At 63.8% G+C, this 41,716-nt stretch carries 50 protein-coding genes; 43 read left to right on the top strand and 7 right to left on the bottom strand.

The features are described from left to right. The first annotated feature begins 110 nt into the window (after positions 1-110). The 9 genes from ABZS42_RS28055 to ABZS42_RS28015 all read left to right on the top strand — a co-directional run bounded on the left by ABZS42_RS28055 (position 111) and on the right by ABZS42_RS28015 (position 6,149). A complete protein-coding gene (locus ABZS42_RS28055; RefSeq protein ID WP_355150272.1) occupies positions 111-602 on the top strand; it encodes a hypothetical protein in 492 nt (163 codons plus the stop codon). Further along, on the top strand, positions 599-1,627 hold the full coding sequence (locus ABZS42_RS28050) for a helix-turn-helix domain-containing protein (RefSeq protein WP_355150270.1): 1,029 nt from the start codon (positions 599-601) through the stop codon (positions 1,625-1,627). The genes ABZS42_RS28055 and ABZS42_RS28050 overlap by 4 nt, the downstream gene beginning before the upstream one ends. A gap of 2 nt (positions 1,628-1,629) precedes the next feature. Next, a complete protein-coding gene (locus ABZS42_RS28045) occupies positions 1,630-1,881 on the top strand; it encodes a hypothetical protein (protein WP_355150268.1) in 252 nt (83 codons plus the stop codon). Between the two features lie 32 nt (positions 1,882-1,913). After that, positions 1,914-3,263 (top strand): AAA family ATPase, encoded by a 1,350-nt coding sequence (locus ABZS42_RS28040; RefSeq protein WP_355150266.1) that lies wholly within the window; start codon positions 1,914-1,916, stop codon positions 3,261-3,263. A 27-nt stretch (positions 3,264-3,290) separates the two neighbouring features. Continuing rightward, entirely contained in the window at positions 3,291-3,737 is a 447-nt protein-coding gene (locus ABZS42_RS28035; RefSeq protein ID WP_355150264.1) for a hypothetical protein, read from the top strand. Between the two features lie 83 nt (positions 3,738-3,820). Next, a complete protein-coding gene (locus tag ABZS42_RS28030) occupies positions 3,821-4,630 on the top strand; it encodes a hypothetical protein (RefSeq protein ID WP_355150262.1) in 810 nt (269 codons plus the stop codon). Between the two features lie 69 nt (positions 4,631-4,699). Beyond that, complete coding sequence (locus ABZS42_RS28025; protein WP_355150260.1) at positions 4,700-5,011, top strand: hypothetical protein; 312 nt, start codon at positions 4,700-4,702, stop codon at positions 5,009-5,011. Positions 5,012-5,058: 47 nt separating this feature from the next. Next, entirely contained in the window at positions 5,059-5,763 is a 705-nt protein-coding gene (locus ABZS42_RS28020) for a hypothetical protein (protein ID WP_355150258.1), read from the top strand. Next, on the top strand, positions 5,760-6,149 hold the full coding sequence (locus tag ABZS42_RS28015) for a DUF6221 family protein (RefSeq protein WP_355150256.1): 390 nt from the start codon (positions 5,760-5,762) through the stop codon (positions 6,147-6,149). Before ABZS42_RS28020 ends, ABZS42_RS28015 begins: the two co-directional genes overlap by 4 nt. Before the next feature lies 1 nt (position 6,150). On the opposite strand, the gene ABZS42_RS28010 is transcribed toward ABZS42_RS28015, so the two are convergent. Beyond that, positions 6,151-6,486 (bottom strand): hypothetical protein, encoded by a 336-nt coding sequence (locus ABZS42_RS28010; RefSeq protein ID WP_355150254.1) that lies wholly within the window; start codon positions 6,484-6,486, stop codon positions 6,151-6,153. 54 nt (positions 6,487-6,540) lie between these two features. On the opposite strand from ABZS42_RS28010, the gene ABZS42_RS28005 reads away from it, so the two are divergent. The 5 genes from ABZS42_RS28005 (at position 6,541) to ABZS42_RS27985 (ending at position 8,829) form a co-directional block, all read left to right on the top strand. Next, positions 6,541-6,882 carry a hypothetical protein gene (locus ABZS42_RS28005; RefSeq protein WP_355150252.1) on the top strand — a complete coding sequence of 114 codons (342 nt, stop codon included), beginning with the start codon at positions 6,541-6,543 and terminating at the stop codon, positions 6,880-6,882. 465 nt (positions 6,883-7,347) lie between these two features. Continuing rightward, entirely contained in the window at positions 7,348-7,650 is a 303-nt protein-coding gene (locus ABZS42_RS28000; protein ID WP_355150250.1) for a WhiB family transcriptional regulator, read from the top strand. Positions 7,651-7,669: 19 nt separating this feature from the next. Then, entirely contained in the window at positions 7,670-8,014 is a 345-nt protein-coding gene (locus tag ABZS42_RS27995; RefSeq protein WP_355150248.1) for a hypothetical protein, read from the top strand. Continuing rightward, positions 8,007-8,249, top strand: coding sequence for a hypothetical protein (locus ABZS42_RS27990; protein ID WP_355150246.1), 243 nt, complete (start codon positions 8,007-8,009; stop codon positions 8,247-8,249). Before ABZS42_RS27995 ends, ABZS42_RS27990 begins: the two co-directional genes overlap by 8 nt. 247 nt (positions 8,250-8,496) lie before the next feature. Then, positions 8,497-8,829: an HNH endonuclease gene (locus ABZS42_RS27985; protein WP_355150244.1), complete on the top strand. Its 333-nt coding sequence runs from the start codon at positions 8,497-8,499 to the stop codon at positions 8,827-8,829. Here ABZS42_RS27985 and ABZS42_RS27980 read toward each other — a convergent pair. Further along, the gene (locus ABZS42_RS27980) at positions 8,789-9,046 is read right to left on the bottom strand and encodes a hypothetical protein (protein ID WP_355150274.1); all 258 of its coding nucleotides are present in this window, start codon (positions 9,044-9,046) and stop codon (positions 8,789-8,791) included. The genes ABZS42_RS27985 and ABZS42_RS27980 overlap by 41 nt on opposite strands. Positions 9,047-10,019: 973 nt before the next feature. On the opposite strand from ABZS42_RS27980, the gene ABZS42_RS27975 reads away from it, so the two are divergent. The 23 genes from ABZS42_RS27975 to ABZS42_RS27865 all read left to right on the top strand — a co-directional run bounded on the left by ABZS42_RS27975 (position 10,020) and on the right by ABZS42_RS27865 (position 32,011). Next, positions 10,020-11,777 carry a hypothetical protein gene (locus ABZS42_RS27975; protein WP_355150242.1) on the top strand — a complete coding sequence of 586 codons (1,758 nt, stop codon included), beginning with the start codon at positions 10,020-10,022 and terminating at the stop codon, positions 11,775-11,777. 45 nt (positions 11,778-11,822) lie between these two features. Next, on the top strand, positions 11,823-13,298 hold the full coding sequence (locus ABZS42_RS27970) for a phage portal protein (RefSeq protein ID WP_355150240.1): 1,476 nt from the start codon (positions 11,823-11,825) through the stop codon (positions 13,296-13,298). A 9-nt stretch (positions 13,299-13,307) separates the two neighbouring features. After that, the gene (locus ABZS42_RS27965) at positions 13,308-14,099 is read left to right on the top strand and encodes a hypothetical protein (protein WP_355150238.1); all 792 of its coding nucleotides are present in this window, start codon (positions 13,308-13,310) and stop codon (positions 14,097-14,099) included. Between the two features lie 62 nt (positions 14,100-14,161). Next, on the top strand, positions 14,162-14,824 hold the full coding sequence (locus tag ABZS42_RS27960) for a hypothetical protein (RefSeq protein ID WP_355150236.1): 663 nt from the start codon (positions 14,162-14,164) through the stop codon (positions 14,822-14,824). 46 nt (positions 14,825-14,870) lie between these two features. Then, positions 14,871-15,827: a DUF5309 family protein gene (locus ABZS42_RS27955; protein WP_355150234.1), complete on the top strand. Its 957-nt coding sequence runs from the start codon at positions 14,871-14,873 to the stop codon at positions 15,825-15,827. After that, entirely contained in the window at positions 15,827-16,123 is a 297-nt protein-coding gene (locus ABZS42_RS27950; protein WP_355150232.1) for a hypothetical protein, read from the top strand. Before ABZS42_RS27955 ends, ABZS42_RS27950 begins: the two co-directional genes overlap by 1 nt. Positions 16,124-16,137: 14 nt before the next feature. Then, on the top strand, positions 16,138-16,563 hold the full coding sequence (locus ABZS42_RS27945) for a Gp19/Gp15/Gp42 family protein (RefSeq protein ID WP_355150230.1): 426 nt from the start codon (positions 16,138-16,140) through the stop codon (positions 16,561-16,563). Continuing rightward, positions 16,560-16,913: a hypothetical protein gene (locus ABZS42_RS27940; protein WP_355150228.1), complete on the top strand. Its 354-nt coding sequence runs from the start codon at positions 16,560-16,562 to the stop codon at positions 16,911-16,913. Before ABZS42_RS27945 ends, ABZS42_RS27940 begins: the two co-directional genes overlap by 4 nt. Before the next feature lie 4 nt (positions 16,914-16,917). Then, entirely contained in the window at positions 16,918-17,178 is a 261-nt protein-coding gene (locus tag ABZS42_RS27935) for a hypothetical protein (RefSeq protein WP_355150226.1), read from the top strand. Then, positions 17,178-17,579 carry a hypothetical protein gene (locus ABZS42_RS27930; RefSeq protein WP_355150224.1) on the top strand — a complete coding sequence of 134 codons (402 nt, stop codon included), beginning with the start codon at positions 17,178-17,180 and terminating at the stop codon, positions 17,577-17,579. The genes ABZS42_RS27935 and ABZS42_RS27930 overlap by 1 nt, the downstream gene beginning before the upstream one ends. 73 nt (positions 17,580-17,652) lie before the next feature. Then, complete coding sequence (locus ABZS42_RS27925; RefSeq protein WP_355150222.1) at positions 17,653-18,240, top strand: hypothetical protein; 588 nt, start codon at positions 17,653-17,655, stop codon at positions 18,238-18,240. Positions 18,241-18,360: 120 nt separating this feature from the next. After that, on the top strand, positions 18,361-18,663 hold the full coding sequence (locus tag ABZS42_RS27920; RefSeq protein ID WP_355150220.1) for a hypothetical protein: 303 nt from the start codon (positions 18,361-18,363) through the stop codon (positions 18,661-18,663). Next, positions 18,615-19,046, top strand: coding sequence for a DUF5361 domain-containing protein (locus tag ABZS42_RS27915; protein WP_355150218.1), 432 nt, complete (start codon positions 18,615-18,617; stop codon positions 19,044-19,046). The genes ABZS42_RS27920 and ABZS42_RS27915 overlap by 49 nt, the downstream gene beginning before the upstream one ends. After that, positions 19,047-23,474, top strand: coding sequence for a hypothetical protein (locus tag ABZS42_RS27910; RefSeq protein ID WP_355150216.1), 4,428 nt, complete (start codon positions 19,047-19,049; stop codon positions 23,472-23,474). It begins immediately after the preceding gene. Continuing rightward, a complete protein-coding gene (locus ABZS42_RS27905) occupies positions 23,471-24,340 on the top strand; it encodes a phage tail protein (protein ID WP_355150214.1) in 870 nt (289 codons plus the stop codon). The genes ABZS42_RS27910 and ABZS42_RS27905 overlap by 4 nt, the downstream gene beginning before the upstream one ends. Beyond that, positions 24,340-25,977, top strand: a complete 1,638-nt coding sequence (locus ABZS42_RS27900; RefSeq protein ID WP_355150212.1) for a hypothetical protein — start codon at positions 24,340-24,342, stop codon at positions 25,975-25,977. Before ABZS42_RS27905 ends, ABZS42_RS27900 begins: the two co-directional genes overlap by 1 nt. Positions 25,978-25,990: 13 nt before the next feature. Further along, positions 25,991-27,034, top strand: a complete 1,044-nt coding sequence (locus tag ABZS42_RS27895) for a hypothetical protein (protein ID WP_355150210.1) — start codon at positions 25,991-25,993, stop codon at positions 27,032-27,034. 9 nt (positions 27,035-27,043) lie between these two features. Further along, positions 27,044-28,120 carry a hypothetical protein gene (locus ABZS42_RS27890; RefSeq protein ID WP_355150208.1) on the top strand — a complete coding sequence of 359 codons (1,077 nt, stop codon included), beginning with the start codon at positions 27,044-27,046 and terminating at the stop codon, positions 28,118-28,120. Then, positions 28,117-29,160, top strand: a complete 1,044-nt coding sequence (locus tag ABZS42_RS27885; protein ID WP_355150206.1) for a hypothetical protein — start codon at positions 28,117-28,119, stop codon at positions 29,158-29,160. Before ABZS42_RS27890 ends, ABZS42_RS27885 begins: the two co-directional genes overlap by 4 nt. After that, entirely contained in the window at positions 29,157-29,804 is a 648-nt protein-coding gene (locus ABZS42_RS27880) for a hypothetical protein (RefSeq protein WP_355150204.1), read from the top strand. Before ABZS42_RS27885 ends, ABZS42_RS27880 begins: the two co-directional genes overlap by 4 nt. A gap of 24 nt (positions 29,805-29,828) precedes the next feature. Beyond that, on the top strand, positions 29,829-30,107 hold the full coding sequence (locus ABZS42_RS27875; RefSeq protein WP_355150202.1) for a hypothetical protein: 279 nt from the start codon (positions 29,829-29,831) through the stop codon (positions 30,105-30,107). Positions 30,108-30,143: 36 nt separating this feature from the next. After that, positions 30,144-31,577, top strand: a complete 1,434-nt coding sequence (locus ABZS42_RS27870; RefSeq protein ID WP_355150200.1) for a hypothetical protein — start codon at positions 30,144-30,146, stop codon at positions 31,575-31,577. Beyond that, complete coding sequence (locus ABZS42_RS27865; RefSeq protein WP_355150198.1) at positions 31,577-32,011, top strand: hypothetical protein; 435 nt, start codon at positions 31,577-31,579, stop codon at positions 32,009-32,011. The genes ABZS42_RS27870 and ABZS42_RS27865 overlap by 1 nt, the downstream gene beginning before the upstream one ends. Before the next feature lie 841 nt (positions 32,012-32,852). Here ABZS42_RS27865 and ABZS42_RS27860 read toward each other — a convergent pair. Next, positions 32,853-33,155: a hypothetical protein gene (locus ABZS42_RS27860; RefSeq protein ID WP_355150196.1), complete on the bottom strand. Its 303-nt coding sequence runs from the start codon at positions 33,153-33,155 to the stop codon at positions 32,853-32,855. 320 nt (positions 33,156-33,475) lie between these two features. Between ABZS42_RS27860 and ABZS42_RS27855 the strand changes: the two genes are divergently transcribed. From ABZS42_RS27855 to ABZS42_RS27845, 3 genes are read left to right on the top strand one after another with little or no spacing between them, the layout of a single operon-like run. Further along, positions 33,476-33,775 carry a hypothetical protein gene (locus tag ABZS42_RS27855; protein WP_355150194.1) on the top strand — a complete coding sequence of 100 codons (300 nt, stop codon included), beginning with the start codon at positions 33,476-33,478 and terminating at the stop codon, positions 33,773-33,775. Next, positions 33,763-34,308: a DUF6879 family protein gene (locus tag ABZS42_RS27850; RefSeq protein WP_355150192.1), complete on the top strand. Its 546-nt coding sequence runs from the start codon at positions 33,763-33,765 to the stop codon at positions 34,306-34,308. Before ABZS42_RS27855 ends, ABZS42_RS27850 begins: the two co-directional genes overlap by 13 nt. Beyond that, positions 34,305-35,150 carry a helix-turn-helix transcriptional regulator gene (locus ABZS42_RS27845; protein WP_355150190.1) on the top strand — a complete coding sequence of 282 codons (846 nt, stop codon included), beginning with the start codon at positions 34,305-34,307 and terminating at the stop codon, positions 35,148-35,150. The genes ABZS42_RS27850 and ABZS42_RS27845 overlap by 4 nt, the downstream gene beginning before the upstream one ends. 458 nt (positions 35,151-35,608) lie before the next feature. Here the strand turns inward: ABZS42_RS27845 and ABZS42_RS27840 are convergent, their stop codons facing one another. Beyond that, positions 35,609-36,172, bottom strand: coding sequence for an MmpS family transport accessory protein (locus tag ABZS42_RS27840; RefSeq protein WP_355150188.1), 564 nt, complete (start codon positions 36,170-36,172; stop codon positions 35,609-35,611). Between the two features lie 107 nt (positions 36,173-36,279). After that, positions 36,280-37,581, bottom strand: coding sequence for an alpha/beta fold hydrolase (locus ABZS42_RS27835; RefSeq protein ID WP_355150186.1), 1,302 nt, complete (start codon positions 37,579-37,581; stop codon positions 36,280-36,282). A 179-nt stretch (positions 37,582-37,760) separates the two neighbouring features. On the opposite strand from ABZS42_RS27835, the gene ABZS42_RS27830 reads away from it, so the two are divergent. After that, complete coding sequence (locus ABZS42_RS27830; RefSeq protein ID WP_355150184.1) at positions 37,761-39,086, top strand: tyrosine-type recombinase/integrase; 1,326 nt, start codon at positions 37,761-37,763, stop codon at positions 39,084-39,086. On the opposite strand, the gene ABZS42_RS27825 is transcribed toward ABZS42_RS27830, so the two are convergent. Both ABZS42_RS27825 and ABZS42_RS27820 read right to left on the bottom strand, forming a co-directional pair. Continuing rightward, complete coding sequence (locus tag ABZS42_RS27825; RefSeq protein ID WP_355150182.1) at positions 39,087-39,851, bottom strand: hypothetical protein; 765 nt, start codon at positions 39,849-39,851, stop codon at positions 39,087-39,089. 69 nt (positions 39,852-39,920) lie between these two features. Continuing rightward, positions 39,921-40,550 (bottom strand): helix-turn-helix transcriptional regulator, encoded by a 630-nt coding sequence (locus ABZS42_RS27820; protein ID WP_355150180.1) that lies wholly within the window; start codon positions 40,548-40,550, stop codon positions 39,921-39,923. A 351-nt stretch (positions 40,551-40,901) separates the two neighbouring features. Here ABZS42_RS27820 and ABZS42_RS27815 point away from each other — a divergent pair, with 351 nt between their 5' ends. Next, on the top strand, positions 40,902-41,222 hold the full coding sequence (locus tag ABZS42_RS27815; protein ID WP_355150178.1) for a hypothetical protein: 321 nt from the start codon (positions 40,902-40,904) through the stop codon (positions 41,220-41,222). A 133-nt stretch (positions 41,223-41,355) separates the two neighbouring features. Next, on the top strand, positions 41,356-41,673 hold the full coding sequence (locus tag ABZS42_RS27810) for a hypothetical protein (protein ID WP_355150177.1): 318 nt from the start codon (positions 41,356-41,358) through the stop codon (positions 41,671-41,673). Positions 41,674-41,716 lie beyond the last annotated feature (43 nt).

Raw genomic sequence — 41,716 nt, 5'->3', positions numbered from 1 at the left:
GACCAAACCGGCGATATGCATCGCACGCGCACCACCGCGTGCAAACCGGGTAATTCAACCGGATCCCGGTACGCGCATATCTTAACACCGCCGAGGAGGCGGTTTCAACAATGTATGACGCACGCCATATTGAGCCCGATTCGGCAATTCCGAGCGAGCATTCCGGCGCCGTTGTTCTGCCATTCGACGACAGACGTCCGCATATTCAGCGCTCGGCATTCAAGCGCCCCAATCACGGCCCGAAAACCGCCACCGAGCACGCGCAGAAACGCGCACTCGTTCGCTGTCAGCAGGGCGAGGAAATCGCTGGCGCGAAGGTCATTGAGGGCCGATTCGCGAAATACGTGCAGGTGCCCGCCGACGACGAGTCGCAGCAGTCCGACTGCCCTGTGGTCGATCTGAGCGAGTACGCGGCGGCGCTGCTCGACGCTATGGCATCGCAGCCCGCAGCGACGGGCTACGGGCGCGAGAACACCGCTGCGGCTATGAGTTTGGTTGTCGAGCACTTGACGATCGACCAGCTCACGGAGCACGCCGACACGGTCAACGCGATCGTCGCCGGCATTGAGCCGCGGCCCGCCGAACAGCGGGAGGTTGCGTGAGCGTCCAGGCATACGAATGGGCGACGAAGAAGCTCCCGAAGGGGCTCGTGTCGCTCCCTGTGCGCCAGGTCCTGGAGGCATTCGCTGATCACGCGGACGAGCAGGGCCGCGCAGCCTATCCGTCGCTGTCGACCGTTGCCTGGTATCTCGACTGCTCCGAGCGGACTGTCAAGGAACATGTTCGGACGCTCATCAAGATCGGTCTCCTGGTGGTGTCGCCGGACCAATCGCCCGCGGAGGACATCCCCTACGAGTACCGACCGGTGGTCTATGACCTCCCGCTGCACTGGGTTCGGACCGACAAGAAGCCCGAGCGACAGAAGCGGGGGCGGAAGCCCAAAGGTGAGGCAATAGAGGTGCAGAATCCTTCCCCGCCAAATGAATTAGGGGTGCAGGATCCTTCCATTAGAGGTGCAGAATCCTTCCAAATAGGGGTGCAGAATCCCGTCATTAGGGGTGCGGAATCCTGCACCCTAACCGTCCTTGAACCGTCCGGGAAACCGCCCGTTGAACCGTCCTCTTCGCTGGCGCGCGAGAACGTCGGGCATCAGACCTCGTTCTTGCTCCCGCTCCCTTCTCTCGCACCAGAAGCAGTGACGAACCCCGATTGGTTCGAGATCTGGTGGGGCGTCTGCCCTGTGAAGAGGAACAAGGCTGACGCACGGGAACAGTTCGAGATCGCACTGACGCAGACGACACCCCAAGCGCTCATCGCTGGCATGTCGGCCTACCGCGACGACCCGACCCGCGACCCGCACCGTACCTACTACCCCGCTACCTGGCTGAAGAAGGAGAAGTGGGACGACGAGTACGAAGTTCCGCAGCGCGCCGGAACTCAGGGCGACCAGAAAGTTGCCCGTAACGCAGCTCGCTCCAGCGATCCCGCGACCTCTGGGCGCCGCATGAACAGCGTCCTCGGACAGTTCATGCCCTCAGGTATGGACCACACACAAGCCGCCGCTGTCCACCCACCAGCTGACCGCACAGCCATCGAAAACCCTCGCCCCGAACCAGGAGTCGCCTGACCATGGCAATGACCCGAGACGAAATCGTCGAAATCCTCACCTACGCCAGCAGTCACGACAGCCGGGAAGTGGGCGACGCCATGATCGTTGCCTGGCTCACCGCCGCCAATTTTGCGGGCTGGACGTACGACGAGGCCATGACCGCGACCGTCGCCCACTACGCGGAAACCGACAAGTGGATCCGCGCCGGAAACGTCACGCAGATCATCCAAAACCGCCGGGCCACGCGTCCGCCATGGTGGCAAGCCGACTAACCGATACCCGCTGAAACACTCTGGAGCCCAACATGATCAGTGAAGACCGCAAATACGACGGCACCGCCGAAATCTCGCTACTCGGCGCGATGATGCACAACGCCGAAGCCGTCCGAGACAGCTTCCTCTCCGTCCGCTCAGACGACTGGCACCCCCACCCCAATGCCACCATCGCCACCCTCATGCGCGAAATGCTCGCGGAAGACATCGCCATCGAGCCTGGCACCGTCGAAGGATACGCACGCAAACAAGGGCTTGTGCCCCACCGCATCTCCCCGATCTACCTACTCGGCCTGTTCGAACGAGCCGGCATGCCCGGATCAGCCTCATTCCACGCCGAACGGATCCGCGGCCTGGGCGCCGCCCGCCGCCTCGAAGGCGAAGCGGAATACATCATGCAACGGATCAATTCATCGTTCGCCAACGGCACCGCGATCGACGACGCGTCCAGCCACATCGCCGCGCTCCGCGCTCGGCTCGACGACCTCGAAGCCGCGAACATCGACACCATCGACAAGATCGGTCTCACCCTCGGTGAAGTCCTCGCGCTCGAATCGCACCGACAGTGGATCGTTCCCGGCCTCCTGGCCCACATGGACCGCGTCATCCTCACAGCTGCCGAAGGTGGCGGCAAGTCGACCCTGATGACGCAGATCGCCGCAGCGCTGTGCGGCGGCATCCATCCGTTCACCGGCCTGCCGCTCACTGAGTGCGGACTCGACGCCCCGCCGCGGGTGCTGGTGCTCGACTTCGAAAACTCAGAACTCCAGCTTCAGAGCCGTTGCCGCATGATCCTGCCGATGGTCAACGAGTGCCGCGCCAATCGCGGCCTGCCACCCGTCGACCTCGACAACACCGATCACGTGCTCTTCGTCAACCGGCCCGAAGGTGTCGACCTCGCCGGCAAGAGCGCTGACGCGGACCTGAACTGGATCGAATCGAAGCTCAGCCGCTTCAACCCCGGCGTACTGATCATGGGGCCGATCTACCGGATGCACGCTCACGAGTCATCGAACGAGGAGGCGGCGCGCAAGGTCACGGTCGCTATCGACCGGTTGCGTGCCCGCTACCGATTCGCCCTGCTGACCGAAGCGCACTCGGCGAAGGCCACCACCACGGATGGCCGCCGCAACATGGCCCCCATCGGCACAAGCCTGTGGCTCCGCTGGCCCGAATTCGGACTCGGCCTGCTCCGCGCGACCGACGACCCCAACAAGGGCCCCGCGGAGTACGTCGATGTCGTCCGCTGGCGCGGCGAACGCGAAAAGCGGCTGTGGCCCAAAGCGTTGCAGCGCTCAGCCAAGTTGCCCTGGACGCCCCGCGACGCCGACTACTTCGCCGAAGAACGCCACTTCCGCGAGACCGGCGAAATGCCCCTCTGACCTATCCACCAACATCGAGGAACCGAATTGCTCAACCCGAGTATCGCCGAAATCGTGCTCACCGAAGCCGCATTGCTCGACCCCCGCGTCACCTACAACGACGACACGATCACGGCCTGGGACCGCGTCTTTGCCGACGAGCCCGTGTTCGTGTCCGACGCCCTGAAGGCCGTGCGCGTGCACTACAAGAAGCCACGGGCGAAACGTCTGCTGCCTGGCGATGTCGTCACCTACTGCCGCGAACAGCCCATCTGGTCGTCCGCAGAACGAGCGAACTACTTCCTCGACGAGTGGACGCAGCACCCATACGCCACCGCGATACATGACGTCTCCGGCATCCGCCAACCCGAAGCCGTTCTCGACGCCCCCGATCGGGAAACCGCCGTCGCCGAACTGACGCGCTGGGTGGACGGGAACCGGGAAACGCTCGTCAACGCGATTCTCACCAACCGCGGACGACCCACGGCCTATTAGGGGCCTCTGGCCAACTACCCGAGGGGGTCGGTGCGGCCGACCCCTCCAGAACCCCAGCAGAACAAAGAACAAAGGAGCCGAAAATGAACCAGCCCCAACCGAACTGGCAAGCCGTCGCCGATGCAGCACTCGCCGACTACCGCCAGCCCTCCCGCAGCGGAGCGACCGACGCAGCGGACCAGAACATGACCGAGCCGGACTGGCGGGCGATGACAGAGGAGATCGCCACCCGCGGATTCAGCTCCATCGGCCACGAAGATGGCTGGCCGCCCCTGTGGCAGCTGCGCTACCGACTCGCGCACATCAACGGTTCCCACGGGACGGCGCTGAAGATTAGCGAGATCGAAGGCGGCAACGCAGGCGCCCCCTACCGCATCGACAGCCCGTGGAGCGGCCTGTACGGCCTGAGCCTCGACCGAGCCACCCACGTCCTCGAAGGCGCAGCGTTCGGCCTGGAGCAGTCCTGGCAGAAGCGCAACGCGCCTGAGGGCGGCATGAACCGGACATACAAGCCCATCGGCGACGAGCCCATGCCGATCGAGGACATGCGCGAATTCCTTGGTTGGGGGATGGACGGAGACGCCGACGAGGTGGAATGGGTGCCCGAACCCGATTGGGCCACAGTCCGGATGGACGCGATGGTCGCTGCCGCCCGGCACGAACCGCCGCCCTCGGTCGACGACACTTGGCCGGCTCTGTGGCAGCTCCGTCACGCGGCCGAAATGATCAACGGCCGTTATCGTACCGACTTTTCGGTTTGGGAACCCGAACCCCTTCGGTACCGCATCACCCATGGCACGTGGACGACCGGCGAACCGGTGCCCGCCGACGAAGCGACGTCGATCCTCCGCGGCATCACCGCTGGACTCGCCGTCACCCAATCCGCCGCCTAACCATCTACTGCCCCGAGGGGTACGCGCACCGTGCGTACCCCTCGGAGGTAAACACCCTGGAGCCAACCCATGCCACAGCAGACCGAACCGCTCGGGCGCATTATTTGGACCAAGCGACCCAAAGCCAAATCGGAACCCCCCACCCCGGAACCGAAGCCCGCAGTCCCGCCGATCATCGTCCCGCTCACCGCCGGCGGCCATGTGTGCACCCGCTGTGGGAGCTACGTCGTCGCCGTGGAAATCCATGACGACTATCACCAGCGGTTCGATCGCTGGGCCCGATACATGAACGGAATCGCCTCCACCGTCAAAAAAGTGTTCCTCGCCCGCGGCTGGATCACCGCAGATCAGACACCAGATTCCACCACTGGGAAGCCCTGACAACCCACTTCCCAATACTCATCACCCATTGAGCCCCGGAGTCACCTATGACCCACACCTGCCGCAATGGCCACCGCTGCCGCCAAGCCATCCGGACGACCGACGGCGAACGACTCGGCGCCCTCACCGAAAACGGCGGCCTCTGCAAAGCATGCGAAACCGCGGCATTCAACGCCATCGTCCACCTCGCGGACGACTGGGAAGCGTTGAACGACACAGCCAGCCAACCCTTCAGCACCGGCAATCCGGCACCCCGCGTCAGCCGCACCCCAGACCGACACCGCGCACCCGTGCGCGTCGATGCACTCGACCTGGCCAGGCGCATCGACGAGGAAACCGGACGATGGGCATGGCGCGTCACCCGCACCAGACCACAATCCATGCCTCGCAACGCTCAAGAGCGTGTCAGTCGCAACGTCGCGGCCCTCACTCGATACCTGGGAACGTTGGCAGACCTGCCGGCGCAAGGGGTTGGCCTACCCACCATCCGCGACGATGGCAGCGTCGGATGGGCCACCATCACCCTCACAGGCGCCGACGCCCTAATCCGGCTCGAACGCCTCCACCGGGCCGCGAACCGACTTCTCGGTGTGGGAGGCGTCGTCACATGGCTTCGCGACCCCTGCCACATGTGCGGACGCCGAACGCTGACATCCGACCCGGAGGAGGGCCGCGTGGCATGCGCCCACTGCGACCACAGCTGGGCCTCAGACGAATTCGACCGCTTCAACCCTCTGGGGACCACCGCATGACCCTCAACGAATTCCTCGACGCCCGGATTGCCGAGGACGAGCAGATCGCGAAGGCAGCGGCAGCCATGACCACCGGACTGCCCCCGTCAGGCGGCGATTGGAGCGTCACGGAAGTAGCGTTCGAGGGCATCATCTTGTGGGATCCCCAACCAGACCCGCCCGGCCACACTGACGCCCGAACCGAGCACATCGAACGCCACGACCCGGCGCAAGTGCTACGGCAGTGCGCCGCAGTCCGTGCAGCAGTAGCGGCATTCCGAGCTGCAAGCGAGTCGGATCGCCGAGAATCGGTCGAGGAGTGGCTCATTCTGCGCGATCAGGTGATGAAACCGTTCGCCGCTATCTGGTCCGACCATCCGGACTACGACCCGCAGTGGGGTGTCTGAGCTACACGGGCGGCGTATCGCGGGTGCCGAACACCCCGAAATCGTCGCCCCGAAGATAAGCCTGGTGTTGGGCGTCCGCGCGAGCCGCTATCTCGGCTTGCTGAGCCGCCCACTCCTGTCGCCGCCAGCGCAGCAGCAGGAACGAGCAACCCACGATGATCGCGACCGCAACGATGAAGCCCCCGACCGGATTCTGATGCGGCTGAGTCGGGTCGGGGCTCACCACGTTCATGACCCCGCCGACAAGCGCCAACACGCCAAACACCAAACCGCCCCAAGCGCACCCCTTCGGATGCCGCTTCGCGAAGGCAATTACGCGCTGCACGAACGATTTCACGCACGGTAATCGACAGCGCCACAGCGAACGTTAACTACCAGCAAGGACAACCATATGCGCCGAAGCGCACTCGATGACGCCCGCGACATCGCGCGGCTCTACCGAAACACGCTGCAAGCCATCGCCCCTCAGCGATGCGCCGAGATCGACGAAGTCGCCCGCAAGCGCGGCCAACACTGGGCAGCACCCGTCGAGCTGCCCGCCGAAGCCGCCGCAGCACTCATGGGCGCCATCCTCAGCCCCGCCGACATCGAACGCACGATCGGCATACCCGCCGGCACCATCCGAGCGTGGATCAACAAAGGCGTGATCGAGAACCAGGGGGAGCGAGGACGGCCGAAAGTGAGCGTCGCGGACGTGCTGGAGGCCGAGTCTCGGCACCGGAAAGCCGCCTGACGGGGAAGGCCGACTTGCGTTCCTGGTATAATAATACCGAGCCTTGTGGCTGAGCCCTGCGCTGAAGCCGCTGACCCGTGATCCCAGCCACAACGGCTGGACGCGACCTAAATCTATAACCCCAGCTAGACCGGGGTTTATACCGAGGGTTGACGCTTTTTCGGTTCCTTGCGGGGCGTCCCCTCCAAACGCGAGCAGACCGCGAGCCATTGAAAATTCCCGAGGGTTTGGAGTGGCCCATCGGGCGCGGTCTGCTCGCGTTTTCCGCTGTTTTCGGGCCTAAATCGGCCTATGTGATCCAATTCACAAAAAAAGTTTCGGGACGACCGTGGCTCTAGCCGTCCCGAACGTCCGATCAAGCGGTGGACCCGTAGATCAGGACCCGGAGTTCTCGCGGCTCTCCGAGATCAAAAGCCGCCGAAACATTCTCCGCGCACCCCAAAGAGCCAACATGGAGAGAACGCGATGATCGCAAGGCAAATCCGCGACCGATGGGCCAAAGCCACCTGCCGACGCCCCGAACACGAAGCATGGGCCCGCGAACACCACGGCAGCCGATGGGACGCCACCATCGACGGCGAACGCGCCCGAGCACGCCACGCGCGCATCGCATACGCCCAACAACTCTGCGGCACCTGCCCACTCCGCGAACAATGCCGGCAACACCACGCAGAACTCGAACGCGTCGAAGGCCGCCGCATCGCAGGCGTCTGGGCCGGACGCTCGATCATCGACCGCGACACCAAACCCCGCCTCGTCGCCGCCTAACCCTCAGGAGAGCCAAACCATGCGCCTGCGCATCCTCGAACTGCCCACCGAAAAACTCGGCCCCGCAGTGCAAACCCCCTTCTGCCTCGTATTCGACAACGCCACCCGCGACGAATGCGACGTCATCGGCGCCCAGACAGCCTCCCTCAGGGAGACAACCGGCGCGCGGGGGATCCTCGCCTTCGACACCGCGGTTGACCTCCCCGGAGCGAACTCGGGGCCCGGCGTCTCGCTGGATACCGCCACATACGGCTTCTCACAGAACATCCACAGCCGCGCCGAGGCTACCGAACGCGCGCAGCGCCGCCGGATCATCGCGCAGGCAGGCCCATTCTCCGAAGCCCTGGAGGGCGAAGATGACTGACCCCCACTGCCCAGACGGCCAGCACGAATGGCACGAAGGACGCACCATCACCAGAATCGCCGACGGCCTGCCCACGCAGACCTTCCGGACCTTCGACTGCGAGCGCTGCCCGGCCTGGCGCAACGAACACGTCCAAACGCCTGAGCCGCAGCGGCGCAGCATCTTCGACCGACTCCGCATCTTCGGGCGCCGCCGCACCCCAGCGAGCGACCTGCCCGACCTGATCGTGTTCTGAACGAGGATCCATGGCCAGACGCGCAGCGCGCCAGCACATCACGGCACCATTCCCCAACCCGAACCTGCTGTGTCAGGAATGCGGGCAGCCCGCCGAAGCCTGGCACGACGCAAAGAACTGCGGATGCCGATCAGGCAACCGCATCGAACCATGCGGCCACAACGCCGGCACCACAACCAACGTGCCACTCGAAGCCATCAGACCCGGCTCAATCCCCGTGCCCCGCACCGAATCCTAGAGACCGCAGATGGCATGGAACAGCAAGGGCCCCAGCAGGACAAGCACACCGGAGCACCGCGCCTTCAGACGCGCAGTGCTCGAACGTGACGACTACACCTGCCAACGATGCGGACACCACGACCCAACCGGACGCACAGTCCAAGCCGACCACATCGACAACGTCGCCAACGGCGGCGCCACCGACCCCGACAACGGCCAGACCCTGTGCGTCCCATGCCACAAGGCCAAGATCCAACGCGAATCCGCAGAAGGCCGCGCCAAACGATCACGCCTCAGGCCAACCCTCACCCACCCGGCACTCAGGCCGACCACGGATACCGGTCGCCAGTCACAGCGATGAACCTGCCCCAGCTGTAGTACGACACCCGCTCGCCTACACGCGCAGGCTCCGCATCGCCACGCACGAACACATGCAGGCCACGGCCAGACAGGGACCGCTCAACCCACAACGCGCGCTTACCCACCTGATCCAGCACAGCCGCTGCCTCAGGATGCAGACGACCCTCATCGTCGAGCACGCCATCGAGATCCCAACAGGCCAGCCCATCGCCCAGCATCACACCATGCGGGCGATCAGCAACCGCCTCATACGACGTCCACGTCGACGCATCAGTCGACGAAGCAGGACGACCAGACACCCGCACCGGTCGCTTCCCATCACGGGCAGCCCAGCGAGGCAACGAAGTCAACGACTCAGGCACACTCACCGCGCCCCGAGACTTCCGCTTCCGGCACCGCTGCCCGCACACCTCAGGCCGGCGACCACGACCAGACCACCTGATCGGCCCGCCGCACACGATGCATTCCATACGTCAATAATACCGTCTGACCTGCGGAATGTCACGATAAAAGCTGACCGGCCCACCGACGGCTGACCGGCCACGCCGATCCCAAAAGTCCACCCCCGACACGGCACGCGCCCCCAGCGGGCAGCCAGGGCGCCGCATACCCCCAGGGGGGATGACCCCTCTCGCATCGCGCGCGCCCCCGTTGGGCATAGGGCCTGACTGCCTGTACGGGTTTGAGGGTTTTCGGGCTGGTGAGAGCCGCATTTACATATCCAATTGGGCGACCCGCCGTTGATTCGTTGAGGGGTCGCCGCTTTGACGTTGTCGCTGTTCTAGCGGCGCAGGAGGTGACCGCTGTTGCCTGGTCCTGCTCCAAAACCAAACGCGCGGCGCCGGAATGCACGCCCGGACTGGAAAGTCCTGCCCGCGGAAGGCCGCAGCGGGCCCGCACCTGAATGGCCTCTGTCGTCGGCTGATGATCGATACCAGGCGGTGTGGGAGGACCTGTGGGCCTCGCCGCAGGCAGTGGCGTGGGAAGCGCTGGGACACAACCGCGTAGTCGCGCGGTACGTCCAGGTCCTAATCCGTTGCGAGGATCCGGAGACGGCTACGGCTGGTCTGCTTGGTGAGGTTCGCCAGCTCGAAGACCGGCTCGGCTTGTCGCCGATGGCGATGCGCCGCCTTCAGTGGGAGGTCGGCGAGACGCCGAAGGACACGTCGCGACCGAAGAGGCGGAGTGCTGATGACTTCGCCGACCTCTGAACTGCTGCCGGGGTACCGGCTCGGTGATCTGGGCGCGTGGGTGTCGATCCCGTGGCCAGAGACCCGCGAAGAAAAGTCCGCTCTGACTCGTTCGTCGATCGGTCCGGCGTTGATCGATTGGGCCGAATGGCGCACCGACGAGCCTGGCTTGACCGATTACCAGACCGGTGAGCCGTGGGTGTTCACACCTGGTCAGAAGCGTTTTCTGATCTTGTACTACGCGTACGACGAGAACGGCCGGTGGCGGTATCGCTCGGCGGTGAAGCGTGGCGCGAAGGGCACCGGCAAGGATCCGTTCGGCGGTGCGCTGTGCAACCTTGAGTTGGTCGGCCCGTCGCGGTTGTTCCAGGGCGACGAGCCCGGAACGTTCGTCGGCGGACGGCACATGCTGCCGTTGGTGCAGATCGCATCGAACAGCGAGGCGCAGTCGAAAGACGTTTTGCGCGTCGCGAATGCGATGTGGTGTGCGGAGGCTCGCGACTACTACGGCCTCGACTGCGGTGAGACGCGGACTCTGCTGAAAGACGGTGGGCGCCTTGAGGTCCTGACGGCTAGCGAGAAGTCCAGCGAAGGCGATCCGGCGACGTTCATCTTGTTGAACGAGTCGCATCACATGACCGAATCGTCGGGCGGCCACCACGTCGCCGCGGTGGCTCGACGCAACGTGGCCAAGTCGCCCAGTGCGATTCAGGCGCGGCTGTGCGAGATGACGAACGCTCACCAGCAGGGCTTGGACTCTGTTGCGGAGCGATCGTTCGAGGCGTGGCAGGCGCAGGTTGCTGGCCGCACCCCAAAAAAGGACATCCTGTACGACTCGATCGAAGCCGACCCGGCGACGAAGATCTACGACGCGGATTCTCTGATGCTGGGCCTTAGGCAGGCATACGCAGACGCGCCGTGGGCGCCGCTGGAGCGGCTGTTCGACGAGATCATGAACGACACCCGCACCACGCCGGCGGACACGATCCGGTTCTACCTGAACGGTCTGGCGGCGGCTGAGGATGCGTGGATCGATCCGCGAACGTTCGATGACTTGGCGCGTCCGGACACGGTCGTTGCCGATGGCGAGCAGATCGCGATGTTTCTCGACTGCTCGAAGTCCGAGGATGCTACTGGCCTTGTGGCCGTGCGGATCTCGGATGGATTCGTGTTCACGCTCGGCATGTGGCAGCGCGAGCACGGCAACCGCGGCAAAGACTGGCTCGCTCCGCGCGAGAAGGTCGATGCCTGCGTGCGTGCGGCGTTCGACCGCTACGACGTTGTCTGGTTCGGTGTCGACCCGTCTCCGGCCCGCGACGACGAAACCGAAGCATTGTATTGGCTCGATGTCATCGATGGCTGGCACCGCGACTTCGCGCAGCAGTTGCCTTTGTGGGCTACGCCTGGCGCGCAGGGGCATTCGGTGAAGTTCGACATGCGTCTGTCGCAGCGAGGCGGCGTCGACCGCAACCGGCTGTTCACCGAAGAGGCGGAGCTGACGGCCAAGTCGATCGACGAGGACAAGACGTTGATCCACGACGGCCACGCCGGTTTGAGGCTGCACGCCCATGCGGCGAAGCGCCGGCCGAATCGGTGGGGCGTGAGTCTCGGGAAAGAGTCCCGAGATTCCAGCAAGAAGATCGACCTCGCCGTCTGCATGGTCGGCGCCCGGATGGGTCGCCGCCTGTACCTCAACAAGACCACTAAACCTACAGGTCGCGCACCCGGTCAGGGCCGCGTGATCGTTCTACAACGATGAGGGGGCGATGTGGCAATCGTTGATCCAGTACTCACGGATCTGCCGATGGGCATCCCCGAAGCGGCTACGGACCTGAAGCCGGATGAAACGCTGATTGCGCAACGGCTCGGTTCTCGGCTGTTCGAACGGCAAGGCGAACTCGACTTGTCCCGTCACTACTACGACGGGATGCAGCCGGTAACCAATCTCGGCATCTCGACGCCTCCGGAGTTGCGCAAGTTGCGCGCGATCTTCGGTTGGTGTCAGTCGGGCGTCAACGCTATCGACGAACGTCTGACCGTCAACGGCTTTCGCTTGCCGAACTCCCCGGCTGTCGATGAGTCGCTGTGGGATATCTGGCAGGCCAACAACCTGGATGCCGATGCGCCGCTGGTGCACCTGGATTCGCTGATCTACGGTTCGGCTTACGTCATCGTCGGTCCCGGCGACGACGGGTATCCCTTGATCACCGCGGAATCGCCGCGGAACATGATCGCGGTAACCGACACACGGAAGCGGAAGACTAAGGCCGCCTATCAGACGTACTTGGATACTGATCCGACGTCGGAAACTTACGGCAGGCAGCTGGCGACGCTGTACACCCTGAACGCGACCGTTCACATGGTCGACCAGGGCGCCAAGGGCTGGACCGTCATCGATCGCGATGACCACGGCTTCGGCGAAGTTCCGGTGGTCCCGTTCCTGAACAGACAGTCCACAGGCACACGCCACGGGCGCAGCGAGATCACCGACGCCTGGCGAAACACGGTCGACCGCGCCTGCCGCACTGCGGTGGCGATGGAGATCGCCCGCGAGTACTACGCGATCCCGCAGCGCTACATTCTCGGCGCTGTCGAATCGGCGTTCCAGAAGGCCGACGGCACCGGCGCCAACGTGTGGGAAGTGCTGCAAGGCATGATCCTCGCGCTGGAGGCCGACAAGAACGGCAACCTGCCGCAGGTAGGCACGTTCGCGACCGGCGACCCCTCGAACTTCACGAAGTTGCTGGATCTGGACGTCCACATGATGGCAGGGCTGACGGGCCTTCCGCCGCACTATCTCGGCATCTACTCCGAGGGTAACCCGTCCAGCGCTGACGCGATCCGGCTGTCGGACTTCCGGTTGGAGAAAGCCGCAGACCGTAAGTCGGTCATCTTCGGCGACTGCTGGGAACGCGTGATGCGCCTGGCAGTGCGGGTCGACACCAACGGTGCCGAAGTATCCGACGACATGCGGAAGATGGAGACCGATTGGGCTCCGCGCGGCATCCCGACCCCGGCTGCAACAACCGATTCGGTGACCAAACAGGTTGCTGCCGAGATCCTTCCGGCAGACTCCGACGTGACCCTGACCAAGCTGGGATATACCGCGACCGAGCGGGCGCGCATCGCCGCGGACCGCCAGCGCGCCCAGGGCCGCGCCGACCTCCTCGCCCTCGTCAACGACGCACGCGCCCGCCAAGCGGCTCAGAACCAGCAGCAGCCCTCGGAGGCTCAGCCTGGACAGAACCCGCCGCCGGCGGAGCTTCCGGCTGCGGCGTAGGCGGCGAATGTGGCAACAGCAGAACAGGTCTCAGAGTTCCGCGTATCGAATCAGGCGATCGTCGACCTCGCGACCCAGCAGTTGACCGAGTTCCTGGCGACCTCACCCACCACGAAGGCCCTCTCCGATTTCTGGGTCGAGTTCGTCGCCACCTTCGGTCGGATCGCGGCAACCACCGCCGCTGACTGGTTCGACGAGTTGCGTGCCGATGCTGGCGTAAGAGCTGGCTACACGGCGACCGTGGCGGACCCTGCCTCACCAGAGCAAGCGCTCGGCGTATTGCGGTGGGCGACGGCGCCGAAGACCGTGTTTGACCGAGTCACCTTGAGTGACAGCGAGATTCGTGCGCGACTGGATGCCGGCGACACGGTGGACTCTACCCACGAGACGACGTCTCGAACTGTCCCCGCGACGACTGAGCAAATCGGCGGGAAGCTCTCACGGGCGTCCCAACGGCTGATCCTTCAGGCTGGCCGCGAGACCATCGCACAGTCGGTCGCACGGGATCCGGCACGGGCCCGCTGGGCGCGTGTCCCCAGCGGCGATACGTGCGCGTTCTGCCTCATGACCGCCAGCCGCGGCGCGGTATACGCCAGTGAGGCCACTGCTGGTGGCCTGCACAAATACCACGATGACTGCGACTGCACGCCAACACCGTTCTGGCGTGACAGTCCCTATCCGGACGGGTATGACCCGGACGCCCTGTTCCAGTTGTACCAGGACGCGCGAGACGGGCTGGGCAAGTTCCCATCCACGTCCGCGATCTTGTCTGAGCTGCGAACGCAGCAAGGCATTCACTAAACAGCATCCCGCCCTGGAGGCGGGTTGAGGAAGACCCTACTAGGCCCAGGAGGCCACCCCGAATGTCCGGCGAAAACACCGAACAGACCACTGAAACTGTCAATCCTGCTGACTCCGAACAGGTTACAGAGACCGTCGTCGAAACGCCCCCGGAGGGCACCACCGCGACTGACACCACCTCTGATGCTGAGTTGCCCGAGTGGGCCCGCGAGAAGATCGCGAAGGCCAACCGGGAGGCGGCGAATCTGCGGAAGCGTCTCAAGGAAGCCGAACCAGCCATTACGGCTGCACAGGCCGCCAAGGACGCGCAGATGACCGAACTCGATAAGGCGAATGAACGCCTCACGGCCGCTGACCAGCGCGCCGAGAAGTTCCGTGACCGCGCGATCCGCGGCGAAGCGAAGGCCCTGGCGGCTGACTTCGCGAATCCGGATGTGGCGGTGCGGCTGCTCGGTGACCTGACCGGCTACGTCGATGATGACGGCGAAATCGATACCGCGCGTATCAAGTCCGATCTCACCAACCTGTTGAAGACAGACCCCTATCTGGGGCGCGTCCAGGAGCAGGCAGGGATGAAACCCAATCGGGCGCAGGGGCAATCGGGAGGCGAACCGCTGTCAGATGACCAGCGGGCCAAACAGGCACAGTCGCGAGGCGACTGGAAGGCCGCGGCAGCAATCAAAGCAGACCAGCTGCTGAAGCTGTCGCAGCAGCAAAACCATTGAGCGACAGGTATTTCCTGTCGTCGTAACCCAAGAGGACTAGCGCACTATGGCTACAGTCTCCGGGCAGGGTACTACCTACAACCTGCCGAACTACACCGGCGAGCTTTACACCGTCGCCCCTTCTGACACCCCGTTCCTTTCGGCCATCGGTGGCCTGAACGGCGGCCAGTCGACCACCTCTGTCGAGTTCGAGTGGCAGACCGAGGACCTGGAGTCGACCGCGGTGAACAACACCAAGGTCGAAGGTGCTGCGGCGCCGACCGCTTCGGGTGTGTCTCGCTCGAACGTCTCCAACGTGGTCGAGATCCACCAGGAGGCCATCGAGGTCAGCTACACCAAGCAGGCAGCGGTTGGTCTGCACAACGGCATCAACTCCGAGGAGCCGAACCCGGTTCGCGACGAGCTGACCCGTCAGGTTCAGGCCAAGCTCCGCAAGGTCGCTGTGGACATCGAGAAGTCGTTCCTGTCCGGCGTCTACCAGAAGCCGGCGAACAACTCGACCGCCCGCCAGACCCGCGGCGTTCTGACCGCGATCTCGACCAACGTGTTCGCCAACGGCGGCACCGGTCGCGCGCTGTCCAAGGCGATCATCGACAGTGCCCTGTCGGCGATGTTCACCGCCGGCGCGACCCTGGACCAGGACAACACCGTCCTGATGCTGGGCCCGGCGCAGAAGGTTGCCCTGTCGAACCTGTATGCGGCGGCGCCGCTGAACCAGCCGACCATGACCCGCAACATCGGCGGCGTGGCCGTCGACACCGTGGTCACCGACTTCGGCACCTTCGGCGTCATGCTCAACCGCTGGTTCCCCACCGGCCAGATCGGCATCATCGACCTGTCCGTCTGCAACCCGGTGTTCCTGAACATCCCGAACAAGGGCACGGGCATCTTCGTCGAGCCGCTGGCCAAGACCGGCGCTAGCGACAAGTTCCAGCTCTACGGCGAGGTCGGCCTCAAGTACGGCCCCGAGGTGTACCACGGCCTGATCAAGGACCTGACCTAATGCCCTATGTCTTCACTGCAACCCACGGCGTGACGTTCTCCGAGGACGGCACCACGCCGTGGGCCAAGTTCGAAATCGACTCGACTGCAAACGAATTGGTTGATGGCGTCGCTGTGAAGGTGTACCGGTTCGAGACCGCCGACGCGAAGATCGCGTCTCGTCTGCGCAAGGTCGACGACTACGGCATCACCGAGGTCAAAGCCAAGGCGGACAACGCCGACAAGGCTGGCGACGCCGATAAGGCCGATAAGGCCGGCGACGCTGACAACGCTGGCGCGCAGGCGCCGAGCAAGTAGCAGGGAGGCGCCAGATGGCTGACTTCGCCACCTTTGATGACCTGGCAGCGTACTGGCGCCCACTGTCGTCCGAGGAAGAAGACAAGGCGACAATTCTGCTCGGCTACGCTGCGACGCTGATCCGAGCCGAAGTGCCCGACATCGACCAGCGTCTGTCCGACGGCGCGGATCCCGGTCTCCCGAAACTCGTGTCGCTTCGCGTCGTCAAACGCGCGATGGTCAACAGCGACGTCGAAGGCATCTCGCAGCACTCCGACTTCGCGGGCCCGTACCAGTCGCAGAACACCTACTCCAACCCGATGGGTGAGCTGTATCTGACCGCGGCCGACACTCGCATGTTGCGTCCGGGCGGCACGGGGGTCAAGGCGTTCTCGATCTCCACCACGCCCGCCGACGCGGGCACGGGTCTTCCCTATTGGGATTCGGAGGCCACCGGATGACGTTTCCGACGCCCTATACGGTCGGTGTCCACCGCTACGGCGTCACCGGCCAGGACCCGCGCGGCAACGACATCTTCGGCTTCACGCCACCTCTGGACCAACCGGGCACACAGCGCCGCGTCTACGGGTGGTATATGCCGTCGTCGACTGAGCCGCTGCTCGCCGGCCATGACCGTGTCGTCGTCGACGTCGCTCTTCTGGTTCCACCTGGATTCCAGGTCGGCCCTCATGACCAGATCGACCTTCCGATTGGCCTATTCAAAGTCATCGGCTACGCCGAGGACTACAACCACGGTCCCTTCCAGTGGACTCCTGGTTCTGTGGTCAATCTGAGCAGAGTGGAAGGCTAAGCAATTGGCCAAATCTCGCGTGGTCCTGAACATTCAGGGCTTCTACGACCTCCGCCGCGCCCCCGGTGTCATCGCCGATTTGGACCGCCGCGCCGAAGCCATCGCCGCAGAAGCGGGCGAGGGCTATGAGACCGGCAGCCAGCAAGGTGAGAAGCGGCCACAGGGCCGTTGGCGTGCGTCGGTGGTTACCGCGAATATCGACGCGATCGTCGACAACGCCAAGAACCACACGCTGATTCGCGCACTCGACGCAGGGCGTGACTGATGGTTGCCGTGATCTTCCCAGACATCGAAACCGAGATCTGTGGCTGGCTGGGCCAGCAATTGCGAGACCGCGGCGATACCGCGCGGGTCGTGACCAAGGTTCCTACGACCAGGCCGGCGCGGTTCGTCCGCTTGGTTCGCGCCGGTGGCACGCAGCGTGACCTGATCACCGATCGGCCCCGCATCGTGTTCGAGTGCTGGGATTCCGCCGGCGACATCGCCGCGTCCGACCTCGCCCGCCTGGTGCGTGCGCTGGTCACCGGCGCGGCTCCCGGCTGGATTGGCACCGCATGGTGTGACAAAGCCGTCGACGCCGGAATGGCGTTCTTACCGGATCTCGCCAGCGGCACGCCCCGCTACCTCGTGACGATCGAACTGCACATCACCGGATCCGAACTGTAACCCTCTCGGGGGCAACACAACTCAACACTGACTCTCTCGGGCCTGCGCAAAATCCCGAAGGAGCGCAGCACACATGGCTGTTGCAAATACCTCATCGATCGGCGCTGGTACCGGCAACCTCCAGGTCACTGGCGGCATCCTGTACGCGCCGCTCGGCAGCACTCTGCCCACCGACGAATCCACCGCTCCCGATGCGGCTTTCAAGAAGCTGGGCTACATCTCCGAAGACGGTCTTGCCGCTCAGGGCGAACGCCAGGTGCAGGCCATCAAGGACTGGAACGCGAACATCATCGCCCAGCTCCAGACCGAACACTCGGTGCGATTCCAGTTCACGCTGTATTCGGTGTTCGACGAGGACATCCTGACTGCCGTATTCGGGTCGGAGAACGTCACTGTGACGGCAGCGACCGCGAGCACCGGCAAGAAAATCAAGGTGACCGAGACCGGTACCTCGCTCCCGCACACCACGTGGATCTTCGATATGAAACACGAGGCGCGCAAGCTGCGGATCGTGATCCCGGACGGCAAGGTCTCCGAGGTCAAGGAGAACGGCTTCAAGGCCGACAACCTCATGGGTTTCCAGGTCACCGTTGAGGCTTTCGCCGATTCGGCTGGCGTGAAGGCCATCCGGTATTACAACGACGGCGTTTTCTCGGCGTAATACCCCTATTCCCCCAGTGATGGCGGGATCACCTTTATGCGCAGGCCCGCCCGCCATCACTCGGGCCCCTTTTTAACGGCCCGGAATTCCTGCGCACATCTACGAAAAGAGGCCCGCGCAATGGTCGCACGTAACCCCAAAAACAAGCCCACCGCCCCCAATGTTGTCGAGGACGACTTCGTCACCGAGGTCGACGGTATCGAAATCCGTTTGCCATCGCTGGCCAACCTGCCGTTCTGGCTGACTCTGGAAATTGAGCAGCTGAGCCAGACTCGCGCTATCAAAGCGATCCTCGATGCCGAAGTGGCGGACGAGAAAGCGCGTAATGCGGTGATGGCTCTGCGCACCAAGCAGTTGAACGAACTGCTGATTGAATGGCGCACCCATTCGGGGATCAACGAGGGGGAATCCTCGGCCTCGTAGGTCTGATCAACAAGTACCGCGAGGCCATCGAATCAGATCTCATCGACCGGGGTCTTCGGCTCCGCTGGCTGGGAACTGAATCCCTGACATGGGTTGATCTCCGCTCAATTATCGCCTGCCTGGGCCCCGAATCGGCGCTCGGGCGGGCGATGAACCCCCTTCCGCCAGAAGAACGCGAATGGGGTCTAACCGAACATCTCATCGCGCATCTCGTCGATCTGACAAACCTGTTGTGGTGGGCGCAAACAAAAGACGGACAAAACAATATGAACCGTCCTTCAAGAATTCCTCGCCCCGGTATCAAAGACGACGTCTCGAACTTCGGCGACGAACCTATGCCCATTTCGGAAATGGATGACTACCTGGGTTGGGGGGATAGATAAATGGCTGAAAAAGGCATCGAAGTCGCCACAGCGTTCGTTTCCCTGGTAGCTGACACCAGCAGCCTCGGGCGCGATATTCGTCGCACGGTCGGCGACGCCCAGAAAGAAATTTCCAGCAAGCCGCTGAAGGTCACTGCTGACACCAAAAGCCTTGAGCGCGCAAAAGCTGAGATCGACAGTCTCGGCCGGAAAATGCAGGCCGCCCGAGAGGCGGAAGCGACGGCGGCTGAAAAGGTCCGCGTCGCAGAGACGAAGCTCGCCGAAGTCCGTGAGGGCAGCAAGGCCAAAGCGAGTCAACTCGCTGCGGCTGAGGCGGCAGTATCGAAGGCTCGGGCAGCGGCAACCGACAAGGTCGCTGTCGCCGAAGCAAAGCTCACCGAGGTACGCGAAAGCGGCAAGGCCAAGCAGAGCCAGATTCTGGCGGCTGAGGCCGCACTATCCAAGGCTCGTGTTGCCGCCACCGAGGATGTGCGCGTTGCCGAAACGAAACTCGCAGAGGTCCGCGACAGCAGCAACGTCAAAGCGTCCCAGCTTGTGGCCGCCGAGACCGCCGCGTCGAAGGCACGCCGCGACCAAGGCGCCGCAACACGAGAAGCCGCCCGCGTAGCTCAAGAGCTGTCAGAAGCTCAGACCAGGCTGGCCAGTGGGACACGGCAGTCGACGAAGGCAATCGGTGACCACGACCAGGCCGCCAAGCGGTCATCGCTCAGCCTGGGCGGTGTCGCCAAGGGCTTGGGACTGGTTGCCGCGAACACCGCCAAGATCGGCGCTGTCGGCGCTGGCATTGCCGCGATCGGCGGTGCGGCCGGTGTCGCTCTGGGCGCTGTGGGTGCCCTCGGTGTCGGCTTGGCCGCTCTCGGTCCAGCCGCCGGCGCTGCCGTGGGCACTGCCGTTGTGGGCCTGCATGGCGTGGGTGATGCGTTCAAGGCGATTACCGCGGCGCAGGACTCGGCCGGTGAGGACTCCAAGGCGAAGGCGAAAGCCGTTGAGGCAGCTCAGAAACAGGTTGAGTCCGCGGTTCGTGGCGTCGCCACTGCGGAAAAGAACCTTCAGCAGGCGAAGAAGTCGTCTGAGGCTGCGGAAAAGGATCTCAGCGATGCCCGCAAGGAAGCAACGCGCACCCTTCAGGACTACCAACTCCAGTTGCGGGGCGCGTCGCTCAACGAGAAGGACGCCCAGCTCTCACTGAGAGAGGCGCAAGCCGACCTCATCAAGACGAACGCCGACGTCAGTTCCACCGCGCTCGAACGTGAGCGGGCAGCGCTGCGTGTTCAGGAAGCTGAACAGCGGCTCGCTGAAACGCAGGAGTCCAACCGCGAACTCGTCGAGAAAGCCAACGACGCCCAGGCCAAGGGCGTTGAAGGTGCCGACAATGTCGTTGCGGCGAAAGAGAAAGTCGCCGACGCCAACGACCGAGTCAAAGAAGCCGAACAGAGCGTAGCTGAGGCTCAAAGCAACGTCGCCGACGCGCAGAAGTCGCTGACGGAAGCGATGACCGAGGGGTCGTCGGCGCAGAACAAGGCCGCCGAAGCGCTGGCGAAACTGTCGCCGAACGCCCGTGATTTCGTCCTGGCGGCGGAGTCGATCAAGCCCGCCTGGGATGACGCGGTCAAGTCGACACAGAACGCGTTGTTCGCCGGTTCGGCCGACGGCATCAAGCAGCTCGCTACCGCGGCGCTGCCGACACTCAAGGCCGGCATGGTCGACGTCGCTACGTCGATGAACGGCCTGACCAAACAGTTCGCGGCGTTCTGGCAGACCCCGCAGGCACTCGCCGGCGTGCAATCGGTCTTCGCCGGTGTCGCCGACGTGATCGATGGGATGGGCCCCGGTCTTCAGCAGGCCACCCAGGGCGTGTTGTCGCTGTCGCAGGCGTTCGCGCCGGTCGCTGGACAGATCGGCGCCGACATCGGCTCACTGATCGGCAGTATCGGCCAAGCGTTCACCGACGCGTTCAACAACGGCAGCCTCACTGAGCTGGTCTCGAACTTCGGCAGCATCCTGGCCGGTCTGGGTGATGGGCTGAAGCCGCTGATCGATGGCTTGATCCAGGTCGGAAACATCATCGGCCCGGTTCTGGGGCCGTTCCTGGCGCAGCTGGGGCAGACACTCGGCGCGATCATGCCCTCACTCGGCGAGTTGGGCGCGTCACTGTTGTCGTCGCTGAAGCCGATTCTGCCGGTGCTGGGCAACCTGATCAGTTCTCTTGCTGAGGGCTTGGGGCCAGTGCTGCCGGTGCTCGCGCGACTGCTCGACGCCGTGATGGCCGCTCTACAGCCGTTGATCGAGCCGCTGTCGGAAGTGGCGCAGGTGGTTGGTAGCGCGCTTGCGCAAGCGGTCGTCGCGATCACTCCGGCGATCGGCCCGTTGGCCACTGCGTTTTCCTCTCTCATCACCGCACTGGCGCCGATCATTCCGGTTGTCGCGCAGGTGGTTTCGGGGATCGTGCAGGCCCTCGCGCCCGCATTGACCACCGTCTTCGATGCCCTGGCACCGGTGATTCAGCAAGTCGCTGACTCCATGATGCCCATCTTCAAACAGCTCCAACCGGTGCTGGCCGAAGTCGCTGGTGTCATCGGCGATGCTCTGTCGCAGGCGATTACGGCGTTGATGCCGGTCATTCCGGTCATCGCGAAGTCGTTCGGTGACCTGATTCTCGCGGTCGCGCCGCTGCTGCCCCAGCTGGTTCAGCTGGCCGTGCAGATGCTGCCGCCGATCGTCGACATCCTCGTCCAGCTCATCCCGATCCTCACCAAGGTAACCGACGCATTTACCTGGCTTGTGTCGAACGTGCTGATGCCGATCGTGATGCCGGCACTCAAGGCGCTGTCCGACACCATGACCACCGCGACCGATGTCGCGGTGAATGTCGTCACGGCAGCGAAGAATTCGCTCGGTCCCGCATTGACCAGCGTCGGTGGGTTCTTCTCCGACCTGGGCACGACTGTGTCCTCAGTCTGGAACGGGATCGTGAAGGCCATCGCTATCGGCGTCAAAGCTGTCGGCGAGATCTTGCAGAAGGTCAAAATCCCGGACTGGGTACCTGGGATCGGCGGCAAGGGCGCCAACGGTCTCGGTGACTCCCTCGTGCAGTGGGCAGATGCCCACATGGCGACCGGCGGCCTGCTCAACGGCCCCGGCACCGGCACATCGGACTCGATGCTGATCGCGGCGTCGACCGGCGAATACGTGGTCAACGCGCGCGCGACCGGCAAGAACCTGCCGCTGCTCGAAGCCATCAACGCCGGCTGGGTTCCCTCGCCCGCGTACCTGCGCAACATGGTCGGCGACCTGCCGAAATTCGCCACAGGCGGCTTGGTCCCCGGCAAGGCGTTCGCCCAGTCGATGGACCCTGCCGTCTATGAAATGGGCGGCTTCTCGCGGTCATCGATCGACTGCTCCGGCATCGTGTCCGCGGTCGTCAACGACGCGCTCGGCAACGACCCGTTCTCCTCGCGGATGTCGACTGTGTCGGAGGGCGATTGGCTCACCGCGCGGGGTGCTCAACCAGGTCTCGGTGCGGCCGGTGATCTTCAAATCGGCTGGTTCGATCACGGCGGAGGCGCCAACGGGCATACCGCATTGACGTTGTCCGACGGCACCAACGTCGAGTCGAACGGCAGCGACGGCGTCATCATCGGTGGCCCTGTCGGTGCAGCCAGTTCGATGTTCGACCACCAGATGCACATTCCCGCGGCGCTGCTGCGTGGCGGGGATCTGGGAGGCCCGGCGGGCGGTCTGGGCTCACCGGGTGGCGGCGGAGGTGGGGGCGGTCGTCCAGGGGGCGGAAGTCTCGGCGCTTCCACACCGGGCGCTGGCTCCGGCACATCCGGTACCGACGTCGTCGGTGCCGGTGGTGCCACGCCGGTGCTGGTCACGAACTGGCCTGCCGCACTGGGTGGCACGCCCGCGACAACACCGGGCGCGGTTCCCGGAGTTGCGTCGCCGGCTGCTCCCGGCCTGGTGCCTCCGGCTGGTTCTCCGATTGCTCCGCTTGCACCTGGAACGCCCGTGCCGTGGGGGCCGACTCCGGCCACGCCGTCAGGGACACCGGCACCGACCTACACCGTCGGCGACGGCAGCACGCATCCCCTGGCCTCGCTTCCTGGTGCCGGGAAGCTGTTCTCGGGCCCCGCGCCGTGGTACATGGCGCCGACTCCTGAAGCAGCGCTGACCAACCTCGGCACGCAGGCGGCGTCGCTGGCTACCAACCAAGCCCAAGGACTGGCGCAGTACTTCCAAAACAATTGGAAGGAAATGCTTCAGACCGGACTGGCCGGTGTGGGCATGGCCGCAGGTGCGGGCGGCGGCGGGGGCGACACCTACCAATTCAACGGCTACAACGAGCGCGGCGTTGGGCAGGTCATCGAACGCAATCAGCGGAGACGTGCCCTGGCCATGCAGCGGTCCGGAGGTTTCGGGCGATGAATCCTCTCCTTCTGTCCGAGTCCACGAAAACTGTTGTGTGGGACATCAACTCACGTGTCTGGCACCTGCATGGCGCAGGTGCCGGCCGTGAGGGGGTGCGGCTGACAGCGCAGACGGGGCACATGTTCGCCCCTGTCTCGCTGCTCACGTCGGAAGGTGCGCGCCAGGACGGCGCCACCTTCCTTCGCAGCGTGCGCAGCAAAAAAGACTGGGACGCAGTCATTTTCATCAAGGGCAGCACCGTCGCCGAAATGCGCGCAATTCACGACGCGTGGTGGCGTGGCTGGTCGACCGATGTCCCGTGCACGGTCGGCACCTACACCAAGCATCAGGGCTGGCGCTACAACCGCTACCAGCTCGACGGCGCACCGGTGCCGGTCGAAACGTTCGACCCGGCGCTCAACGCGGCGGTGTCGTATCAGCTGTCGGCGACCGCGATGGACCCGCTGGCGGCGCACCTGGACGAGTCGAATATCTGGGTCAACGAGGACGGCCGCAACGAGGGCACCGTGCGTGTCCGCAATGCAGCCGATCAGCCCGCGTGGGCCCGCTACACGATGAACGGTCCTGGCCAGTACTGGATCCAAGATCCGACGGACCCGGATGCGTTGCGGGTGGTGCAGACACCGCCGATCGAAGACGGCGAAACCCTGCGCATCGACACACACCCGCGGCACCGCACCGCGCGCGTGTACAGCGACGACAACCCTTCAGGCCGCAACGTATTCGCTGCTCTGGCGGGTCGCCGCTGGCTCGCGGCGATGCCGGCGTGGTCGAGCACCGACATTGTCGTGCGCGTCGACGGCGGGAACACTGCCTCGTCGGTGCGCGTCGACGTGTCCCCGCGTAGTTCGAGGCCGTTCTGATGGCCGCGTGGAACGACGTCGCCGAAGCGCGGCGCATGGATGCTCTCGAACTCGCCGACCAGGCGTACCGGACAGACCAGGCGGCGCTGGTCCGCTATTACGACAAGTTCTTGCAAGAGGTCGGCGAGGAAGGCGCGTATACGTCTCTCCAGTTCTCGATCAAGAAGAACGCCGCCGGCGGGTTGAAGATGCAGGTCCCTCGCGCGGACTTCATTCACTACGACCATTTCTTCAGGAACGAGGACGGCGCCGACGCCACGATCCCGATCACCGTCACCACGAAAGCGTTTCGCTGGGACGGCTTCGTCACCCGTGCGGCGTTGATCCGCGATGAGAACGGTGTCGAGACCGTCGACATCGAAGCCATCCACGTGTGGCAGGTCATCGCGGCGATTGCGTTGTGGGCCAGCCCGTTCGCTCCGTTCTTGGCGCAGTTCCCGCGCCATATGGTGCTGGCTGCTCCGCTGGAATCTCTGATCGCGATCTATCTGGCGTGCAACTTGATTCGGTTGCAGATGCCGTTGTGGTCGCTGCCGGCGAACTGGCTCGACGGCCCGGAGTGGGCGCAGACCGGTGCACTGTGGCCGATCGCTTTGGTTCCGGTGTGGATCCCCACCGACACCAGCGTGTGGCGGGCGGCGTCGGCTCGCTTCGACATGGCCGACCAGCTGTTCGAACCGCTGCTCGACGGCACGGGTGTGATGCTGACCGCGAAGTTCTTTCTACCCGAGGACGGCGACGAACAACCGGCACCGGAGTATTACTACCTCGATCGCCCGACAGTCGTTATCGGCACTGAGGACAAGTCGGGATCTGTGGGCCCGAGCGGCACCATGTTCGACGGCATCGTGAAATTCATCGAAGAATTCGTCGATGACACCACGCTGGTCCGGTATCCGGATTTCAATGCCCAATCCGAGTATGAATCCGTCTACGGCTACTCGGGCCCGTTGGGTACTTTCCGTGGGCTGCCGCATGTGTGGTATCTCGAAGGCGAGTATTCGGGTATCGGCGAAGCTGAACTAGCCATTCACAAGCCGACCGCTACGAAAGTAATCGTCGGCGGCAAATCGCCCGGCTGGGTGAATGCCGGCATTGAAATCGCGATGAAGAACCTGCTGGCGTGGCTGGGTCTTTTGATCGGCGTGCCCGGTTTGGATTCGCTCTACCAAGGTCAGCTCGACGACGTCTTCCTTGCCTGGTGGGTGTGGGAAGACCAGGAGCGCACCCAGCGTGCGGGGCCGTTCGCGTTCAACGAAATGGTCGTCACCAACAGCAGCAAAGCGGCGACTCTCGACGGTGTCATGGCTGGCCGTAAAGGCTTGCACGACACACGCGGCTACGTGAGCAAAAAGGTTTCCGTTGGTGACGGTGCCCCGTATTTGATCGGCAAAGATTTCACCCTCGGCGATCAGATCGGGTTCCAAATCGGGGATCTGTTGTTCACCGACTACATCACCGAAATGACATTCAGTGACGATCGCCAAAAAGGCGCTCACTGGGAATTGCAGATCGGCGACGGTAGCGACGACGAAGATTCGATGGTCAAGGCGTGGGCGCGGATGGCGAAGATGGCGCAAGCCATTCACGATATTTCCACCGACGTCGGCGCTGATCTCGATTTGCTGATTTTCTGACAGGACGAAAGCGTTGACCGATACCAGTTTCCCGGCGCATATCAGCGTCGACCGAGACGTCGACATAAACGGGCTGCCGATCCTGACAGCCACCGTCACCCCGGACGCCGATTCGGCGGCCCTGCCGCTGCCGGACGGCCCTGACGGACCGATCGGCGAGCGCGGCTCGGCTCAGGCACCGTTCATCAAGGTCGGCACCATCGCCAACGTCGGCGCCCGCCCCACCGGGCTTACTGCCACCGATCGCGGCAAGTGGTGGCATCGTCTCGACGACAACGGCATGGACTTCTGGACCGGCACATCGTGGGTTCATTCCCCCGACGCTGTCGGAGACCAGGGCCCCGTTGCTCCGGCGACGACGATCACCACGACCACGCTGCACGATCCGGCACTGACAGTTCCTGCGGTGAAGGTGACCGGCAGTGGATCAGATCTGGCTGTGGCCGTGACTGTTCCGGCCGGTCTGCAAGGGATAGCGGGCCCTGCCGGTGCATCGGGGGCGATCTCGGATGCCACCGACTATGACGACTCGACGGGCCCGACTCAGGGCAGTGTCCTCGCCTACAACCTGGGGGCGAAGAAGTGGCGAGTCCAACCGCCGCCTGGCGGCTTCGGCCCGTGGTCATGGTGGGGCACCGACTTCACCGCTGATCAGGAAGTAGCGACCGACAAGCTGATCGCCGCGACCTTCACCCTGCCGGCGTTGCCGTTCCAGTGGCGGCCCGTGGTGTATGGGCATCTGTCGATCTACTGCCAGCTGGTGTCGAGCACGAACGCTGTCGCCTACGCGCGGCTCAACAACTCGAACGGCGTCATGCTCGCCACCGCCGCGGGCGCCCGTATCGACGGCTCATACAACCCTCTTGCCCTGAATCCGACCTACGGCGACGAGGGCACCAAACCTCTGTCCCCGTCCAGCACCTACGCCACCGTCCCCGCCTACCAGTCCGCGTCGATCGTGGTCACGGTCGAGCGGGTCGGGTCGGCGAGCAGCACCGCCAGGATCGGCTACAAGCAATCCGGTGCCTCGCTGGTCGTGTGGGCTATGCCCGTCTAGGAGACCGAATTGTCAACTGTAGGCGACTATTTCGACAAGGCGTTGATACGTGGCCTCGATGAGGGCATCGGCGCCGGCGACATCACGCAGTCGATGCAAGCCACCCCCGCTGACGGGGCGCTGGAAATGCCGGTCGGGTCGCAGGGTGATACCGGGCTCACCGGCCCGGACGCCTATCCGTGGCGCTACGAAGGCGATATCGCCGACCAAGCCGCGCTGCAAGCACTCGCGCCGAAACTCGGTGTGGCGCAGGCCGGCAAGGCGTGGCGGGTGTTGTCCACCAACACCATCGCCTATTGGAACGGCACATCGTGGGACAACTTCAGTGAGGCGATCGGCGGGCGCGGCCCCGACGGCACCCCGAACACGCTGACCATCGGCACAGTGACCACGGGCGCGGTCGGATCCGACCTGGTCGCCACGGTGACCGGCACCCCGCCGAATCAAACGCTGAACCTGGCTGTCCCGCGTGGGGTGAAGGGACAGAAGGGGCCGATCGGCTCGCCCGGCCCGCTGCGGCAAGCCAGCGACTACGACAACAGTGCCGGCACCGCCGACGGCGCGGTACCGGTGTGGAACGCCGCAACCAGCAAATGGAAGCCGCAGGGCAACCCCGGCTGGCGTGGGCCGTGGTCGGTGCTGGAAAACCAAGCGTGGGACGGCAGTTCAGGATTCGCCGCTTCCCAGTCGAACGTCACCACATCCCCCAACACCATCTGTGTCGTCAACGTGCCCGCCCAGGATGTGGCCTGGCGGCCCCTGGTCACCGGTGGCGCGCTGGTGCGCACAGCAGCAACGGACGGTTCCAACATCGTCGATATCGAGGCGCGCATCGGCTCCGCTTCCGGGCAGATCGTGGCCTTCGGTCCGGGCTTCGCGTGGGGCGTGGACTGGATGAACCGCCTGACGCCGCAGTTCCAGACATCGGCCATGACACCGGCGTCGAGCGTGGGCGTGATCGCCGCTGGCTCTGCTGCCGCCATCTACCTCGTGTTGCGCCGCTCCGTGGGAACCGGCGCCTACTACTACACCCGGACCGGCGCACACGCGGCAGTGTGGGCTGTGCCGGTGACGGGAGCACCATGACAACCGTCTTCGACGCCGACGTCACCGTGACGATGCGTGGCGTTCCTGACCTGGTCGGGTTGCCGGTCACGGTCAATTCGTTCGAGTTGGTCGGCCGTGAAGTGCTGGTCCAGATCCGCCAAGGCCCGCCTGGTAATCCAGGCCCGCAGGGTGGTCCGTCGTATATGTTCACCTGGCAGGGCGACGCCGCCACCTTTGCTGATCTGGCGGCGTTGGATCTCGACACCACTGACGCCCGCAAGGCGTGGCGGGCGGTCGACGAGAACGCCTTGTACCTGTGGACAGGCATGGAGTGGATCCGCTCCATCAACGCTTTCGGCGCTCTCGGCAAGCAAGGCCCACCGACCACGCTCACTGGCACCGGCATCGCCGGCGCTACCGGAAGCTCAGCAGCAGCGGCATTGACCGGCAGCGCACCGAACCAGGCGCTGTCGATCACCTTCCCCCGTGGCGCGACCGGCGACCAAGGCGACCCCGGCGAGGCAGGCGCGATCTCCGACGCCGCCGATGTCGGCGACCTGACCAGTGCCAAGCAGGACGCGGTTTTGGAGTGGAACGCGACCGCGTCGCTGTGGCAACCGGTGCCCAATCCGCGTCTCGCGGGCCCGTGGGCTATCGCGTCCGGCCAGTTCACTGCCGGATCTAACCTGAACACCAGCCCGAAAACCATTGCGACGATGACGATCCCGAGCCAGCCCGTGGCGTGGCGACCGATCGTGTTGTCAGGTTCGGTGGGCGTGCTGACCCATGTGGCGTCGCTGGGTGACACTCGCGTCGACATCGAAGTGCGCATGTCCGCGATCGATGGCCCGCTGATCGGCTACGGCGGCGGACTCGGCGCGGCAAACAACACGCAGGTGCAGCTGTATCCGCGGTTCGACTACCCGCTCACTCCTGGCTCGACATCGGCTGTGGTGCAGCCCAATCAGACCATCACCCTTTACGTGCTCGCGCGTCGTGTCGTCGGCACCGGCAACTACACCCTTGATGCCGGCGGCGCTCAACTCGTGATCATGGCCCAACCCCTGGAGGACCAGTGAGCGACGACGCCCACGAGATCGTCGAAGAGATCGTCACCAAGATCGGGCGCGAACGCGCCGAACGCCAGGCTATGCAAGAGGCCGCGAAGAATGGTGACTACATCGACTCCGACGGCGTGCGGGTCACACCGAAGTTTCAGCAGTTCATGCGCATGGCGCAGGAAGGCAAGCTGCCTGACCCTGGCGACGTTCCCGAGGTCGACCCGCAGGTACGGGCCCTGATCGAGGAACTGACCATCGTGCATCTGCCCGAGTGGCGCACACCGACTGGTCGCAAGCTCGCCGAACCTGCTGTCACGCGTATCCCGCAAGCAGCGCGTATCGCGCAATACCTGGTCGACCGCGGCTGGGTGCAGCAACCCGAGCGTGAGCGGATTCGTTGGGCGCCAACACCTGGCGGGCTCACCGACCCGTTCGACACAGGTCTTCATTACGAGCGCGACGAGAACGGCGAATGGCCGGTCATCGACCCCGAAGCCTTTTGGGACATCGAGCACATCGAAACCAAACAGCAGCAGGACGGCACGTGGGTGGCGGCGCATCACCGCGGTATCGCGTTCACCGGTGCCACGAAGTCCGAAGCCTATGCCGGGCTGGTCGACCGGATCCGCACCAAGATTCAGGAGGCCAAACAGCATGGCTGATCCCATCCCCACGAAGGGGGCTTAGTGACCCCCGAACTTATCCAGGCGATAGGCGTAGCCATCGTCGGCATCATCGGCGCACTGACCGCGTGGCAGAACAAGAAGGTCCGCGAACTGAGTGCCCGCGTGGCTGAACTCGAATCCCAGATGGCTGCGGAGAAGGGCAAGTTCCGGGCCGCGATTCGGTTCATCCGTTCGCTTCAGCGCTACACCGACGACCTGTCGGAGTTGCTTCGCCGCGCAGGCCAGACGCCCCCACCTAACCCGGTCGTTGTGCCGAAAGAACTTGAGGAGGACCTGTAAATGGCTAGCCTCCCCCCGCTCGCATACGGGCGCGTTGTGGGCCGCTTCCTGGCCAACATTGCCGACGGCCCCGACATCGACGACACCCCCGAATTCGTGCCGCTGACTGGCACAGTGACCTTCACCGCGGGTGCGCCGAAAGTGTTGGTCCCCAACGCGACACCCGACCCGGCGACCTATGTGCAGTTGCCGAAGTACTACGAATGCCAGCTCGACGAGTTCGGCTACATCACCTGGCGTGGTGGGCGCGGCGTCAAGCTGGTCGCACCCAACGAGCAGACCAACCCGACCGCGTGGACGTGGAAGGCGACCTTCGACCTCTATTACGAGGGTGAGAAGGTCGAGATGGCGCCGTTCAGCTTCGAGGTTCCCGAGTACATTCCGGGCCCGGATCCAGCGCACCCGGACGTTGATTCGGTCGGACTCGTTGACCTGACCGAGGTTTCGCCGGTGCCGGCATCGAACGGTGAGGCAGTCGTACGCGGATTGAGCGTCGTCGATGTGACACTCGTCGGCGACAACCTCGTGTTCGTCTTGGACAACGGCGACCACCTCGACCCGGTCACCGTTCCCCAGATCGCGGCAGCAACTGACGCTGCTACAGCTGCGGCCTCCAGCGCCACCGCCGCGTCCACGTATGCGAGCGAAGCACAAGACGCCGTCGATAGTTTCGATCTGACTGTCGGCACTGTAACCACCGGCGAGCCTGGCGATCCAGCATGGATCACGATCAGCGGCGGTCCCGCCTTCGTGCTCGATGCTGTACTCCCGAAAGGTGATACCGGCAATACTGGCCCCGCAGCACCCGACGCGAGCGGCACCGTCAAAGGCATTCTGAAGATCGCCGGCGACCTCGGCGGCGACGCGAACACCCCGACCGTGCCTGCCCTCGCGGGCAAGGCACCTTTGGTGCATTCGCATGTGGCTGCCGATATCAGCGACTCGTCGACCGTCGGCCGGAATGTGCTGACCGCGTCGACCCAGGCTAGTGCTCGGTCCGCGATCGGTGCTGGCACAAGCAATCTCGCGATCGGTACGACCGCTGGCACGGCGTGCGAGGGCAACGATTCTCGCCTGTCCGACCCTCGTACTCCCACGGCCGCGGGGCAGGTGTATGACTTCTCGTTCGTGCACACCACCAGTGGCGTCACACGCGCCACGGGCGGTGGAAACGTTGCCTCGCAGGGCATCAAACTCGCTCGCGCCATTCGCGTGACCAAGGTGGTCTATCGCGGTGCCACCGCAGGCGCGTCCGGCACCCTCGACGTCGAGCTACGCAAGAACGGCAGCCAGTTCGCCGGCACGAACAAGTCCATCGCTGTAGCTGATCAGACCGCCGGCGGGACCAACGCGACCGCCACCGGCACATGGGATTACGCCGCTGGCGACATCCTTGTCCCTTGGATCACTGCGGTAGGCACGACTCCCGGCCTGGGGCTGGTCGTCGATATCACGGCGGTGACCCTGTAATGGGCATGATCTTCATCGGCGGTACGCCCGGATTCATGCCTTCCGGCATGGTGAAGAACGGTTCAACATTCAGCCTCACCACTACCTATCAGCAGATCACTGGCTGGATCGCCGACGCGACCTATCCAGGCTCGTCCGTGGCATCGGATGCGCTGGTCGTGCAGAGTGCTAGCTCCAGCGCGACCGTCGCCGCGAATATCCCCTTCACCTCACAGTTCGCCACCACCGTCACCCTGCAACTGTTCAACGGCGCCACACTGATCGCGCAGGGCGCGGCGTCCGCGTCCACAACATCCGGCACCGCCATCGTTTCCGTATCCGGCGTGACCATCGCCTCCGGCGATCTGATCACGGTGAAGGGCACCACCAACAGCGGATTCGGCGCGACTGTCACTGCCGGAACCGGCACATGGGTACGAGTGACTGCTCCCTGATACACCAACCGTGTCGTATTGGACTTCTTGCCGTCGGTGTCAGTCGTTGCCTTGAGCACAACAACTACCTTTTCAGGGGGTCGACTGAAAGGTCGGAGGCAGGTAACTGACATGTTGTCAGTCACCCCTTCTGAGCTTGGGGAAACCCGCGCAGCCGTCCCCTCGGAGGAGCCGTCCCAAGTGCTGCGGAATCCGTACGACCTTGGGCTGGCCATTTTGGCCTGTCGCTGCTGACCAGTTACTTTCCGGTATCCCGAAACTCAGTCGGGTCCAGCAAGAGTGGATCCCGCAAGTACTACGGAACCCGTACTATCTCGGCTTCGGATACCGCCAACTGGCGGAGCCGCCGGGGGTACTCAAATTCGTGTACTCCTTGACCAGCACTTTTGCGGGACCCCGCAAGTTTTCAGGGGCAGTCGTCACGATCATCGTGACGTCTGAGTTTTCGACCCCACCGGCGAAAAGGCGGGACGCCGCCCCCTTGCTTGTGGAGCGGCGGGGGCGGCGTCTTCGTATCCAATTATCTGCTACTCGTGTGACGCCTCCTTCCCCTCGTGGTCGGACGAGGTGCGTACCCGATCGGGTAAATAGGCAGGTCAGACGATGTGAGTGACAGGATGTCACTCACATCCCGCAAGTTACGTTCACCATGACCGTGACTTAGCGAGAGGCGTTTTCACGGACGTCTGCGACTATGGGTCGGATTTGAAATCCGACCCTTGCGTGATGCGCCCCTCGCTTGAGAGTGAATTCGGCTCACTCTCAAATCTGGCCCTCGGTGCCCGCTGCGGCCAGTGCAGGATCCCGTAGTAGATGCCGATCGACAGCAGGATCACAACGATCAGAAGACCGAGCATCCGAACCCCTTCCGATGCTTGAACTCTGGCCACTTCGCGAACGACAGCCGCGGCAACACCGTCTCCACATCCGCAACCGCCATCACCGCGTTCAACGTGAGCGCGTCCATATGCTCAGTCGACGGCGTCAACACCGCATCGACATCGGCTTCACGCACGAGATCCGGGAGCGCGAGCAGACTCGCCTCCGGCCATATCAGCGCGTAGCCCAGATGCCTTGCCAGTCGCTGCAATTGCGCCGCATCCCACTCCGGGGCCTCACTGATCTCGTCGGCGATCCAACCCAACGCTGTTGGTCTAACCCTCATCGCCGACCGCCGAAAGCGCGGTGTGCTGTCTCGCTGCTCATGTCTGGCCCTCTCCGCTACACGGGCAAAGGAACTGCACCCGGCGCCGGGGCTCACGCCACCTGTCGGCACGCCCTCCGAACCGCAGATGTGCCGCTGTTGCGGCAACCAACCGACGCCGGGACAGCAAGAACGCTACGAATCCCCGGACGTCGTCGGCTAGCAAATTGCAGACGATTGCGCGGCAATTCCCTGCAATCCCCGCGCCGGGCAACGACAATGAGGGGTGCACGCAACTACCTTGAGCGAAGGAAGCCCTCATGACCGAATTGCGACTACTCGGCTGCGGATCGAAGGACGGCGGTTGCCCAGCGTTGTACGCCACCGATAACGACACCCTGATCGTTCAGGGCCTCACTACCCGCGCCGGGAACGCTGTCCTGATCCCGCACCACCAGTTGCTCGACTGGGCGGAACCTGGCAGCACCATCACGATGGAAACCACCGACAACCCCGAACTGGTACTCGTCGCCGGAACCCCGGTGACGGATGACGTACGGTCGCGGCTGATCCTGGATCCCGACGAGACCGCGGTGGAGGTTCCCCGATGCGGGCTATAACCGGCGAGCTGGCCGGCGAAGGCATTTACGCGAAGTTCTTCCGCAACGCGCAACACTCCGCAGTGCATGTGGAGGTGCAGGACACCTATGACGTGCCCGACGAGTACGAACCGTTGGTGAGGTGGCGGGAAGACCGGGCGATCGTCGAAACCGATGGCGGCCGTGAATGGTGCGCTCTCGTGGCCGAAACCGTATCCCGTGGGGTAACGGTTACCCGGATACGAGTGGTGACGGTCCCGCACAACGAGTACACGCGCTGGCTCCTCGACGCCTGCACACCCAATATCGCGGCAGGGGAAGAGATCCGGTACCTACCGCGGCATCTCGCCGAGGAACCGCCGGCGGACGACTTCTGGCTGTTCGACGACGACACGGTCGCGTTCAACACCGTTGACGACGACGACGCGAACAACGGGCTCGCCGTCACAACCGATCCCGCGATCGTGCGCGTGTGCGCTGAGGCTGCACGACGCCTCTGGGCTGCTGGTATCGACCGTGACGAGTATGTGCGTTCGGAGTTCGCTGCACAGTGAGCGCAAGCGTCGGACAGGCAAGGGCGGCCCTCGGAGCACGACTGCGTGAACTCCGCAGGGACGCCCACCTATCCGGCAAGGGCATGGCCGAAGCGTGTGATTGGCACCCGTCGAAGGTGTCACGCATCGAACTCGGCAAGCAGCAACCATCCGAAGACGATCTGCTGGAATGGTGTCGAGTCACTGATTCTATGCTCGTCTATGATGACTTGGTCGCCACCCTGCGGAACCTTCAATCCATGTACCTGGAATGGCGGCGTGTGGTCGCGTCGGGGCGGGCGCACCGGCAACGCCAATCCCTCGAAATCGAAGGCCGCGCAGAACATGTGCGCTGGTTCGAATCCTGGGTGGTACCGGGACTCTTGCAAACCGCCGAGTATGCGCGGGCGATCCTCCTCGAATGCCGCACCCTCGTCCCTGGCGGGCGCGACGACATCGACGAGGCTGTGCAGGTCCGCATGACACGACAGCGCGTGTTGACGTCAGGTCGGCGCAGGTTCGCGTTCATCGTCGCGGAGGCCGCCTTAACTCAAGTCGTGGGTTCGCCGGCGATCATGGCCGAGCAGGCACACCGGTTGATCGAGCACGCCCGAAACCCGCGCATCGACCTGTCGATCGTCCCGTTGGACGCACCAGCGCCGATCGGGTCTCACGGGTTCGCGATGTTCGACCGCGAGCGAGTGATGGTCGAAACGATCAGCGCCGAACTCACAGTCACTCGCCCATCGGAGATCGCCGTCTACGACCACGCTTTCGGCGCCATGCACGCCATCGCAGCACACGGATCCGCAGCGGCCGAGATACTCGCCCGAGTTGCGGTAGCGCACTCACAGCACGCGTAATTGAGCGCAACGAGATAGGCGCCCAAGCGGGAGAGATGGAAGTCCTCGCGGGGCTTCGTGCCGCCGGGGCGATTTTCCCGGAGTCGGGAAAATCTCTGCTGCCCCCTGATTCATCACAGTGATCTCTGCGCGCTCGATCCGGCGCAGCAATGGGTCAGCGACCTACTCCGCCGCTACGGCATCTGGACGCGCGGCGCTGGCTAGTCCCCTCCCACCGTCCAGAACGGCCGTAGCCGCCCGAATCTGCTCGGCCAGGACTGATAGTCGGATCGTCGGCGTATAGCGCCCCTGAAGCCGCATACGGTCCAATTCGGCGGCCACAGCGTCCAACTGGCGAGCGGCGCGCCCCTCCGGGGTCATATCGACCATGACGTAACTCCTCAATGCTCCGCGTGATCGCGGGGTTAAAGCATGAAGGGGACGTCCACGATGGACGTCCCCTCCGCGTGCGTGGCGTCTTAGAACGACGGCGCCGTGCAGTTCACGACCGCATACTTGCCGGTCGACGTCTTCTCATCTTTCACCTTGCCGTCCACCGTGATCCGGCACGTAACCGACGTACCCGTGGTCTGCGCACCCAGACCCGCGATCACCACAGTCGACGTGTTCACCACAGTCCTGCTCCACGGAGCCGACGGCGACACCTCTTGCTTCATGTCCGAGTTCTCGTCGAAGTACGACACGTTGTTCAGGGTGTCGGCATCCGAGATCACCTCATACACAACCGTCTTGCCCTTGTTGGTGTTCGGCTTCGCGGTCAACGGCGGCGGTGCGGCAGGCGCGGGCCCGGCGGCTTCTCCGGGTGCTTGGGTCTGGCTGGCAGCGGACGCGATCGACGACGACGCCTGATCGACGGCTTCGCTGACCTTCTTACCGGCGGTGCCGACGATGGCGAAACAGCCACCGAAGAACAGCACGACGACAGCGATCAGCACCCACGGCCACACCTTGCGCTTCTTCTGCGGAGGCTGCGGCGGATAGGGCGGATTCGGGGGCTGCTGCTGCGGGTATGGCGTGGACATTGGGTTCTCCTCATCTGGTTTTGCCGAAAGGTTTTCTGGGAAAAGACTGAGAGGCGTTACCGCGGGCACCGCGTGTTGCCGCGACCCGCGGGGCAATTAGGGACTCGTTAGGTGCGCCAAGTGATCACGGGTGCGGTAAATCGCGGCGTTTCCATACCGCGCAACTGGTGATCCAGCCACGCCCCCACCACACCGCGCGTAACCGTCGCCGCGTGATCGGCGGACAGCGAGCCACACAGATCCGCCCCGGTGGCGCCCAGCTGGCACAGATCCGCCGCCGAGTAATGCCCCGCACCGTGCACCGCTACAGACTCGAATCTGGCGTCGCGGAAGGCGTTCCAGCTCCGCGTCCAGATGCCAGTCAGATCGAGCAGCAGCACAGGACGATCCATCGTCGGCGCGGCGGCAACCCGATCCCATCCCGCGGGCCCGTCAACGGACACCACAGCCCGGATCCTCGAATCGCTGGCAGCCAACTGGACCGCCGTGGTTCCGCCGTAGCTGTGGCCCAGCGCCGCAATCCGTTCGAGGTCGAGCCTGGCCCCCACGATCGGCAACACGGCGAGACGGTCGAGCACCAAACGCATATCGGCCGTGCGAGTCGCCAACTGGGCGCGCATGTAGTCATCGGTCATGGTCGGCTCGTCCCCGAGAACGATTCGCCCGTCCGGGAATTGAACCGCCGGCGACTCGCCCGTGTGGTCGATCGCCACGACAGCGAACCCGCGCGAGGCGAGATCGGCAGCAAGGCCCGACAGGATCCAACGCGGCGTCCCCATGCCGGGCGACAGGACGACCACGGGCAGACGATCGCCGTCGACGGCCGCGCCTTCAGTGGCAGCGGCTTGCGCTCCGATCATGTCCAGCGCCGCCGATGGCGTATGCAACCAATCAGCAGACCGACCCGCTATCTCCGCTTGGGCGGCTGGCTCGATGGCAGGCACATACGACGCCGGTGCCTGACGACCGCTCGCCGGATACCAGGCCGACACCATGATCGAGCGGGCGCGCGTCTCGTCGGTGAGGGCCGTGTCGATTCGCCCGACGAGGTGAGCACCACCAGGCTCCGCAACCGGAGATGGATGCAGGGCCGCAGGACGGCAATGCGCACTGCCGGGGCACAGGAGCCCATCGGCATGAGCGGGTGTGGCACAGGCCAATAGAGCCGACAGAAAGAGCGTGACGAGGGCGGCTCTTGCGGCCACCGATCGGCCCTCGCTTCGAGGCTGTAGGCCGTGTTCGACGATCGAACGCTTGGCAACAGTTTTGGCTACAGTCGCCGATTGTGGGATTGTGGTCTGAACCGGTACTCTGCTGGTCAGATACCATTTCTGGCTGGAGCCGGTGACGGGAATCGAACCCGCACTCTCAGCTTGGGAAGCTGATTTTCCGCTCTCTAGGTGCTGCACTGTTAACCTATTCTCGCTGGTAGAGTCGTTTTGAACGTTGCTGCGATACCGTGCGATACCGTATCATTGGCAACACCTTTTGGCTATACCTCTCTGAACCCACTGTAGCCAAGTGCTCATGCACGCTCGTACAAGACTTTTCGACCGACAGAATCAACTACGCACCAAGGGGCCAAGCAATGCCATCGAAGCCCTCGAAGCAGACCTTCCGCACGCCCGGAAAGCGCCGCAAACGGCAATACGGCGAGGGTGCCTTGTATCAGCGCGCGGACGGCATGTGGGTCGGCACGGCACCGTTGCCGCCCGGTCCCGATGGCAAGCGCCGGCGCACGCCGCCCGTCTACTCGATGGACAAGAACGAGGCCAAGGAGAAGCTGGACAAGCTGAAGGAAGACCTCAAGAACGGTGTCGAGCCGATCCCGAAGCAGAAGATTCGTGTCGACGATCGGATGCGCCGCTGGGCGGAACGCAAGTCGAAGAACTGGAGCCCGAACCACTACCGCAACGTGCTCTCCACTATTAAGCAACAGGTCGAGCCGAGCATAGGGCACGCCGACTTCAAAACCCTTGATACTGAACACATTCACTGGATGCTTTCGTGGATGGACGCCCAGACCAAGGTCAAGAAGACCAAGGAAGACGACGGCACCGTCACGGAAACCGAAGTCCCGAGGTGGGAGTCGAGAACGAAACAGATCGCCTACGACCGGGTGCGTGACTGGCTTGATGACGAACTCAAGGAACGTCCGAAACTGATCCGCGAGAACGTCGCCGCCCTCGTCGAGCGTCCGCCCGCGATCAGCAAGGAGCGTGGCACGCACACCGACGAGCAGGCACGGAAGGTTCTGGAAACCGCACTGGAGCGGGAAGACCCGTTGGTCACGTTGTGGACGGCCCGCTACGTCTCCGGCCTTCGGCAAGCGGAACTGCTTGGAATGCAGGAGGATCGAATCAACTTCGAGGACCTGACGTGGGACATCAGCTGGACGCTGCAACAGCTGCCGCTGAAACCGGGAATGAAAAACAGCGACGACCCGAACCGCTTCGAGATCAATAACGATGCGTACGAACACATTCCGGTCCACGGGAACATGGCACTGGTGCGGCCCAAGACGAAGAAGCCCCGCATCCAGCCGTTGCCCGCGGAGTTCGCTTTCATGCTCCGCACCTACCTGGACAACCGGAAGCCGAACCAGTGGGGCCTGGTCTGGACGACAGCGACGGGCAAGCCGATCCGTCGTGAGTATGAGAACGAGGCTTGGCGCAACGCGCAGGAACTCGCCGACGTCCCGATCATCACCGGCCACGGCACACGCCACACCGCGAACACCTTGATCCCGATGGACGAGGCCCACCGCCAGAAGTTCCTAGGCCAGAGCACCGCCAGGGCGAACCGAATCTACCTACACGCGGACCTAGAGAAGCTTCGCGAAGGTCAGAACGCCCTTGCCGGAATGCTCTTGCCCGAGAAGCTGGTTCCGAAGGAGCAGCGGACAACGGACTGACTAGGGCATCCCCGCCGTGTCCAACTCATCGAGGATCACGCCGACCTCTTCGTGGATCGCCCGCAGTGTCGGAACAATCGGCCGATATTCCGACGTCTCGGGAATGTCGATGATGGGCGACGCATCCAGGCGATACCGGTAGGTCAGCGTGACCTTTTCTGCCTCTGCGTTGACCGGCTTGACCCTGAACTTGCAGATGACGTCACCGCGCCGTAGATCGTCTTTCCTGAAGTCTTCCTGCTCGGTGACCTCGAACTCGCCTGTCTGCTGGACATTGAGACGGGCGCTGACGTGGTTCGCTACGAGAAGTTGCCGATGCTTGTCGGTGTTGACCAGCTCGCACAGCATCCCCAACGGATGCAGACGCGGGACGTCGACGTTCCGCGGCTGGTGAGATTCGATGATCGCGGTCACCGCGTCGGAGTAGATGCACCCCAGCGGCGACGATCCCTCTTCGATCTTCTTGATGATCGTGGGGAAATTCCAGGAGTGCGGATGGACGGCATGGTCGAGGGCGGCCCGCATGTTGGTCAGCGCGTCGCCGGCGACCAATCCCCATTCGTCGGGCACCTCCGAAGGCGGGTCGTTTATGACAACGACTTCGCACTCCATCGCCTCTGGCCATCCGTAGCGATCGGTCGTGCGGATCTCCACATCCACGGGGTTGTCTGTGTGGTAGCTCTGAATCTGCCCATCGAGGTCATCGATGTGCAGGAGTGCACGCCTGAGTTTGTGCTTGGCGCTTGCGATCCCGGCTATCGGCATTATTCGATCTTATGGCCGCGGAGAAGCGTCGGCCAACGAATAACCGGGGGTCTGACGGCTGGGTCGTTGCTAGTCAGCGCTGCGCTCGCGGATCCGCTGAAGCACATCGAAGATCGCGTTCGGATCACGTTGGATCGCTTGCTCAAGGTCGAGCGGGACCACTGATGCAAGGTCGTTCCAACCGTCAGGGCCGCCGGCCCACGCTTGAACCACTTGCATTGCAGCCTTGTGCAATCGGGCCGCCTGTGTCAGTGCATCACCAGGGGCGCCTTCAGCGATGTCTTCCATGGCCGTATACAGGTTTCGGGCGCCGTCCAGGAGTCCGATTATCGTGCTGTACTCGATCGGGTGCGCCTTTGGCCAGAAAGCCGAGCGCGATGGATGGCCTACAACGTAGGTCGGAATGTTGCTCCCGCCGGGGCGCAGGGTCGCTTGCGCTGAGGGTAGTTCTTCGTCGGGGTCAGCACTGTCAAGCGCCTCGTCTAGAAGACGTTCGAGTACGCCGGCGGGCCAGTTGAGCGCGTTCTCGATCTTTGCGCGTGATGCCTCTCGTGGCCACCGGGTGCCTTTCTCTAGCGCCCGAAGGGTCTTGCGATCGACGCCAGCAGCCCCAGCTAGGTCGGCTTGGTCCATGTGCCGATCCAGCCGACGGCGTTGCACCTCCGTGCCGACACGCAATCGAGCCGCTTGACTGTCCATGTTCCCCATTATGCGAGCGGCAAAAGGGGAACTACAAGCGAAGTTGCCGCCTCATGGTCGAGGACGATCGAGGAGTTACCGGGGCGACCAGCCATTTTGGGCAGTCAGCGAACTTTTTTGGCGTGAGTTAGATCACACTTCCTAAAGGTTCCGCGTCCGAAAACCGCCAAACTAGCGCTGCTAACCACGATCTAACTGGCGATACGCGAAGTTCCCGTTCTTACCCAGATTTCCGAAGTGGTCCGCTGTGGTCTGCTAGAGTTGCCCACAGGAGCTCCGGAGGGCTCTCGCCAAAGAAAACCTCCGGAGTCCGACACGTGAACCCTGACACCGGGAAAAGGAATCAGAGCCATGCCCAACTCTAGCGCATCGGTTGCCGCGGTCCGCCGGTCCACGGTCGACCTCGACGCGTTTCAGAACCTCGTCGATGCCGTCGCCGACGCCGTGATCGAGCGTCTTACCCAGCAAGGCAAAGTCGACCAGCGGCCGATTACGTTCGATCTGAAGGGCCTCATGGACTACACGGGGCTGAGCAAGACGTCGATCACCACTCTCCTTCGCGAAGAGAAGATTTCGGCGCGCAAAGAGGGCGTCAAGAACCTCTACGAACGTGCATCTGTCGATCGCTACCTTCGCTCGCTGCCCGCGTGGGGCACCCAGGAGGCCGCCTAGGGTTCGCCCCCTAGACGGCACTCATTCACCCCTCCCGCATAAGCGGGATTCTCTCAGTCCATTCCGCACCCCTCGGATGGGCGATTCGCAACACCTCAAAAACCCTGAATACACCAATTCGCAGGAGCCAAAATTGAGCATCGCAGCTCAGGTCAGCCATTTCCGCATTCTCGCCGCTGACTTCGGAATGGGCGGTGACGGCGTGCATCAGATCGCCGCGAAGTGCATCGACCTCAAGTACATCTCTGAGGATTCCGTATCGAACGAATTCGGCGACGTCACCGGACATTCGATCGGACACGTGAAGATCGGCGCGGATAACTCGTTGAGTATCGAAATGCTGAAGGGAACCTCGATCGAGGACCTGGACCGCGCGATCGGCGTTCTGATGGACGAACTGGAGTTCCGCCCGCCCGTTGGTGAAACCCTGCTGGACGTCTTCGCCGCCTAGATCGGCCTTGTTGCTGTCGCCGGTTTGGTCCGGCCGTTACTCG

This window comes from Micromonospora sp. NPDC005367, from assembly GCF_040606825.1.
Lineage (GTDB): Bacteria > Actinomycetota > Actinomycetes > Mycobacteriales > Micromonosporaceae > Micromonospora.
Note: the sequence above shows the minus strand (reverse complement) of the source record. Positions and strands in the feature narration are given on the sequence as shown.

What these genes read in the sequence shown, in the direction of transcription:
- ABZS42_RS27925 (WP_355150222.1), top strand. Translation starts at nt 17,653, where the DNA reads ATGGCTGTTGCAAATACCTCATCGATCGGCGCTGGTACCGGCAACCTC.
- ABZS42_RS28055 (WP_355150272.1), top strand. Translation starts at nt 111, where the DNA reads ATGTATGACGCACGCCATATTGAGCCCGATTCGGCAATTCCGAGCGAG.
- ABZS42_RS27975 (WP_355150242.1), top strand. Translation starts at nt 10,020, where the DNA reads ATGACTTCGCCGACCTCTGAACTGCTGCCGGGGTACCGGCTCGGTGAT.
- ABZS42_RS27905 (WP_355150214.1), top strand. Translation starts at nt 23,471, where the DNA reads ATGAATCCTCTCCTTCTGTCCGAGTCCACGAAAACTGTTGTGTGGGAC.
- ABZS42_RS27930 (WP_355150224.1), top strand. Translation starts at nt 17,178, where the DNA reads ATGGTTGCCGTGATCTTCCCAGACATCGAAACCGAGATCTGTGGCTGG.
- ABZS42_RS27830 (WP_355150184.1), top strand. Translation starts at nt 37,761, where the DNA reads ATGCCATCGAAGCCCTCGAAGCAGACCTTCCGCACGCCCGGAAAGCGC.
- ABZS42_RS28040 (WP_355150266.1), top strand. Translation starts at nt 1,914, where the DNA reads ATGATCAGTGAAGACCGCAAATACGACGGCACCGCCGAAATCTCGCTA.
- ABZS42_RS27995 (WP_355150248.1), top strand. Translation starts at nt 7,670, where the DNA reads ATGCGCCTGCGCATCCTCGAACTGCCCACCGAAAAACTCGGCCCCGCA.
- ABZS42_RS27915 (WP_355150218.1), top strand. Translation starts at nt 18,615, where the DNA reads ATGGCGCACCCATTCGGGGATCAACGAGGGGGAATCCTCGGCCTCGTA.
- ABZS42_RS27920 (WP_355150220.1), top strand. Translation starts at nt 18,361, where the DNA reads ATGGTCGCACGTAACCCCAAAAACAAGCCCACCGCCCCCAATGTTGTC.
- ABZS42_RS27970 (WP_355150240.1), top strand. Translation starts at nt 11,823, where the DNA reads ATGGGCATCCCCGAAGCGGCTACGGACCTGAAGCCGGATGAAACGCTG.
- ABZS42_RS27855 (WP_355150194.1), top strand. Translation starts at nt 33,476, where the DNA reads ATGACCGAATTGCGACTACTCGGCTGCGGATCGAAGGACGGCGGTTGC.
- ABZS42_RS27885 (WP_355150206.1), top strand. Translation starts at nt 28,117, where the DNA reads ATGACAACCGTCTTCGACGCCGACGTCACCGTGACGATGCGTGGCGTT.
- ABZS42_RS28015 (WP_355150256.1), top strand. Translation starts at nt 5,760, where the DNA reads ATGACCCTCAACGAATTCCTCGACGCCCGGATTGCCGAGGACGAGCAG.
- ABZS42_RS27840 (WP_355150188.1), bottom strand. Translation starts at nt 36,172, where the DNA reads ATGTCCACGCCATACCCGCAGCAGCAGCCCCCGAATCCGCCCTATCCG.
- ABZS42_RS28020 (WP_355150258.1), top strand. Translation starts at nt 5,059, where the DNA reads ATGACCCACACCTGCCGCAATGGCCACCGCTGCCGCCAAGCCATCCGG.
- ABZS42_RS28000 (WP_355150250.1), top strand. Translation starts at nt 7,348, where the DNA reads ATGATCGCAAGGCAAATCCGCGACCGATGGGCCAAAGCCACCTGCCGA.
- ABZS42_RS27825 (WP_355150182.1), bottom strand. Translation starts at nt 39,851, where the DNA reads ATGCCGATAGCCGGGATCGCAAGCGCCAAGCACAAACTCAGGCGTGCA.
- ABZS42_RS28045 (WP_355150268.1), top strand. Translation starts at nt 1,630, where the DNA reads ATGGCAATGACCCGAGACGAAATCGTCGAAATCCTCACCTACGCCAGC.
- ABZS42_RS28030 (WP_355150262.1), top strand. Translation starts at nt 3,821, where the DNA reads ATGAACCAGCCCCAACCGAACTGGCAAGCCGTCGCCGATGCAGCACTC.
- ABZS42_RS27985 (WP_355150244.1), top strand. Translation starts at nt 8,497, where the DNA reads ATGGCATGGAACAGCAAGGGCCCCAGCAGGACAAGCACACCGGAGCAC.
- ABZS42_RS28025 (WP_355150260.1), top strand. Translation starts at nt 4,700, where the DNA reads ATGCCACAGCAGACCGAACCGCTCGGGCGCATTATTTGGACCAAGCGA.
- ABZS42_RS27950 (WP_355150232.1), top strand. Translation starts at nt 15,827, where the DNA reads ATGCCCTATGTCTTCACTGCAACCCACGGCGTGACGTTCTCCGAGGAC.
- ABZS42_RS27850 (WP_355150192.1), top strand. Translation starts at nt 33,763, where the DNA reads ATGCGGGCTATAACCGGCGAGCTGGCCGGCGAAGGCATTTACGCGAAG.
- ABZS42_RS27815 (WP_355150178.1), top strand. Translation starts at nt 40,902, where the DNA reads ATGCCCAACTCTAGCGCATCGGTTGCCGCGGTCCGCCGGTCCACGGTC.
- ABZS42_RS27910 (WP_355150216.1), top strand. Translation starts at nt 19,047, where the DNA reads ATGGCTGAAAAAGGCATCGAAGTCGCCACAGCGTTCGTTTCCCTGGTA.
- ABZS42_RS27820 (WP_355150180.1), bottom strand. Translation starts at nt 40,550, where the DNA reads ATGGACAGTCAAGCGGCTCGATTGCGTGTCGGCACGGAGGTGCAACGC.
- ABZS42_RS27960 (WP_355150236.1), top strand. Translation starts at nt 14,162, where the DNA reads ATGTCCGGCGAAAACACCGAACAGACCACTGAAACTGTCAATCCTGCT.
- ABZS42_RS27940 (WP_355150228.1), top strand. Translation starts at nt 16,560, where the DNA reads ATGACGTTTCCGACGCCCTATACGGTCGGTGTCCACCGCTACGGCGTC.
- ABZS42_RS28005 (WP_355150252.1), top strand. Translation starts at nt 6,541, where the DNA reads ATGCGCCGAAGCGCACTCGATGACGCCCGCGACATCGCGCGGCTCTAC.
- ABZS42_RS27980 (WP_355150274.1), bottom strand. Translation starts at nt 9,046, where the DNA reads ATGCTGGGCGATGGGCTGGCCTGTTGGGATCTCGATGGCGTGCTCGAC.
- ABZS42_RS27900 (WP_355150212.1), top strand. Translation starts at nt 24,340, where the DNA reads ATGGCCGCGTGGAACGACGTCGCCGAAGCGCGGCGCATGGATGCTCTC.
- ABZS42_RS27955 (WP_355150234.1), top strand. Translation starts at nt 14,871, where the DNA reads ATGGCTACAGTCTCCGGGCAGGGTACTACCTACAACCTGCCGAACTAC.
- ABZS42_RS27945 (WP_355150230.1), top strand. Translation starts at nt 16,138, where the DNA reads ATGGCTGACTTCGCCACCTTTGATGACCTGGCAGCGTACTGGCGCCCA.
- ABZS42_RS27990 (WP_355150246.1), top strand. Translation starts at nt 8,007, where the DNA reads ATGACTGACCCCCACTGCCCAGACGGCCAGCACGAATGGCACGAAGGA.
- ABZS42_RS27865 (WP_355150198.1), top strand. Translation starts at nt 31,577, where the DNA reads ATGGGCATGATCTTCATCGGCGGTACGCCCGGATTCATGCCTTCCGGC.